The sequence below is a fragment of the Pseudooceanicola sp. genome (genome assembly GCF_029213205.1).
Taxonomy (GTDB): Bacteria; Pseudomonadota; Alphaproteobacteria; order Rhodobacterales; family Rhodobacteraceae; genus Pseudooceanicola.
This window is the reverse complement of the sequence record NZ_JARGNH010000007.1, coordinates 114,436-170,132: the sequence shown is the minus strand read 5'-3', so window position 1 is coordinate 170,132 and position 55,697 is coordinate 114,436. Positions and strand designations below refer to the sequence as shown.

General features: G+C 63.9%; 55 protein-coding genes, 1 tRNA gene, 2 pseudogenes and 1 riboswitch (2 of these 59 only partly in view). Of the genes and pseudogenes, 32 read left to right on the top strand and 26 right to left on the bottom strand.

Annotated elements, in window-relative coordinates; all coding sequences use genetic code 11:
* Both P1U48_RS08210 and P1U48_RS08205 read left to right on the top strand, forming a co-directional pair.
* Window positions 1-718 carry the 3' portion of a hypothetical protein gene (locus P1U48_RS08210; protein ID WP_301068458.1) on the top strand. The gene continues 323 nt to the left of window position 1, outside the view, so 718 of the gene's 1,041 nt are visible here — the last part of the coding sequence; the start codon falls outside the window, past its left edge; its stop codon occupies window positions 716-718.
* A gap of 107 nt (window positions 719-825) precedes the next feature.
* Entirely contained in the window at window positions 826-1,893 is a 1,068-nt protein-coding gene (locus P1U48_RS08205) for an alpha/beta hydrolase fold domain-containing protein (protein WP_301068457.1), read from the top strand.
* 21 nt (window positions 1,894-1,914) lie between these two features.
* On the opposite strand, the gene P1U48_RS08200 is transcribed toward P1U48_RS08205, so the two are convergent.
* The gene (locus P1U48_RS08200; RefSeq protein ID WP_301068456.1) at window positions 1,915-2,679 is read right to left on the bottom strand and encodes an EcsC family protein; all 765 of its coding nucleotides are present in this window, start codon (window positions 2,677-2,679) and stop codon (window positions 1,915-1,917) included.
* A 62-nt stretch (window positions 2,680-2,741) separates the two neighbouring features.
* On the bottom strand, window positions 2,742-3,227 hold the full coding sequence (locus P1U48_RS08195) for an N-acetyltransferase (protein WP_301068455.1): 486 nt from the start codon (window positions 3,225-3,227) through the stop codon (window positions 2,742-2,744).
* A gap of 99 nt (window positions 3,228-3,326) precedes the next feature.
* Here P1U48_RS08195 and P1U48_RS08190 point away from each other — a divergent pair, with 99 nt between their 5' ends.
* From P1U48_RS08190 to P1U48_RS08175, 4 genes are all read left to right on the top strand, one after another.
* The gene (locus P1U48_RS08190; RefSeq protein ID WP_301068454.1) at window positions 3,327-3,932 is read left to right on the top strand and encodes a flavin reductase family protein; all 606 of its coding nucleotides are present in this window, start codon (window positions 3,327-3,329) and stop codon (window positions 3,930-3,932) included.
* Between the two features lie 94 nt (window positions 3,933-4,026).
* On the top strand, window positions 4,027-4,896 hold the full coding sequence (locus P1U48_RS08185; protein WP_301068453.1) for an S-methyl-5'-thioadenosine phosphorylase: 870 nt from the start codon (window positions 4,027-4,029) through the stop codon (window positions 4,894-4,896).
* The gene (locus P1U48_RS08180) at window positions 4,893-5,519 is read left to right on the top strand and encodes a LysE family translocator (protein ID WP_301068452.1); all 627 of its coding nucleotides are present in this window, start codon (window positions 4,893-4,895) and stop codon (window positions 5,517-5,519) included. Before P1U48_RS08185 ends, P1U48_RS08180 begins: the two co-directional genes overlap by 4 nt.
* A complete protein-coding gene (locus P1U48_RS08175) occupies window positions 5,519-6,052 on the top strand; it encodes an adenine phosphoribosyltransferase (RefSeq protein ID WP_301068451.1) in 534 nt (177 codons plus the stop codon). Before P1U48_RS08180 ends, P1U48_RS08175 begins: the two co-directional genes overlap by 1 nt.
* A gap of 111 nt (window positions 6,053-6,163) precedes the next feature.
* On the opposite strand, the gene P1U48_RS08170 is transcribed toward P1U48_RS08175, so the two are convergent.
* Together P1U48_RS08170 and P1U48_RS08165 are read right to left on the bottom strand one after the other, a co-directional pair.
* Window positions 6,164-7,579, bottom strand: a complete 1,416-nt coding sequence (locus P1U48_RS08170) for an FAD-binding oxidoreductase (RefSeq protein ID WP_301068450.1) — start codon at window positions 7,577-7,579, stop codon at window positions 6,164-6,166.
* Between the two features lie 66 nt (window positions 7,580-7,645).
* Window positions 7,646-8,524 carry an MBL fold metallo-hydrolase gene (locus P1U48_RS08165; protein ID WP_301068449.1) on the bottom strand — a complete coding sequence of 293 codons (879 nt, stop codon included), beginning with the start codon at window positions 8,522-8,524 and terminating at the stop codon, window positions 7,646-7,648.
* 176 nt (window positions 8,525-8,700) lie between these two features.
* Here P1U48_RS08165 and P1U48_RS08160 point away from each other — a divergent pair, with 176 nt between their 5' ends.
* Both P1U48_RS08160 and P1U48_RS08155 read left to right on the top strand, forming a co-directional pair.
* Window positions 8,701-10,329: a SulP family inorganic anion transporter gene (locus P1U48_RS08160; protein ID WP_301068448.1), complete on the top strand. Its 1,629-nt coding sequence runs from the start codon at window positions 8,701-8,703 to the stop codon at window positions 10,327-10,329.
* A 292-nt stretch (window positions 10,330-10,621) separates the two neighbouring features.
* Window positions 10,622-11,651 (top strand): annotated as a pseudogene (locus P1U48_RS08155) (IS3 family transposase); the annotation flags it as partial.
* Window positions 11,652-12,017: 366 nt separating this feature from the next.
* Here P1U48_RS08155 and P1U48_RS08150 read toward each other — a convergent pair.
* Window positions 12,018-12,093: transfer RNA gene (locus P1U48_RS08150), tRNA-Lys, on the bottom strand.
* Window positions 12,094-12,222: 129 nt separating this feature from the next.
* Between P1U48_RS08150 and dapF the strand changes: the two genes are divergently transcribed.
* From dapF to P1U48_RS08115, 7 genes are all read left to right on the top strand, one after another.
* Complete coding sequence (dapF, locus tag P1U48_RS08145; protein ID WP_301068447.1) at window positions 12,223-13,056, top strand: diaminopimelate epimerase; 834 nt, start codon at window positions 12,223-12,225, stop codon at window positions 13,054-13,056.
* Window positions 13,056-14,315: a tRNA (N(6)-L-threonylcarbamoyladenosine(37)-C(2))-methylthiotransferase MtaB gene (gene mtaB, locus P1U48_RS08140; RefSeq protein ID WP_301068446.1), complete on the top strand. Its 1,260-nt coding sequence runs from the start codon at window positions 13,056-13,058 to the stop codon at window positions 14,313-14,315. Before dapF ends, mtaB begins: the two co-directional genes overlap by 1 nt.
* Window positions 14,316-14,348: 33 nt before the next feature.
* A complete protein-coding gene (locus P1U48_RS08135; protein ID WP_301068445.1) occupies window positions 14,349-14,972 on the top strand; it encodes an FMN-binding negative transcriptional regulator in 624 nt (207 codons plus the stop codon).
* A 94-nt stretch (window positions 14,973-15,066) separates the two neighbouring features.
* Complete coding sequence (locus P1U48_RS08130; protein WP_301068444.1) at window positions 15,067-15,669, top strand: glutathione S-transferase; 603 nt, start codon at window positions 15,067-15,069, stop codon at window positions 15,667-15,669.
* Window positions 15,670-15,934: 265 nt separating this feature from the next.
* Window positions 15,935-16,519: a ubiquinol-cytochrome c reductase iron-sulfur subunit gene (gene petA / locus P1U48_RS08125; RefSeq protein WP_301068443.1), complete on the top strand. Its 585-nt coding sequence runs from the start codon at window positions 15,935-15,937 to the stop codon at window positions 16,517-16,519.
* An 11-nt stretch (window positions 16,520-16,530) separates the two neighbouring features.
* A complete protein-coding gene (gene petB, locus P1U48_RS08120; RefSeq protein WP_301068442.1) occupies window positions 16,531-17,850 on the top strand; it encodes a cytochrome b in 1,320 nt (439 codons plus the stop codon).
* Between the two features lie 14 nt (window positions 17,851-17,864).
* Window positions 17,865-18,659 carry a cytochrome c1 gene (locus tag P1U48_RS08115; protein WP_301068441.1) on the top strand — a complete coding sequence of 265 codons (795 nt, stop codon included), beginning with the start codon at window positions 17,865-17,867 and terminating at the stop codon, window positions 18,657-18,659.
* Window positions 18,660-18,724: 65 nt separating this feature from the next.
* Here the strand turns inward: P1U48_RS08115 and thiQ are convergent, their stop codons facing one another.
* The 6 genes from thiQ to def (P1U48_RS08085) all read right to left on the bottom strand — a co-directional run bounded on the left by thiQ (window position 18,725) and on the right by def (P1U48_RS08085) (window position 24,182).
* Complete coding sequence (gene thiQ / locus P1U48_RS08110; protein ID WP_301068440.1) at window positions 18,725-19,417, bottom strand: thiamine ABC transporter ATP-binding protein; 693 nt, start codon at window positions 19,415-19,417, stop codon at window positions 18,725-18,727.
* Window positions 19,404-20,966 carry a thiamine/thiamine pyrophosphate ABC transporter permease ThiP gene (locus P1U48_RS08105; RefSeq protein ID WP_301068439.1) on the bottom strand — a complete coding sequence of 521 codons (1,563 nt, stop codon included), beginning with the start codon at window positions 20,964-20,966 and terminating at the stop codon, window positions 19,404-19,406. The genes thiQ and P1U48_RS08105 overlap by 14 nt, the downstream gene beginning before the upstream one ends.
* Window positions 20,942-21,919: a thiamine ABC transporter substrate binding subunit gene (gene thiB / locus P1U48_RS08100; RefSeq protein ID WP_301068438.1), complete on the bottom strand. Its 978-nt coding sequence runs from the start codon at window positions 21,917-21,919 to the stop codon at window positions 20,942-20,944. The genes P1U48_RS08105 and thiB overlap by 25 nt, the downstream gene beginning before the upstream one ends.
* Before the next feature lie 36 nt (window positions 21,920-21,955).
* Window positions 21,956-22,057: riboswitch (TPP riboswitch) on the bottom strand.
* A 202-nt stretch (window positions 22,058-22,259) separates the two neighbouring features.
* Complete coding sequence (gene fmt, locus P1U48_RS08095; protein ID WP_301068437.1) at window positions 22,260-23,165, bottom strand: methionyl-tRNA formyltransferase; 906 nt, start codon at window positions 23,163-23,165, stop codon at window positions 22,260-22,262.
* A 3-nt stretch (window positions 23,166-23,168) separates the two neighbouring features.
* Window positions 23,169-23,663: a peptide deformylase gene (gene def, locus P1U48_RS08090; RefSeq protein ID WP_301068436.1), complete on the bottom strand. Its 495-nt coding sequence runs from the start codon at window positions 23,661-23,663 to the stop codon at window positions 23,169-23,171.
* A 3-nt stretch (window positions 23,664-23,666) separates the two neighbouring features.
* Window positions 23,667-24,182 (bottom strand): peptide deformylase, encoded by a 516-nt coding sequence (gene def, locus P1U48_RS08085; protein WP_301068465.1) that lies wholly within the window; start codon window positions 24,180-24,182, stop codon window positions 23,667-23,669.
* 96 nt (window positions 24,183-24,278) lie between these two features.
* On the opposite strand from def (P1U48_RS08085), the gene P1U48_RS08080 reads away from it, so the two are divergent.
* From P1U48_RS08080 to P1U48_RS08065, 3 genes and pseudogenes are all read left to right on the top strand, one after another.
* Complete coding sequence (locus P1U48_RS08080; RefSeq protein ID WP_301068435.1) at window positions 24,279-25,454, top strand: MalY/PatB family protein; 1,176 nt, start codon at window positions 24,279-24,281, stop codon at window positions 25,452-25,454.
* A pseudogene (locus P1U48_RS18185) lies at window positions 25,451-26,073 on the top strand (VOC family protein). Before P1U48_RS08080 ends, P1U48_RS18185 begins: the two are co-directional and overlap by 4 nt.
* A gap of 87 nt (window positions 26,074-26,160) precedes the next feature.
* A complete protein-coding gene (locus P1U48_RS08065) occupies window positions 26,161-26,547 on the top strand; it encodes a PaaI family thioesterase (RefSeq protein WP_301068432.1) in 387 nt (128 codons plus the stop codon).
* A gap of 24 nt (window positions 26,548-26,571) precedes the next feature.
* Here P1U48_RS08065 and P1U48_RS08060 read toward each other — a convergent pair whose 3' ends face one another.
* The 3 genes from P1U48_RS08060 to aroQ all read right to left on the bottom strand — a co-directional run bounded on the left by P1U48_RS08060 (window position 26,572) and on the right by aroQ (window position 29,187).
* Window positions 26,572-27,264, bottom strand: a complete 693-nt coding sequence (locus tag P1U48_RS08060; protein WP_301068431.1) for a fumarylacetoacetate hydrolase family protein — start codon at window positions 27,262-27,264, stop codon at window positions 26,572-26,574.
* A 64-nt stretch (window positions 27,265-27,328) separates the two neighbouring features.
* Window positions 27,329-28,747 carry a hypothetical protein gene (locus P1U48_RS08055; protein ID WP_301068430.1) on the bottom strand — a complete coding sequence of 473 codons (1,419 nt, stop codon included), beginning with the start codon at window positions 28,745-28,747 and terminating at the stop codon, window positions 27,329-27,331.
* A complete protein-coding gene (gene aroQ, locus P1U48_RS08050) occupies window positions 28,744-29,187 on the bottom strand; it encodes a type II 3-dehydroquinate dehydratase (RefSeq protein WP_301068429.1) in 444 nt (147 codons plus the stop codon). Before aroQ ends, P1U48_RS08055 begins: the two co-directional genes overlap by 4 nt.
* Window positions 29,188-29,355: 168 nt before the next feature.
* On the opposite strand from aroQ, the gene ade reads away from it, so the two are divergent.
* The 5 genes from ade (at window position 29,356) to P1U48_RS08025 (ending at window position 35,947) form a co-directional block, all read left to right on the top strand.
* A complete protein-coding gene (gene ade / locus P1U48_RS08045; RefSeq protein WP_301068428.1) occupies window positions 29,356-31,056 on the top strand; it encodes an adenine deaminase in 1,701 nt (566 codons plus the stop codon).
* A gap of 87 nt (window positions 31,057-31,143) precedes the next feature.
* A complete protein-coding gene (locus P1U48_RS08040) occupies window positions 31,144-31,431 on the top strand; it encodes a hypothetical protein (protein WP_301068427.1) in 288 nt (95 codons plus the stop codon).
* 159 nt (window positions 31,432-31,590) lie between these two features.
* The gene (locus P1U48_RS08035; RefSeq protein WP_301068426.1) at window positions 31,591-33,687 is read left to right on the top strand and encodes a 3-hydroxyacyl-CoA dehydrogenase NAD-binding domain-containing protein; all 2,097 of its coding nucleotides are present in this window, start codon (window positions 31,591-31,593) and stop codon (window positions 33,685-33,687) included.
* Window positions 33,688-33,706: 19 nt separating this feature from the next.
* The gene (locus P1U48_RS08030) at window positions 33,707-34,894 is read left to right on the top strand and encodes an acyl-CoA dehydrogenase family protein (RefSeq protein WP_301068425.1); all 1,188 of its coding nucleotides are present in this window, start codon (window positions 33,707-33,709) and stop codon (window positions 34,892-34,894) included.
* Window positions 34,895-34,897: 3 nt separating this feature from the next.
* Window positions 34,898-35,947 carry an acyl-CoA dehydrogenase family protein gene (locus tag P1U48_RS08025; protein ID WP_301068424.1) on the top strand — a complete coding sequence of 350 codons (1,050 nt, stop codon included), beginning with the start codon at window positions 34,898-34,900 and terminating at the stop codon, window positions 35,945-35,947.
* An 83-nt stretch (window positions 35,948-36,030) separates the two neighbouring features.
* On the opposite strand, the gene P1U48_RS08020 is transcribed toward P1U48_RS08025, so the two are convergent.
* Complete coding sequence (locus P1U48_RS08020) at window positions 36,031-36,672, bottom strand: OmpA family protein (RefSeq protein WP_301068423.1); 642 nt, start codon at window positions 36,670-36,672, stop codon at window positions 36,031-36,033.
* A gap of 184 nt (window positions 36,673-36,856) precedes the next feature.
* On the opposite strand from P1U48_RS08020, the gene P1U48_RS08015 reads away from it, so the two are divergent.
* Window positions 36,857-37,453, top strand: coding sequence for an isoprenylcysteine carboxylmethyltransferase family protein (locus P1U48_RS08015; RefSeq protein ID WP_301068422.1), 597 nt, complete (start codon window positions 36,857-36,859; stop codon window positions 37,451-37,453).
* A gap of 12 nt (window positions 37,454-37,465) precedes the next feature.
* Here P1U48_RS08015 and P1U48_RS08010 read toward each other — a convergent pair whose 3' ends face one another.
* Window positions 37,466-38,308: a bifunctional helix-turn-helix domain-containing protein/methylated-DNA--[protein]-cysteine S-methyltransferase gene (locus tag P1U48_RS08010; protein ID WP_301068421.1), complete on the bottom strand. Its 843-nt coding sequence runs from the start codon at window positions 38,306-38,308 to the stop codon at window positions 37,466-37,468.
* Between the two features lie 169 nt (window positions 38,309-38,477).
* Between P1U48_RS08010 and sseA the strand changes: the two genes are divergently transcribed.
* Together sseA and P1U48_RS08000 are read left to right on the top strand one after the other, a co-directional pair.
* Window positions 38,478-39,335 (top strand): 3-mercaptopyruvate sulfurtransferase, encoded by an 858-nt coding sequence (gene sseA / locus P1U48_RS08005; protein ID WP_301068420.1) that lies wholly within the window; start codon window positions 38,478-38,480, stop codon window positions 39,333-39,335.
* On the top strand, window positions 39,335-40,519 hold the full coding sequence (locus tag P1U48_RS08000; RefSeq protein ID WP_301068464.1) for an amino acid aminotransferase: 1,185 nt from the start codon (window positions 39,335-39,337) through the stop codon (window positions 40,517-40,519). Before sseA ends, P1U48_RS08000 begins: the two co-directional genes overlap by 1 nt.
* A 157-nt stretch (window positions 40,520-40,676) precedes the next feature.
* Here P1U48_RS08000 and dapA read toward each other — a convergent pair whose 3' ends face one another.
* Window positions 40,677-41,552 (bottom strand): 4-hydroxy-tetrahydrodipicolinate synthase, encoded by an 876-nt coding sequence (gene dapA / locus P1U48_RS07995; protein WP_301068419.1) that lies wholly within the window; start codon window positions 41,550-41,552, stop codon window positions 40,677-40,679.
* Window positions 41,553-41,666: 114 nt separating this feature from the next.
* Between dapA and P1U48_RS07990 the strand changes: the two genes are divergently transcribed.
* Entirely contained in the window at window positions 41,667-43,637 is a 1,971-nt protein-coding gene (locus P1U48_RS07990; protein ID WP_301068418.1) for a lytic transglycosylase domain-containing protein, read from the top strand.
* A 43-nt stretch (window positions 43,638-43,680) separates the two neighbouring features.
* On the top strand, window positions 43,681-44,118 hold the full coding sequence (locus P1U48_RS07985) for a GNAT family N-acetyltransferase (RefSeq protein ID WP_301068417.1): 438 nt from the start codon (window positions 43,681-43,683) through the stop codon (window positions 44,116-44,118).
* Between the two features lie 9 nt (window positions 44,119-44,127).
* On the opposite strand, the gene P1U48_RS07980 is transcribed toward P1U48_RS07985, so the two are convergent.
* The 9 genes from P1U48_RS07980 to P1U48_RS07940 form a co-directional block, all read right to left on the bottom strand.
* Window positions 44,128-44,559, bottom strand: a complete 432-nt coding sequence (locus P1U48_RS07980; protein ID WP_301068416.1) for a PaaI family thioesterase — start codon at window positions 44,557-44,559, stop codon at window positions 44,128-44,130.
* A gap of 25 nt (window positions 44,560-44,584) precedes the next feature.
* Window positions 44,585-45,613 (bottom strand): phosphotransferase family protein, encoded by a 1,029-nt coding sequence (locus tag P1U48_RS07975; RefSeq protein WP_301068415.1) that lies wholly within the window; start codon window positions 45,611-45,613, stop codon window positions 44,585-44,587.
* 12 nt (window positions 45,614-45,625) lie between these two features.
* Window positions 45,626-46,294, bottom strand: coding sequence for a histidine phosphatase family protein (locus P1U48_RS07970; RefSeq protein WP_301068414.1), 669 nt, complete (start codon window positions 46,292-46,294; stop codon window positions 45,626-45,628).
* A gap of 88 nt (window positions 46,295-46,382) precedes the next feature.
* Complete coding sequence (locus P1U48_RS07965) at window positions 46,383-47,585, bottom strand: acetyl-CoA C-acyltransferase (RefSeq protein ID WP_301068413.1); 1,203 nt, start codon at window positions 47,583-47,585, stop codon at window positions 46,383-46,385.
* A 16-nt stretch (window positions 47,586-47,601) separates the two neighbouring features.
* Window positions 47,602-47,859, bottom strand: a complete 258-nt coding sequence (locus tag P1U48_RS07960; protein ID WP_301068412.1) for a hypothetical protein — start codon at window positions 47,857-47,859, stop codon at window positions 47,602-47,604.
* Window positions 47,856-48,317, bottom strand: coding sequence for a MaoC family dehydratase (locus P1U48_RS07955; RefSeq protein WP_301068411.1), 462 nt, complete (start codon window positions 48,315-48,317; stop codon window positions 47,856-47,858). The genes P1U48_RS07960 and P1U48_RS07955 overlap by 4 nt, the downstream gene beginning before the upstream one ends.
* Window positions 48,314-49,153, bottom strand: a complete 840-nt coding sequence (locus tag P1U48_RS07950) for an SDR family oxidoreductase (protein WP_301068410.1) — start codon at window positions 49,151-49,153, stop codon at window positions 48,314-48,316. Before P1U48_RS07950 ends, P1U48_RS07955 begins: the two co-directional genes overlap by 4 nt.
* Window positions 49,154-49,183: 30 nt before the next feature.
* Window positions 49,184-50,305, bottom strand: coding sequence for an acyl-CoA dehydrogenase family protein (locus P1U48_RS07945; protein ID WP_301068409.1), 1,122 nt, complete (start codon window positions 50,303-50,305; stop codon window positions 49,184-49,186).
* Between the two features lie 12 nt (window positions 50,306-50,317).
* Window positions 50,318-51,523 (bottom strand): acyl-CoA dehydrogenase family protein, encoded by a 1,206-nt coding sequence (locus tag P1U48_RS07940; RefSeq protein ID WP_301068408.1) that lies wholly within the window; start codon window positions 51,521-51,523, stop codon window positions 50,318-50,320.
* A gap of 143 nt (window positions 51,524-51,666) precedes the next feature.
* On the opposite strand from P1U48_RS07940, the gene P1U48_RS07935 reads away from it, so the two are divergent.
* The 4 genes from P1U48_RS07935 to P1U48_RS07920 form a co-directional block, all read left to right on the top strand.
* Window positions 51,667-52,899, top strand: a complete 1,233-nt coding sequence (locus P1U48_RS07935) for a branched-chain amino acid ABC transporter substrate-binding protein (protein ID WP_301068407.1) — start codon at window positions 51,667-51,669, stop codon at window positions 52,897-52,899.
* Between the two features lie 116 nt (window positions 52,900-53,015).
* The gene (locus P1U48_RS07930; RefSeq protein ID WP_301068406.1) at window positions 53,016-53,948 is read left to right on the top strand and encodes a branched-chain amino acid ABC transporter permease; all 933 of its coding nucleotides are present in this window, start codon (window positions 53,016-53,018) and stop codon (window positions 53,946-53,948) included.
* Window positions 53,945-55,210, top strand: coding sequence for a branched-chain amino acid ABC transporter permease (locus P1U48_RS07925; RefSeq protein ID WP_301068405.1), 1,266 nt, complete (start codon window positions 53,945-53,947; stop codon window positions 55,208-55,210). Before P1U48_RS07930 ends, P1U48_RS07925 begins: the two co-directional genes overlap by 4 nt.
* 3 nt (window positions 55,211-55,213) lie before the next feature.
* A protein-coding gene (locus P1U48_RS07920) for an ABC transporter ATP-binding protein (protein ID WP_301068404.1) crosses the window boundary here: on the top strand, window positions 55,214-55,697 show its 5' portion. It continues 290 nt past the right edge of the window; only the first 484 of its 774 coding nucleotides appear in the window; its start codon is at window positions 55,214-55,216; its stop codon lies off the right edge, out of view.

Sequence of the window (55,697 nt, the reverse complement as noted above, 5' to 3'; positions counted from 1 at the left end):
GAAGGGTGTCGCGATGTGCGCGATCCCCCGCAAGGTGTCCGAGGCAATGCTGTGGGGCTGGCATGCCAACAACGGAATGATGCTGAACAGGCCGTCGGTTGGCTTTGTCTGCACCAAACAGGGGGTCGATGCCCAGGACGGGCTGGAGGGCTATTACTGCGATTACGGTCGGGATCTGGAGCGGTCAGAGCGCCTGCGCTTTGCCCGGGGTGAGAGCGCACCGGCATTCGATCCAGCGGCCGCGCCACAACTCGCCTCGGATGACTGGCCCGCGGCGCGCCTTGCCAAGGCGCATCGCAATTATGCGATGGAATACGCCAAATCCGCGATGCTGGAATCTGTGAATACCTTTGGTCCGATTGAGGGCGAGGGCCTGATGCGGCAGGCCTGCCGGATCGTCGGCATGCAGGGCTTTCGCGCGCTGGCGGCAGCACTTGGGCAGACCGACAGACCGCTGGCGGATTTCATTGTGGCGCTGGTGCAGGCGCAGGGTGATCGCATTGACCGCTCAGGCCCCGAAGCCGGGCCAACGACACTGACCCAGACCGGCTGGACCCTGATCGACCGGCAGGGGGATTTCCTGCAGGAATGCCGGGTCGGCTACGGCGAATTGATGGTCGGCCTGGCCTCAGGCCACAGCCGCTTTCACAATCTGGACTGCCAGATCGGCGGCACCGAAGACCAATCGCGTTTCGCATTCAGCCTGCCGGCTTGCTGACAGGAATTGCCTATGGCCCAATTGGTTTGGGCGGCTATTGTCAGCCTTACAATCGCAACAGCTGAGCCCTGGCGACAAGGGACGGCTGTTCGGCAAGGGAGGCCACAATGACAAATCCACATCTGCCCGGGAAACTGGGTGATCCGAAGCGCGCCCTGAACAGCGATCCGCGCACCCTGCCGGGCATCGTTCAGGCGCTGGCCGCGTTCGATCTGGGTGGCGACCCGGAGCCGCTGCCGTTTGACTGGCAGGCCCCGCGCGACGCCCTCCTCAGCTGGGCCGAGGCCGGGGAACAAGGGTTCAACGCCCTGCTTGGCGCCCTGGCCGAACAATGCCCGGCGATCACCGGAATCGCCCGCAGCACCGAGGTTATCGCCGGGCCGGATGGCAATGACATCACGCTATATATCTCGCGCCCCGAGGCCGAAACCGGGCCGCTGCCCGGTGTGCTTTACCTGCATGGCGGCGGCATGGGCATCCTGAACGCCAACACCGGCCATTACACCCGGCTGCGCGACAATCTGGCGGCCGCCGGGCTGGTCGCGATTTCGGTGGAATTCCGCAATTCCGGTGGTGACCTGGGGCCGCACCCGTTTCCCGCCGGGCTGAACGATTGTTCCGCGGCGCTGGACTGGATGCATGAGAACCGCAGCCAGCTCGGCCTGTCAAAGATCATCGTCTCCGGCGAATCCGGTGGCGGCAACCTGACCATGGCCACCGCGATCAAGGCCGGTCGCGAGGGACGGATCGACCGGATCGACGGCCTTTATGCGATGTGCCCCTTCGTTTCAAACGCCTATGCCAAGGGCGACCCGACGCTGGTGTCACTGGAGGAGAATACCGACTATTTCATTCAGATCAGCTCTCTGGCCATCCTGTCGGCGCTCTATACGCCTGAGGATCCGCTGAGCCAGGATCCACTGGCCTGGCCGCTACACGCCAGCGCCGCCGATCTGGCGCCTCTGCCGCCGACCACGATTTCGGTGAACCAGCTCGACCCGCTGCGCGATGAAGGGCTGGCGCTGTTCGGCAAGCTGGTGGCGGCGGGGGTCAAGGCCACCGGGCGCATGGTGCCGGGCACGCCGCATTCCGGCGATATCGTGTTCGAAGCCGCCGCGCCCGAGGCCTATGCCAGCACCATCCGGGATATTGTCGGATTCGCCCGGGCGCTATGACCGCGGCGCAATGTGTCCGGCTCAGGCGGTATTGACCGGTGATTCCTGCACCCGCAGACGCAGCTGGCCGATCAGCTCGGCATCGCTGAGATCGGCCTCGATCGCCAGCTTGCGCAGACCGAAATGGACATGGGCCATTTCCTGATAATAGCTGGTGTAGGCGTAATTTGTCGCCGCACCGGCCACCGCGCCCAGCACCGGGACCGTCTGCGCGGCCAGCTTCTGGCCCAGCACCAGCGCCAGTCGCGGCGCCACCTTGGCGATCAACGCCTGCAATGTGCTGCCGGTCAGTGCCATCCGGGTGGTGAGAAACGCCAGATCAGCCCCCTCACCCGCACCGAGCGGCCCGGCCGAGGCAAACACCCGGATACAGTCGAATTGCACATTCTGCGCCGCCGGATCAAAGCCGTGCTCCGCCGCGACGCCCTGGATTGAGCGCAGCAAGACCGTGGTGGTCACCGGCAGTTCCGCCAGGGCCGAGGGCAGGCCGCCAAAACCGCCCGCCGCCCCCATCGCGGTGCTGACCGCGACATTGAGCCAGCCCGGCTGATCCGCCAGCACCCCGCGCGAGCCCTGGGCGGCGCGCATCGCCGCGTTCAGCGCCGCCTCGGTGGCGCGGTCGAGGCCACCGCGCACCTCGAGCGGAAGCTTGTCGATCAGGCTCTCCGCCGAGCCGCCAACCAGGTTCAGCACCTGCATCCCGACCCCACCGGCGCGCCGATAGCGCAGCGCCAGCAGGTCAAGCTCTTGGGCGATTTCATCGGCCAGCGGGTCTGTGTCAGTCATCGGCTTTCCTTGGCATGTCACAGAACAGATCGGGATTTACGGACATGTTTCAAGGGCCGGGGCTAAACCGCCCGCGTCACCGGCCCCTGCACCCCGTCCCAGCCGCCGGGTGTCAGCGCCAGCCCCAGCACCCGCTCCGGGTTGGTCGGCGGTGGCATCACCACACCGTCCAGACGCTCGAACCCGAAACGCCCGTAATAGGGGGCATCGCCGACCAGCATCACCCGATCCCAGCCGCGCCGCGCCGCCAGCCCCAGGGTTTCGACCAGCAATTGCGCCGCCAGTCCTTCGCCCTGCCGGGTCGGGTGCACCGCCACCGGACCCAGCAACAGCACCGGCTTCCCGGCCACCTGCACCGGCCAGTAGCGGATCGCCCCGGCCAGAATCCCGTCGCCATCGCGGGCCACGGTGCAGAGTCCGGCCACCGGCGGCACCTCATCGCGCAGCCGATAGGACGACAGCGCCGTGCGCCCGGGCGCAAAGCTGAGGTCAAAGAGCGCCTCGACCTCCCACCAATCTTCAGCGGTTTCCTGTGTGAAAACGAACACCACTTGCCCCATCTTTCGATGGCAACGCTGCTAGCATGGCGCTAGATGCTGAGCAAACGCGACCACAGCCAAATTCAGAGACACAATCGGAGACGCCCCTTGTTCTATGAACCCAAAGACGGCCACGGCCTGCCCCATAACCCGTTCAACGCGATTGTCACGCCCCGGCCAATCGGCTGGATATCGACCCGCGACAGCGCGGGGCGCGATAATCTGGCGCCCTATTCGTTTTTCAACGCGGTCGCCTATGTGCCGCCGCAGGTGATGTTTTCCTCGACCTCGGCCAAGGATGACCGGGGCGACACCAAGGACAGCGTCGCGGTGATCCGCGAAACCGGGGTGTTCTGTGTGAACATCGTCGAATATGCGATGCGCGACGCGATGAACGTGACCTCGGCGCTGCTGCCTGCCGGTGAGGATGAATTCACCGCCGCCGGTCTGGGCAAGGGCGAGGCGCAGACGATTGACTGCCCCTATGTCGCCGGGGCCCCGGCGGTGCTGGAATGCAAGCTGACGCAGACCGTCAGGCTGCCCGGCGCCACAAATATCGTGGTGTTTGGCGAGGTGACTGGCATCCACATCCGCGACAATTGCCTGAAGGACGGGATATTCGACGTCACCAGCTTTCAGCCGCTCGCGCGCCTGGGTTATCGCGATTACGCCCGCGTCACCGAGCTGTTCAGCCTGCAGCGCCCCGACGATTAGACACGCCGAGGCCCACAAACCCGCTGTCGCCGATTGTGCCCCCGGTCTGCATCGCTAGACTTGGCGGCAATCAACAACGATTTGAGGCGACGGCATGACATATCTGGGGATCATCGGCGGATCGGGGCTCTATGAGATTGACGGGTTGCAGGATGCCGCCTGGCAAAGCGTCGAAACCCCCTGGGGGGCGCCGTCAGACCAGATTCTGACCGGGCGGCTTGACGGGGTGGCGATGGCATTTCTGCCCCGGCATGGCCGCGGTCATGTCCACAGCCCCACCGATGTCCCTTACCGCGCCAATATCGACGCGCTGAAACGGCTGGGGGTCACCGATGTGATCTCGGTCAGCGCCTGCGGGTCGTTCCGCGAGGCGATGGCGCCGGGCGATTTCGTCATCGTCGATCAATTCATCGACCGCACCGTGAATCGCGAGAAGTCGTTCTTTTCATCCGGCTGCGTCGGCCATGTCTCGATCGCCCATCCGACCTGTCCGCGCCTTGGCGCGGCCTGTCTGCAAGCGGCGCGGGCCACCGGGGTCACTGTGCATGACGGTGGCACCTATCTGGCGATGGAAGGCCCGCAGTTCTCCACCCTTGCCGAAAGCCGGATGTATCGCGAACACTGGGGGGCGGACGTGATCGGCATGACCAACATGCCCGAGGCCAAGCTCGCCCGCGAGGCCGAGCTTTGTTATGCCAGCGTCGCCATGGTCACCGATTACGACAGCTGGCATCCTGATCATGGTGAAGTCGACGTGGCCCAGGTCATCGCCACCCTGATGGGCAATGCCAGCAAGGCCCGCGATATGGTGGCGCGTCTGCCGGCGTTGCTGTCCCCTGACCGGGCGCCCTGCCCGCAGGGCTGCGACCGCGCCCTCGACACCGCGATCATGACCGCACCCGAAATGCGCGACCCGGCGCTGGTGGCCAAGCTGAGCGCGATCGCCGGGCGGGTGTTGGGATGAGCCTCGATCTCTGGCTGGCCTTTGCCGCCGCCAGCATCGCGCTGCTGCTGATCCCCGGGCCGACCGTGCTTCTGGTGCTGTCCTATGCGCTGAGCCAGGGCCGTCGGGTGGCGATGGCGATGGCCCTGGGTGTCGCCACCGGCGACCTGATCGCGATGAGCACCTCGCTGCTGGGGCTCGGGGCGCTGATCGCGACCTCGGCCACGGTCTTTGCCGTGGTGAAATGGGCGGGGGCCGCCTATCTGCTCTGGCTCGGCCTCCGGATGCTGCGCAGCCGTCCGGCAAACGCCCCCCTACCCGGCGCCGTGGCGCAGGTGCCCGCCGGACAGGTGTTTCGCCATGCCGCGCTGGTCACCGCGCTGAACCCGAAAAGCATCGCCTTTTTCATCGCCTTCGTGCCGCAGTTCCTGCGGCCTGAAACGGCGCTGGCACCGCAATTCGCGGTGTTGATTGCGACCTTTGTCAGCCTCGCGGCGCTGAATGCCCTGGCCTATGCCCTGTTGGCGGGCCGGCTGCGCGACCGGATCAACCGGCCTGGGGTCGGCCTCTGGCTGAACCGGGCGGGCGGCGGCGCGTTAATTGCCATGGCGGCGATGACCGCCTCATTGCGGAGGGCGATGTGATGCCGGACGACCTTGAGAATTACATCCGCACAATCCCCGATTTCCCGCACAAGGGGATCATGTTCCGCGATGTCACCACCCTGTTCGCCGATCCGCGCGGCTTTCGCATGGCGGTCGATCGGCTGGTTGCCCCCTATGCCGGTCAGCGCATCGACAAGGTGGTCGGACTTGAGGCGCGCGGTTTCATCCTCGGCGGCGCGGTGGCGCATCAATTGTCCTGTGGTTTCGTGCCGGTACGCAAGGCGGGCAAGCTGCCCGGCGCGGTGCTGTCGCAGGCCTATACGCTGGAATATGGCGAGGCGGTGGTCGAGATCCACGATGACGCCATCGCGGCGGGTGAACGGATTCTGATCGTTGACGACCTCCTGGCCACCGGCGGCACTGCGGCGGCGGGGATTTCCCTGGTCGAGCGGCTGGGCGGGGTGATCGTCGGCTGTGCCTTCATCATCGACCTGCCCGAACTGGGCGGGCGCGCGGTGCTGAAAGGCCTGGGGATGGACATCCACACGCTCTGCGATTTCGCCGGAGCCTGAGCGGCGTTAATCCCTTGCGAACCGTCTCAGCCTGACCGAGGCTGGCCAACCGCCCGCATGGGGCGAGGGTCAGCGCATATCGGGGCAAACCGCCGCGCCAGCAGCCGCCGCCTAATCCGGCAGCACCGCGCCGGGGTTCATGATGCCGTTGGGATCGAACAGCGCCTTGATCCCGCGCATCAGCTCAAGCCGGGTCGGATCGGTGAATTTCTTCATTTCATCGGTTTTCAGCCGCCCGACCCCGTGTTCGGCGCTGAAGGATCCGCCCATGCTGACCACCAGCGCATGCACCTCGGCATAGATTTCCTTGCTGCGCGGCATGTATTTGTCACGGGTCTCACCCTCAGGCGGGAACAGGTTGTAGTGCAGATTTCCGTCGCCCATATGGCCAAAGCAATTGACCCGGAATGGCCCCAGCCCGGCGACCAGTTGATCGGCGCGACGCAGGAATTCCGGCACCAGCGACAGCGGCAACGACACGTCATGTGAACAGATGCCACCAACCTCACGGCTGGCCAGCGGCATGTATTCGCGAATGTCCCAAAAGGCGGCGCGCTGACCCTCGGACTGGGCGATCACCCCGTCGCTGACCAGACCGGCCTCGGCCGCCTCGGTGAACAGGGTTTCCAGCGCCGCTTGCGGGCTGTTGCCGCGGGCCAGGCCGATGTCGATCAGCACCATCCAGGGCGGCGCCGGGTAGAACGGCAGCTTGATGTCCGGGAAAGCCGCGCGCATGAAATCAAAGCTCATGCCCTTGATCAGTTCAAAGGCCGACACCGCCTCGCCCATCTGCGCCTTGGCCATCGACAGCAATTTCACCGCGGCATCCGGGCTCTCGACCACCAGATAGGCGGTGCCCTCTTCCGCCGGGACCGGCGCCAGTTTCAGCGTCGCGGCGGTGGTCACCGCCAAAGTGCCCTCGGACCCGATCAGCAGGTTGCGCAGGTCATAGCCGGTGTTGTCCTTGCGCAAGCGGCTCAACCCGTTGAGCACCCTTCCATCGGGCAGCACCGCCTCGATCCCGAGGCAGAGGTCGCGGGCATTGCCATAGCGCAGCACATTGACGCCACCGGCATTGGTGCCGAGATTGCCACCGATCCGGGCGGTGCCCTTGGCCGCCAGTGACAGCGGATAGACCCGGTCAACCGCCCGTGCCGCGTCATGGGCATCCTGCATGATCACCCCGGCCTCGACGATCATCACGTTTTCCTCGGGATAAACCCCGCGGATTGCATTCATCCGTTCCATCGACAGGATCAGCGGAGCCGGGCCAGGGCCGGGAATCTGCGCCCCGACCAGACCGGTGCCGCCACCATAGGGCACCACCCGCACCCGCGCGTCATTGGCCGCCATCAGGATGGTGCGCACCTCTTCGACGTCGCCAGGGGCCAGGACCAGGCCAATCGGCGCGGTCCAACGCCCGCGCGGCTCTTCGAAATAGCGCGGTTCGGGGGTCTTGAAGGCCTTGGGTGAAATCTGGCCCGACAGGCGTTCGGCAAAGGCGGTATCGGCGGGTGCATATGTCATGGCGCGCAGATTAGCACCGGCGCCGCGACGGTAAAGCACCGATCCCCCACCGCCACGGATGGAAAATCAGCGCCCCGCACGCAAGGGCGCCGGGTCCAGCACGATCAGGGTGGGCCGGGACGGCAGATCGCGCAGCGACAGGGTGATTTCGCTGCCGCCGGGGTATCGCACCTCGAACGCGTCCGAGACACCTTCGATGAACCAGTGCAGCGAGGCGTCCGAGAACCAGTGCATCGGCAACACCACCGAACTTTTCAGCCGCGTCACCACCCGGATCATGCTGGGCAGATCCAGCGTCATGCCGCCATCGACCGGTGCCATCAGCACATCGACCCGGCCCAGCGCGGCATATTGTTCCTCGTTCGGTTCATGGTGCAGATGGCCGAGGTGGCCGATGCACAGCCCTTCGACCTCAAAGACAAAGATCGAATTGCCGTTCTCCTCGACCCCGCCCTCACCAAGCCCACCCATCGCACGGATATCGGTCGAGACATTGCGGATCAGCATCTCACCGAGATCAAGGTAGTGATCCGCAGCCGCGCCATAGTTGTTAGACCAGCCTTTCAGCACATGCGGGATCGCCGGATCCGGCGCTGGGGTCCAATGGCTGGAATGGGCGTGGTTCATCGTCACCACATCGGGCAGGAAATCCGCAGTGCCGATCCAACCGTCGTAATCGGTCACCGCCGACAGGCCGCCGGGGGTCTGGATCAGAAACATCGAATGCGACAGATAGCTGATACGGGCCGAAAACCCAGGCACCGGATCGTTGAATGCCGCCTTGTGAAGATAGGTCACCCCCGGCGTCGCATCGGCAATCGCGATGCAATGGCTGAGCCGCCGGTCCCGGCCCTGCCCGGCGGCGGGCCAGGCGGTCAGGCACAGCAGGGCCAGCGCCAGCAGCGCAGATATCGGGGCAGCAGGCATCAGGGTGGCACGGACCATCGACATGTCTCCTGAACCCAGCGTAGCAGTTCGCAGGCGTTGCGGTTTCACGAATGCGCGAGGTGGCAAGCCGGGTTGCATCCAGCGCATGGCAGGTTTCTGCCCTGCAGCATGGGCTTTTGCCGCGTCAGCCTGTAGGGAGGCAGCCAGAAACTCCCCCAAATATCGGACAGACATTGAAACGCGCCGCCCTTGCCGCCTTTGCCAATCTTATCGACCTGCCGGACCTCAGGATCGCGCCGACCGGAAAACTGAGCGTTGGCCGGGTGCGGATCGAGCTGCTCTCCGGCCTCACCGTCGCCCTGGCCCTGGTGCCCGAGGCGGTGGCCTTTGCCTTTGTCGCCGGGGTTGGCCCGCTGGTCGGGCTCTATGCCGCGTTCATCGTTGGGCTGATCACCGCGCTGATCGGCGGGCGTCCCGGGATGATTTCCGGTGCAACCGGGGCGCTGGCGGTGGTGATGGTGGCCTTGGTGGCCGATCACGGCATCGAATACCTGTTCGCCACCGTGGTGCTGATGGGGCTGATCCAGATCAGCGCCGGGGTGCTGCGCTGGGGCAAGTTCATCCGCCTGGTGCCGCATCCGGTGATGCTCGGCTTTGTCAACGGGCTGGCGATCGTGATCTTCATGGCGCAGCTGGCCCAGTTCAAACGGCCCGGCAGCGTCGAGATCAGCGGCCATGGCGCCGGTGGTGGCGAATGGCTGACCGGCCTGCCGCTGGCGATGATGCTCGGGCTGACCGCGTTGACCATGGTGATCATCTGGGTGACGCCGCGGATCACGCGGGTGATCCCGGCACCGCTTTTGGGCATCGGCATCACCGCGGCGCTGGTGATCGGGCTCGGCCTCGACGTGCCGGTGGTCGGCGACCTCGCCTCGATCAAGGGCGGGCTGCCCACGCTGCATGTGCCGATGGTGCCGCTGAACCTGGAAACGCTGGAAATCATCCTGCCTTATGCGGTGATCTTGGCCGCAATTGGCCTGATCGAAAGCCTGCTGACCCTGAACCTGGTTGGCGAGATGACCGGCCAGCGTGGCGGCGCCAGCCAGGAATGCATCGCCCAGGGTGTCGCCAATACCGTCACCGGTTTTTTCGGCGGCATGGGGGGCTGCGCGATGATCGGGCAATCGATGATCAATGTGAATTCCGGCGGCCGCACCCGGATTTCCGGGCTGACGGCGGCGCTGTTCCTGCTGATCTTCATCCTGTTCGGCGCGCCGCTGATCGAACGGATCCCGCTGGCCTCTCTGGTCGGGGTGATGTTCATGGTGGTGATCGGCACCTTCGCCTGGAACTCGCTGAAGATCCTGGCCCGGGTGCCGCTGACCGACGCCTTTGTCATCGTGCTGGTGACGGTGGTGACGGTGATCTCCGACCTTGCCATGGCGGTTGTCGTCGGGGTCATCGTCTCGGCGCTGGCCTATGCCTGGAACGCCGCCAAGCGGATCGGCGCGCGCAGCTACCGCACACCGGAAGGCGCCAAGGTCTATCAGATCCGCGGACCGCTGTTCTTTGGCTCCGCCGATGGCTTCATCGAATTGTTCGACGTCAAGAACGATCCCGGCGCGGTGATCGTCGATTTCGAGGACAGCCGGGTGGTCGATCAATCCGCCCTGCAGGCGATCGAAGCGGTGGCGGCGAAATATGAAAGCGCCGGCAAGCGGCTGCAACTGCGCCACCTGTCGCGGGATTGCCACCGGCTGCTGCAACGGGCCGGGCATCTGATGATCGACAGCGATGACGATCCCGATTACGCGGTGGCGGTCGATTACGGGGTGCGCACCGGCATTCTGGGCGGACACTGAACCGGCAGCAAAAGGGGGCCGTCTGCCCCCTCGCGGCCGTTTCGGCCGCTCACCCCCGAGGATATTTTCGACCAGAGGAAGCCATGGGCGTCCCTCTGCTTCCTCTGGTGTCATATATCCGGCCTTATGTATCAAACGTACCAAGAAACCGGAATCCCTGACCGCCGGTTTTATCTATCCTGCACCCATGTAGGACAAGTCGATAGATGGTGATCTGATCCCCGCAAGCTGGTCCGCTTGAATCTGGAGTTTTCCGCAATGATTTCCCGGCTGTGAGAGGAGCGGATTTCACATGAAGGCGTTCATCATCAAACAGGGCGAGGAAGGCACGCCGGTAGCTGAGATCTGCCGCAAGGCAGGCATCAGCCAGGAGGCCTACTTCAACTGGAAGAAGAAGTAGCGGGCTTGCTGCCGGCCGAAATGAAGCGGCTGAAGCAGCCTGAGGATGAAAACAGCCGGTTGAAGAAGATCGTGGCAGACCTGACGCTGGACCGCGAGATGTTGCAGGATGTCATCCGGCGAAAGATCTGAAGTCTGGTCGGCTGCGCGAGCTGGTGCGCGGGATGTGCAGCGATTGGGCGGTCTCGATCTGGACGGCGTGTGGCGCCATCGGATTTGACTGCTCAACGTTTCACTACAAATCCTGCCGCGCCGACCAGGCTGCCGTGGAGAAGCGGATCAGGGAGATTTGAGAAGCACGGGTTCGTTACGGCTATCGCCGGGTTCACGTGCTTCTGGACCGCGAGGGCCGGGGGATCAACATCAAGAAAGTCTATCGTATTTACAGAGAGTTGGGTCTGTAACTCAGGAACAAGACGCCGAAGCGGCGGGTAAAGGCGAAGCTGCGCAACGACCGCGCCGAAGCCGTTGGGCCGAACGATGTCTGGGCAATGGATTTTGTCCATGACCAGTTGGCAACGGGCAAGAGACTTCGGATTCTGACGGTCGTGGACACGTTCTCGCGCTACGTTCCGGTGCTCGACGCACGGGTCAGCTATCGAGGTGAAGACGTGGTCGCCACGCTGGACCAGGTATGTCGAAGTTCGGGCTACCCCAAGACGATCCGGGTCGATCAGGGCAGCGAGTTCATCTCCCGGGACATGGACCTCTGGGCCTGTCAGCGCGGCGTCACGCTCGACTTCTCACGGCCAGGCAAGCCGACGGACAACGCCTTCATCGAGGTCTTCAATGGCAGGTTCAGGGCTGAATGTCTGAACGCCCACTGGTTCCTGACGCTTGCAGATGCGACCGAAGAGTTGGAGACTTGGCGCAGATACTACAATGAGGAACGGCCACACAGCGCGATCGGCAACAAAGCCCCGGCGCGCGGCCAAAAACGGCAGCCGCACGAGAAGCGCTGCTACGAACTGAAAGCGCGGGCCCTTGCTCGCATTGGAAAGGTCCCTCTCCGAGGCTTTCGCCGCTGCCTCTGCGATCACGTCAACCGACACACCAGAATCAATCAAACAGAATCAGTCAAACCAACAAAATCGCGCGACTTTTTCGACTCTGGCAACGTGCCGAGCCGAATATGGTCCATAAATATGGTCCATAATCGTCTCCCTATCGCACCGACGCTGACGCAACCTTTGGGCGAAATCAAAATGAATCTGTAATCACAAGCTTACCTAGCGCTTACCCGGTGAAGGGTAAGAGCGGATCAAAATCCTGTAAGTCTTTGATTATAGTGGTGAGCCGTGATGGGTTCGAACCATCGACCTACTGATTAAAAGTCAGTTGCTCTACCAACTGAGCTAACGGCCCACATAGGCCGCTCGTCTAAGGCGAGGGATTTGGGAGGTCAAGCGGAAATGGCGGAGAAATCCATGGTTTGCCATCGCAGCCTGCGCTGGCCGCTTCTCTTGTGGCGGCGAAGGGGCTATATGCCCGGCCATGCGCGACCGGGCGATTCATAAACCGCTGAGCTTTCTCAAGATGCATGGGCTTGGCAATGACTTCGTGATCATCGATTCACGAGGGCGTGCTGCTGTGACCAACGCGGCGCTGGCGCGGGCGCTGGGCGATCGGCATCGCGGTGTCGGATTCGATCAGCTGGCCGAGATTCGCGATGGCACGGATTCGGACATTGCGCTCGACTTCTGGAACTCCGATGGCAGCCGGGCCGAAGCCTGTGGCAATGCCACCCGCTGTGTTGCCGGGCTGGTGATGCAGGAGACCGGGGCCGAGGCGATCAGCATCCGCACTGTGCGCGGCCTGCTGTCGGCGCGGCTGGAGGCGGGCGCGGTCTCGGTGAACATGGGCCCGCCGGAGCTGGCCTGGGACGAAATCCCGTTGGCCCACGAGATGGACACGCTGCACCTGCCGCTGGAGGGTGATCCGGTCGGCGTCGGCATGGGCAATCCACATTGCGTGTTCTTTGTCGCCGATGCGGGGGCTGTCGATCCTGCCGTGCGCGGACCGTCCGTTGAACATGATCCGTTGTTCCCCGAACGCACCAATGTCGAATTCGCTGAAGTGCGCGCGCGCGATGAAATCCGCATGCGAGTCTGGGAGCGGGGCACCGGGATCACCCTGGCCTGTGGCTCGGGCGCCTGTGCAACCGCTGTTGCAGCGGCGCGGCGCGGGCTGACCGAGCGCCGGGTGCGGATGGAGCTGGATGGCGGCTGGCTGGTGCTGGACTGGCGCGCAGATGGCGTCTGGATGACCGGACCGACGGCGCTGGTGTTCGCGGCCGAGCTTTCGCCAGACTTCCTGGCGGCGCTGTGATGGACCGCCGCGCCCCCATTTTCGCCACCCTCGGCTGTCGGTTGAACGCCTATGAGACCGAGGCGATGAAGGATCTGGCGGCCAGCGCCGGGGTCGAGGATGCGGTGGTGGTCAACACCTGCGCGGTCACTGCCGAGGCGGTGCGCAAGGCCCGTCAGGAGATCCGGCGGCTGCGCCGCGAAAACCCGAATGCCACGCTGATCGTCACCGGCTGCGCCGCGCAGACCGAGCCGGAAACCTTTGCCGCGATGGCCGAGGTCGATCTGGTGTTGGGCAATACCGAAAAGATGCAGCCCGAAAGCTGGCAGGGCATGGTCCCCGACCTGATCGGCGCGACCGAACGGGTGCGGGTCGATGACATCATGTCGGTCACCGAAACCGCCGGGCATCTGATCGACGGATTTGGCAGCCGCAGCCGTGCCTATGTGCAGGTCCAGAATGGCTGTGACCATCGCTGCACCTTTTGCATCATTCCCTTTGGCCGGGGCAATTCCCGCTCGGTGCCCGCCGGAGTCGTGGTCGATCAGATCAGGCGGCTGGTGGATCGTGGCTATAACGAGGTGGTGCTGACCGGGGTTGATCTGACCTCCTGGGGGGCCGATCTGCCGATGCAGCCAAAGCTGGGCGATCTGGTGCTGCGGATCCTGAAATTGGTGCCGGATCTGGCGCGGCTGCGGATCTCCTCGATCGATTCGATCGAGGTCGACCCGGCGTTGATGCAGGCGATTGCCAGTGAGCCCCGGTTGATGCCGCATCTGCATCTGAGCTTGCAGGCGGGCGATGACATGATCCTGAAGCGGATGAAACGCCGCCATCTGCGCGATGACGCGATCCGGTTTTGTCAGGAGGCCCGGGCCCTGCGCCCGGATATGACCTTTGGCGCCGATATCATCGCCGGATTTCCGACCGAGACCGAGGCGATGTTCGAAAACTCGCTGGCGTTGGTTCGCGACTGCGATCTGACCTGGCTGCATGTGTTCCCCTATTCGCCGCGCCCCGGCACCCCTGCCGCGCGGATGCCGCCGGTGGCGGGCGCCGCGATCAAGGCGCGGGCGGCACGGTTGCGGGCCGCCGGTGCGGCGCAGGTTGCGGCGCATCTGGCGGCGCAGGTCGGGCGCGATCATGCGGTGCTGATGGAAAGTTCGCGAATGGGGCGGACCGCGCAATTCGCCGAGGTGCATTTTGACAAGGATCAGCCCGAGGGTGCGATTGTCACCGCCCGGATCACCGGCGCCGACCAGCGCGGGCTGCTGGCCTGATGGCACCGGCGTTTACAGCATCAAAGGTCTGCCATGCATCCGAACCGCGCCTATCGTGATATCTCTGCCGCCCGCAATCTGGATTTTGCCCGGCAACAGGGCTTTGGCATTCTGACTGTCGCCAATGGCGATGCGGTGCCGCTGGTCAGCCATCTGCCGTTTATCCTGTCAGCCGATGGCCGCGAGGCCGAATTGCACCTGGCCCGCCCCAATCCGATCGTTGCCGCCCTGGCGCAGCCGCGCGCGGCGCGGATCGTGGTGGCCGGGCCGCATGGCTATATCTCGCCGGATTGGTATCAGGCCGAAGATCAGGTGCCGACCTGGAACTATGTCGCGGTGCATCTGACCGGGCAAATAGAGCTGCGCGATCCTGACGGGCTGGGCGATCTGCTGGACCGGCAATCGGCGACGTTCGAAAACCGGCTGTTGCCGAAAGCGCCCTGGCTGAGCAGCAAGATGACCCCCGGGCTGATGGATCGGATGATGCGCGGGATTGTTCCGGTGCGGCTGGTGATCAGCGCTGTCGATGGCACCTGGAAACTGGCGCAGAACAAACCCGACGCAGTGCGGCTGGCGGCGGCGGATGGGGTCGCGGCGGCCGGGGATCCGGGGCTGGCGGCGCTGATGCGCGATCCGCCACCGCGTGAGCATGACTGATTTCCCAGTCGGCTGAATTACCTGAGCGGCTGATTTACAAGCATCGGCGCGCTGCCTAACGTCGCGGCAGATCCCCAGAAACAGGAACGCGCCGATGAAATTGATGTCCTCTCCCGCTTCGCCCTTTGTCCGCAAGGTCAGGGTTCAGATCCTCGAATCCGGTCTCACCGATCAGATCGAAGAGATCTTTGTCTCGACCACCCCGACCAATTCCGATCCGGACCTGATCGCGGCGAATCCGCTGGCCAAGCTGCCGTCGCTGATCCGCGACGACGGGCCGACGCTCTATGACAGCCGGGTGATCACCCGCTACCTCGACGCAAAATCCGGTGCCGGGCTGTATCCCGAGGCGCGCCTCTGGGAGGTGCTGACCCTGGAAGCCACCGCCGACGGGATCCTCGATAGCGCGGTGTCGATGATCTATGAACATCGGGTGCGGCCGCCTGAAATGGTCTTTGACGGCTGGATCGAGGCGCAGTGGAGCAAGGTCGAGCGGGCGGTGAAAGTGGTCAATGACCGCTGGATGAGCCATCTGGCCGGGCCGCTGGACATGGGGCAGGTCGGGATCGCCTGTGCGCTGGGCTATCTTGATTTCCGCCACCCTGATCGTGGCTGGCGTGACGGCAATGGCGCGCTGGATGATTGGTATGCGACGTTTGTGGAGCGTCCGGCCATGCAGGCCACGATCCCGGGCTGAGCCGGTTTATCCGCCGCTGTGGCCGCCCCGACGGGCGGCGGCAGCGGCGCGATGACTGCCGATTCTGATGGCGCTTTGGCGCCAAATTTCAAGCCTTTTGCCGGGTTGCCTGCCGCGACACTTCCGCGCCACATCGGATCTTGGGCCATTGTTCTCTGGACGTTGCGAAAAACCGCCGCTAATAACCGGCTCGGAATGGCTGCGCCCACTGCGCGGCCCAAGGATATGACGGCCGCCCTCAGGCCAAGCTATTGGAGACAAGCTCGTGTCCCACGCTGAAGATCACGCCGGCACCCGAAGAGATTTTCTATATTATGCCACGGCTGGCACCGGGGCTGTTGCCACCGGCGCTGCTGTCTGGCCTCTGGTCAACCAGATGAACCCCTCAGCGGATGTGCAGGCCCAGGCCTCGGTCCGCGTCGATATTTCGGGGTTGGAGCCGGGAACCCAGCTCACCGTGAAATGGCGCGGCAAGCCGGTGTTCATCCGCCGCCGCACCCCGGAAGAGGTCGAGATGGCCAATGCCGTCGATGTCGACGCGCTGCCCGATCCGATCGCCCGGAATGCCAATGTGCAAGAAGGCGCCCCCGCCACCGATAGCAACCGCGCGTTGGCCCCTGAGGGTGCCGAAGGCGCCGCCGCCGAGGAATGGCTGGTGATGATGGGTGTCTGCACCCACCTCGGCTGTGTGCCGCTGGGTGATGGCGCTGGCGACTTTGGCGGCTGGTTCTGCCCCTGCCACGGATCGCATTATGATACTGCGGGTCGTATCCGCAAAGGCCCCGCGCCGGAAAACCTGCCTGTGCCGGTCGCCCGTTTCGACGGCGAAACCGAAATCATTCTGGGCTGAGGGAGGTCAACATGTCTGGTATTCCACACGATCACTACGAGCCCAAGACCGGGTTTGAAAAGTGGCTGGATTCACGCCTGCCGGTGGTGGGTCTGCTCTATAACACTCTGATGATCCCGACTCCGAAGAACCTGAACTGGATGTGGATCTGGGGCATCGTCCTGGCTTTCTGCCTGGTGCTGCAAATCGCCACCGGTATCGTTCTGGTGATGCATTACACGCCGCATGTGGACATGGCCTTTGCCTCTGTCGAACATATCATGCGCGATGTGAATGGCGGCCATATGCTGCGCTATATGCATGCCAACGGCGCCTCGCTGTTCTTCTTTGCGGTTTATCTGCACATTTTCCGCGGTCTCTATTACGGGTCCTACAAGGCCCCGCGCGAGGTGACCTGGATCATCGGGATGCTGATCTATCTGCTGATGATGGCCACCGGCTTCATGGGCTATGTTCTGCCCTGGGGGCAGATGTCGTTCTGGGGCGCCACGGTGATCACCGGTCTGTTCGGGGCGATCCCGCTGATCGGCGAGCCGATCCAGACCTGGCTGCTGGGCGGACCTGCGGTGGACAATGCCACGCTGAACCGCTTCTTCTCGCTGCATTATCTTCTGCCCTTCGTCATTGCCGGGCTGGTAATCGTGCATATCTGGGCCTTCCACACCACCGGCAACAACAATCCCACCGGGGTTGAGGTGCGCCGTGGCTCCAAGGCCGAGGTCGAAAAGGACACGCTGCCGTTCTGGCCCTATTTCGTGATCAAGGACGTGTTCGCCCTGGCCGTGGTTCTGGTGGTGTTCTTTGGCATCGTCAGCTTCATGCCGAACTATCTGGGCCACCCGGACAACTATATAGAGGCCAACCCGCTGTCGACACCGGCGCATATCGTGCCGGAATGGTATTACCTGCCATTCTACGCGATCCTGCGCGCCTTTACCGCCGATGTCTGGGTGGTGATGCTGGCCCATACCATCACTGGCGGAATCGTCACCGCCAAGTTCTTTGGTGTGCTGGCGATGTTCGGTGCGATCGGCGTCATGGTTCTGGTGCCCTGGCTTGACACTTCCGCGATGCGGTCGGGCAAGTATCGGCCGATGTTCAAATGGTGGTTCGCTCTGCTCTGCATCGACTTCGTGGTGCTGATGTGGTGCGGCGCGATGCCGGCAGAACCGCCCTATTCGACCATTTCGCTGATTGGCGCCACCTATTGGTTCGCCTATTTCCTGGTGATCCTGCCGCTGCTCGGTGTGATCGAGAAACCGAAATCGCCGCCTGCGTCCATCGAGGAAGATTTCGATGCGCATTACGGCACAGGCCATTCGGCCGAGTAAGTGGAGAGATGACAATGATCAAGCGTTTCACGCTCTCGGCGATTGCCGCTCTGACCCTTTCCACCGGCGGTGCGCTGGCGGCGGAAACCGGCGGCCACGCGATCCACGATGTGGATTTCTCCTTTGAGGGGCCGTTCGGCAAATTCGACCAGAACCAGCTGCAACGCGGTCTGCAGATCTTTACCGAGGTCTGTTCCGCCTGCCACGGTCTGCGCTATGTGCCGATCCGCACCCTGGCGGACGAAGGCGGTCCGCATCTGCCTGCGGATCAGGTTCGCGCCTATGCCGCGCAGAACTTCGAAGTGTTCGACAAGGAGCTGGATGACACCCGTCCGGCGACCCCGGGCGATCATTTTCCTGGCTCGAGCCTGGAGAACGCACCGGACCTGAGCCTGATGGCCAAGGCCCGCGCGGCGTTTCACGGCCCCTATGGCACCGGTGTGAACCAGTTCGTTCGCGGCATTGGCGGCCCGGAATACATCGTTGCGATCCTGACCGGCTATACCGGTGAGGAAAAGGAACAGGCGGGCACGACGTTTTATGAAAACACCGCCTTTCCCGGTGGCTGGATCGCCATGGCGCCGCCGCTGTTCGGTGAGGATGTCGACTTTGCCGACGGTCACTCGAACGAGCTGCATCACGAAGCCGAGGATATCGCCAGCTTCCTGATGTGGGCGGCCGAGCCGAAGATGATGGCGCGCAAACATGCCGGTTTCACCGGGGTGATGCTGCTGATCATCCTGGCCTCGCTGCTCTACCTGACCAACAAGCGACTCTGGTCGCCGCACAAGGGCAAAAAGACTGCCTGAACGCTCCAGATGTCGACCTGACCAGAACCCCGCCGGAAACGGCGGGGTTTTCTTTGGCGCCGCATTCAGCCCAGATAGTGGCTGAGCGCGGCTGAGGGATTGGCAAAGGCTGCTTCGGTGTCCACCGGCGCATCGGTGGCGCCCTGATCCACCACCACGACGCTGTCGGCGATCCGCCGGGCATCGTCAGGGGTGTGGCTGACCAGGATCAGCGTGGCGCCGGTATCGCGGCAGAGGTCAGCCACCAGATCCAGCATCTCGACCCGAAGCGCCGGACCGAGTGAGGCGAAGGGCTCGTCAAGCAGCAGCAGCGGGCGGCGCTGCACCAGCACCCGTGCCAGTGCCGCGCGGCTTTGCTGTCCGCCTGACAGCGTCGCCGGTTTGCGCGCCGCCATCCCCTCCAGGCCGACCCGGTCCAGTGCGGTTTGCACCCGGTCCTTGTCCGCCGCCGACAGCCGCAGGTCGGGGCGGATTCCGAGGCCGACATTCTGCGCCAGGGTCAGGTGCGGAAACAGATTGCCGTCCTGAAACAGCATTGCCACTGGCCGCTTGCCTGGCGCGACATTGGTGATATCGGCGCCGTCCCAGAGGATCCGCCCGGAGGTCGGGGTCAGAAATCCTGCGATGGCCGCCATCAGGGTGGATTTCCCGGCCCCCGATGGCCCGATCAGCGCCACCCGGCCGCCGGTCGGCACCTGCCAATCGGCGCTGAGGGTGAAATCATCCTGGGTCAGGCGCAGAGTCTCAAGGGTCAGCATGGCGGCGGCCTCCGAGGTCAAACAGGGCGAACAGGGCAAAGCTGAGGATCAGCAGCAACAGCGCCGCACCCGCCGCCGCCTGCATCTGATAGGCGCCCATCAGCCGCCAGACCATCAGCGGCAGGGTGGCGCGTTCGGGATCGGCAAAGAGGGTGATCACGCCCAGATCGCCCATTGACAGCGCAGCCGTCAGCCCGGCAGCAAAGCCGAGCGCCGGTCGGGCGCGGGGCAGGATCAACCAGCGCAGCCGGGTCCAGCCCTGCAGGTTCAGCTGATCGGCGAGGCGGCCATAATCGGTCTCGATCCCGGCGATCACCGGCGTCAGGATGCGCAGGGCAAAGGGCAGCGCCATCGCCGCATTCACCGTCAACGTCACCACCAGCGCCCAATCTGCGGGGCGGGCCAGCGGGTGGATCAGGAGGAACAACCCGGTGCCCAGCACCAGCGGCGAGGCGGCCAGCGGCGCCATCCCGACCAATTCGACCCATCCACGTCGCGCGGTGGCGATCGTCAGCGCCAGGATCAGGGTCAGCCCGGTTGCCGCCAGCGCCAGGGCCAGCGACACCATGGCCGCCTGCCAGACCGCGGCGCCGAGATGCGTGAGCCCGGTCAGCCCACGGGCAATCACCGCCGCCAGCGGCCCAAGCAGAAACAGCGCCGCCAGGCCGAGCCACAGCGCATCGGCGAGCCGCAAGCCGCGCCCGGTCAGATCCCAACGCGCCACCGGCCGGTCGAACCCGGCCCCCGGCCCGCCGAGGGTGCCGAACTTCAGCGCCGCCAGCCCGGCCAGGGTGACCAGCGCGAATTGCACCAGTGACAGGCTGGCAGCGCGGCCCAGGTCGAAATCAAAGCGGAAGGCCTGATAGATCGCCAGCTCGATGGTGGTGGCACGGGGGCCACCGCCCAGGGTCAGGGCAACGGCAAAGCTGGTCAGGCAGATGGCAAACACCACCGCGATGACTCCGGGCAACACCTGGCGCAGCATCGGCCATTCCAGCAACCGCTGGGCGCTGGCGCTGTCAGCGCCCAGAAGCGCGACCAGGCGGAACCGCTCGGCGGGGATCGCCTGCCAGCCCTGCAGGATCAGCCGCACCGACAGCGGCAGGTTGAAAAACACATGCGCCAGCACCACGCCATGCAGCCCGTAGATTGACACCGGCGCGACGCCGATCAGCGCCAGCCCGGAATTGAGCAGCCCAGCACGGCCAAAAACCGCGATAAAGCCGATCACCGCAACGATCACCGGCAGGATGAACGGCGCCCCCATCAGCGCGATATAGGCGCCGCGCAGGCCGAACCGGCGCCGGGCCAACGCCCGCGCCACCGGTACCGCCAGCGCTGCCGAACACAGCGCCGACAGGACGGCCTGCAGCAGGGTAAAGCGCAGCGCCGGCCAATCGGCGGTGGACAGGCTGCCAAATCCGCCCGCCCGCCACAGGATCGCGATCAGCGGCGCCAGCAGGAACGCCGCCAGCGCCAGCGCCGCGCTGCGTCCCGGCCAGCCCCGGATCATCGCGCCCCGGTTCAACGCGACAGGGCGCGGCGCCATTCTTCCAGCGCCACATCGCGCAGGGCAGCGGCCTGATCCGGGGGGGCCAGCAGCGCCTTGGCAGGCTGGATCAGGGTCTCGAACCCGGCCGGCAGGCCCTCTGACGGCACCACCGCCGGATACATCCAGTTGGTGGTCGGGATCACAGATTGAAACGTATCGGAGGTGATAAAGGTCAGGAACCTTTCTGCCAGCTCGGGCTGATCCGTCGCGGCGAGTTTCGCCGCCACTTCCACCTGCATGTAATGGCCCTCGTCAAACGGCAGGGCGCGTTTGCTGGCGTCATCCTCAGCGATCAGATGATAGGCGGGCGAGGTGGTATAGGACAGCACCAGATCGGCCTCGCCCTCCAGAAACAGGCCATAGGCCTCGGACCAGCCGGGGGTGACGGTGACGATATTGTCGGCCAGGTCGGCCCAAATCTCGGCGGCCTGATCGCCATAGGCCAGCTTGACCCACATCAGCAGGCCCAGGCCGGGGGTCGAACTGCGCGGATCCTGAATCACGATCTTGGCGTCGCTGGCGGCCAGCGCCGCAAAGGAGGTCGGCGCCGGGCCGTCGACCTGGCCGACAAAGGCGAAATAGCCCCAGTCGAAGGGCAGGAACAGCGGATCCTCCCAGGCGATCGGCAGATCGAATTCGGCCTGCACCTGATGCGGCGCGAACAGCCCGGTGTCGCGGGCCTGGGCGATCAGCGAGGTGTCGAGACCAAGCACCACATCGGCCTCGCCGCGAGCGCCCTCAAGGCGCAGTCGCGACAGCAGCGCGGCGCCATCGCCCGCCGCGATGAACTGCAGATCACAGCCGCATTCGGCCTCAAAAGCGGCTTCCACCGCCGGGCCGGGGCCCCATTCGGTGTTGAAACTGTCGTAGGTATAGACTTGCAGCACAGGCGTTTCAGCCGCCACCGAAGTGGCGATGAAAAGTCCCGTGGCAATCGCAAGATGTCGCATGCATCCTCCATATCACGACGGGCGGAGTGAGATCGGATGCAGGATTACAACCTTCCCTCCGCCGGTCTTAACCGGTTCAGGTTCAACGGGTTCGCTTTGCTGCATCTCAGCCTGTTCAGGGCACCCCGAGGTGAACCGAATCCTAGAGCGCCGACTGGGCAGGCGCAAGGCTGCCTTGCAGCAGCGGCGTTTCCTTCGGCACTGGCGGGCCATAGATTTGAGGCCTCCGGCGGGGATATTTGAAACCAGAGGAAGGGCAAGGCCATTTTCCCGCTTCCTCTGGTTTCAAATATCCCGGGGGGAGGCCGCAGGCTGTTGGGGGGCAGAGCCCCCCGGCCTGTCAAAGCCGGGTGCCGATCGGCAGGGGCAGGCCGCGCAGAAACTCTGCGGATTCCTGGGCGCCTTTGCCGGCCCGTTGCAGGCGCAGGATCTGCACGGCACCGGTGCCGCAGGCGATTTTCAGGGTTCCGTCCAGCACGGTGCCGGGTGCGCCCGCACCCTCGGCGCAGCGGCTGGCCAGCAGCTTGATCCGCTGACCGTCGATTTCGCACCAGGCGCCGGGAAAGGGCGACAGCCCGCGAATCTGGCGGTCGATGTCGGCTGCCGGGCGGGTCCAGTCGACGCGGGCCTCGGCCTTGTCGATCTTGGCCGCATAGGTGATGCCGGTTTCGGGTTGCGGTTCCGGGGTCAGGTCGGTGATCCGGGTCAGCGCGCTGACGATCAGCCCGGCGCCGATGGCCGACAGTCGGTCATGCAGCTGGCCGGTGGTTTCCTCGGCGCCGATGACGGTGGCCTGGCGCAGCAGCACCGGGCCGGTGTCCAGCCCGGCGTCCATCTGCATGATGCAAATCCCGGTCTCGGCATCGCCTGCCATGATCGCGCGGTGGATCGGCGCAGCGCCGCGCCAGCGTGGCAGCAGCGAGGCATGGATATTGAGGCAGCCCAGACGCGGCGCGTCCAGCACCGCCTGCGGCAGGATCAGCCCATAGGCCACGACCACCGCGATATCCGCCGCCAGCGCGGCGAATTCGGCCTGTTCGGTCTCTGATTTCAGACTGCTGGGATGCCGCACCGGCAGGCCCAGCGCCTCGGCCCGGGCCTGAACCGGGGTCGGGCGGTCCTTTTTGCCGCGCCCGGCGGGGCGGGGCGGTTGGCAATAGACCATGATGATCTCATGCCCCGCCGCGACCAGGGCATCGAGCACCGGCACCGAAAACTCTGGCGTGCCCATAAAGATGATCCGCATCTCTCAGCCCCCCTTGCGCGCCTTGCGCAGCAGCATGTCGCGTTTGACCTTGCTGAGCCGGTCAAAATACATTCGCCCGTCGAGGTGATCGATCTGATGTTGCGCGCTTGTCGCCCAGAGGCCGACGAAATCGCGCTCTTCGATCTCGCCCTCGGCGTTCAGGAACCGCAGGGTCACCGCGCGGGGCCGGGTGATCCGGGCCGAGACTCCGGGCAGGCAGGGGCTCGCCTTTTCATGGTCGCGCGGCTCGACACTGGCGTGCAGCACCACCGGGTTGGCCATGCGCAGCGCCTGACCGCGTTGGTCAGAGGCATCGACCACCGCCAGGCGCTGCATCACGCCGATCTGCACGGCGGCGAGGCCGACACCCGGCATTGCCTCCATCGTGTCGATCATATCGGTCCAGATGGCGTGGGTGTCACCGGTGATCGTTGCCACCTCAGCCGCGGGCTGGCGCAGGCGCTTGTCCGGCCAACGCAGGATCGGGCGCGTTGGCATCCGTCAGTCCCGCGCGCGTTCGCGTTTGAGCTTTTGCATCTTGCGGGTGATCAACTGCCGACGCATCGGGCCGAGGTAGTCGATAAACAATTTGCCGTCGAGATGGTCGATCTCGTGCTGCACGCAGGTCGCCCAGAGATTGGCAAAGACCTCGGTCTGTTCCTTGCCGTCGCGGTCGATCCAGCGCACCTCGACCTCGGCGGGTCGGGTAACCTCGCCATATTGTTCGGGGATCGACAGACAACCCTCGTCATAGACACTGGTTTCGTCGGATTTGGCGATGATCTCGGGGTTGATCATCACATAGGGACGGGGCGGGCCATCGTCCTTGATGCAATCCATCACCAGCAACCGGTCGAGCATGCCGACCTGTGGCGCCGCCAGACCAATGCCGGGGGCGTCATACATGGTTTCGAGCATGTTGTCCGCCAGCGTCCGCAGATCATCGCTGATGTCAGCGATCGGTGCGGCGTGCTTTTTCAGGCGCGGGTCGGGATGGATCAGGATCGGCAGTTTCATGCGGTTCATTTAGGGGATCGACCGGTCTTGCGCAATGTCACGCTTGCACCCGAATTCTGATCGTTTAGCGTCTTGGCATCAAATGTGAGGCGAACCATGAATTTTGACGAAATCATTGAACGACGCGGCACCCATTCATCGAAATGGGACCGGATGGAAGAGGTTTCAGGCGTATCGCCCAGCGATGGTTTGCCGATGTGGGTGGCGGATATGGATTTCCGCCCGCCGGCCTGTGTTACCGATGCGGTGCGCGCCTATGTCGATCATGGAATCTTTGGCTATTTCGGCGATGACAGCGCCTATCTGGATGCGATCCGCTGGTGGGCGCGGGAACGGCACGGTTGGGACATCGTCGACGAGGGCGCGATCTTTTCCACCCATGGGCTGGTCAATGGCGCCGCTTTGGCGATGCAGACATGGACCCAGCCGGGTGATGGCATCATCCTGTTCACCCCGGTCTATCACGCCTTTCACAAGGTCATTGCCGCCGCTGGTCGCGAGGTGGTGCAGTGCCAACTGGCAGAGCGCGACGGGCGTTATGAAATGGATTTCGACGCCTATGATGCCCAGATGAGCGGGCGCGAAAAGATGATCATCCTCTGCTCGCCGCATAATCCCGGCGGTCGCTGCTGGAGCGTCGCCGAGCAGCAGGCGCTGGCGGCATTTGCCGAACGGCATGACCTGATCGTGGTGTCGGACGAGATCCATTGCGATATCGTGATGCCCGGCCATCGACATATCCCCTTTGCGGTCGCCGCCCCCGGCGCCAAGGCACGGACGGTGATGATGACGGCTGGGACCAAGACCTTTAACCTGGCCGGGATGCACACCGGCAATGTGATTGTTGAAGACGAGTCGCTGCGCGCCGCGTTCGGGGCCACCATGGCCGGGCTTGGCCTGTCGCCGAATGCCTTTGGCAAGCACATGATGACCGCCGCCTATTCGCCCGCAGGGGCGGCATGGGTTGATGCGCTCTGTGTCTATCTCGACGGCAACCGGCAGGTCTTTGATGCGGGGATTGCTGAAATTCCCGGCGTGCGCTCGATGCCGCTAGAGGGGACCTATCTGTCCTGGGTCGATTTTGCAGGCACCGGCATGGATCGCGACGAGGTGATGCAGCGCATTGCCGGGCAGGCCTGGATCGCGGTGAACCAGGGTCCGGCGTTCGGCAATGGCGGCGAAACCTGGAACCGGTTCAACATCGCCACCCCACGGGCGCGGATCGTCGAGGCGGTCGAGCGGCTGCAAAAGGCGTTTTCCGACCTGCAATGAGCCTTGGCCATTTCGACCATTTGGTGGTGATTGCCGCGACACTGGCGGCGGGGCTGGACCATGTCGAGCGCCAGATCGGGCTGCGCCTGCCGCCGGGCGGGGCGCATCCGTTGATGGGCACCCACAATCACCTGATCCGCCTCGGCGAGTCCGGGTTTCTTGAGGTCATCGCCCCCGACCCTGATGCTGCGCCGCCGAGCCGGCCACGTTGGTTCGAACTGGACCAGCCGCCAGAGACGCCGCGCCTTGCGCATTGGGTGTGCGGGTGACGGGTATGGCGGCGGTGCAATCCGCCCTGCCAGTGGCCTGCGGCCCGGCGATACCGGTGACCCGGGGCGATCTGCGCTGGCGGTTGACCGTGGCCGAGGATGGCAGGTTGCCGATGGGTGGCGTGTTTCCCAGCGTCATCGAATGGCAGGTCGGTCCGCTGCCGCCGACCCGGATGCCCGATGCCGGGCTGGATCTGCTACGTCTGGATCTGCGCCATCCCGATCCGGTTGATCTGCGCCACCGGTTGGCGGGGTTGATCGATGATCCGCGGATCGATGTCGACTCCGGGTCAGAGGCCGGTCTGGCCGCGCTGATCTCGACACCGGCAGGGCCGAAGTGGCTGCGGTAGAGCCACCTTTCCCTGCGCGTCCAACGCGCCCGGCAATTGCAAAACCCCCGCCGCCATGGCCTTGTGGCCTCCAAAAGGGAGATTGCGATGACCACCACCACCACCATCAACGGCAAGATCGACTTCACTGCTCGTTATGATGTCGATGACACCGCCAGCGGTGAAATGCTGGTGCAGCCGGGGATTGTGAACCCGTTTGGCACCGTCCATGCCGGGGCGCTGATCTGGTTTGCCGATGTGATCGCCACCCGGCTGGCGCTGGGCGGCGGTGCGGTGGAAACGGGCATGAAGGGCTTTCCGCTGGCGATCAACCTGACCGCCAATCTGCTGACCAACACCCGCGAGGGTGTGCTCACCGCCAAGGCGGAATTCGTGAAAAAGGGCCGCCGCCTGTCGGTGGTGCGCACCCTGGTGCGGCGCCCGGATGGCAAGGTGATGATCGAGGTCACCACCAGCCATGTGCCATCCGAATAGGCGTGCGATAGACCCTGTCGCGCCTTAATCCGGCGCGCCGAGGGTCAGGCGGATCGGCGTCAGCCCGGCAATCGCGCCCTCAAGCACATCGCCGGCCTGCACCGCGCCGACGCCCGCCGGGGTGCCGGTATAGATCAGGTCGCCCGGCCCGAGGTGGTAGTAGCCGCTGAGATGCGCGATCACGTCGGGCACCTTGTGGATCAGCTCGCTCAGGTTGGCGTCCTGGCGCAGCGCGCCGTTGACCTTCAGGGTGATCGCCTGATCGGCAACCGCGCCGAAATCGGTGGCCCTGGTGATTTCGCCGATCAGCGCGCTGCCTTCGACATCCTTGCCAAGGCTCCAAGGCCGGCGCTTGTCCTTGGCGGCGCCCTGCAGATCGCGTCGGGTCATGTCGAGCCCGCAGGCATAGCCATAGATCGACCGCGCCGCCTGATCCGGGGTGCCACGGAACAACGGCGCCCCCAGGGCGACGACGAACTCCATCTCGTGGTGATAATCCTCGGTGCCCGGCGGAAAGGGCAACTCGGCACCGCTCAGCACCAGATGGGCAGGCGACTTGGTGAAATAGAACGGCGCTTCGCGGTCAACCTCATTGCCCATCTCGGCGGCATGGGCGGCATAGTTGCGGCCAACGCAGAAAATCCGACGGACGGGATAGGCTTCGGCCTCGCCGCGCACCGGCACATCCGGGATCGGGGGCAGGGCAAACAGGCTCATCAAGCGGTCCTTTCGTGGCGGTCTGATCTTTTGCTACGCCGATGGCCGCGACGGGGCAAGCGCCCTAACCGAGCCCGAAATGCGTCATTGCCACCACCCAGGCGGAAATGCACAGCCCGCAGAGCAGCGTATAGGCGCCGTTCCAGCGCCAGGACACATGCAGCGGTGAAACCCCGCCGAACCGCGCCATCAGCAGGGTTGGTGCGGCAAAGGGAGAGCTGATTGCGCCCAGGGTCCAGCCGCCGGTGATCGCGACAAACAGCGTCGTCGTGCTGACCCCCAGATCGGCGGGTGCCGGGATGATCGGGAACATCAGGGTGACGGCGAGCAGCGGGCTCATCCCGACCTGCCCGGCCAGCGGGATCAGCCAGATCAACACCACCAGCGCCGCCCAGGCGGGCAGGCCGGACAGGTTCAGCCCCGCCGCCGCGACCCAGGGGGTCAGCAGGGTCGCCCCCAGCGCGCCGATAAAGCCGGCCATGCCAATCAGCAGCAATTCCTCGCGGTATTCGGGCAGGTCGTCGCGGATCAATGTCCGCGACCGGGCCAGGGTGTCGCGCAGCCGGGCCGAGCGCGGGGCCTGCAGGGCAAACCAGGCCACGGCCAGCGCCGGAACCTGCAGCAGGATGACCGCGGTAACCCGCATCCCGGTGATCTGGTGGATTGCCAGCACCAGGCCGATCAGCACCACCAGCAGGGTCAGCAATGGCAAGACGCTGGCCCAGCTCTGGCCATCGTCCTCAGGGGTGACGGCGGCGGTGCCCGCCCGGCGCGGCTTGAATATCGTGTCGAGCGCCCAGCCGACCCCGATGAGGATGCCCGAGCTCACCAAGGCATAGGGAACTGCCCGCGCCCAGATCAGGTCGGGCAGCAGCACGGTCGAGATCACCACCGCAAAGGCCAGCGGCGACCAAGGCAGCATCGCGGAAAACCCGCGCTGAATCGCCAGCAACATGCGACGGGTGCGGATATGGCGAATCTCTGGATCGGGCTCATCCGCGGCGCTTGCCACCGACAGCGACCCGAGCAGTGCGATCGAGCCGAAGTTGAGCGGCACCGCAAACATATGCGCCCCGGCGGAGAGGGCGATATAGCGCCGCCCGGGCGGTTGATGGGCCAGGAACATACCACAGGCGGTTATTCCGGCCGAGGTGTCGGCGGCATGGCGCAGTGTCGTCAGGGCGGTAAAAAACGCCATGATAAACGCGGCGCGGTCAAAGGCGGCCAGGATCTGCGCGCCGCCGTCGCTGCGCAGGCTGAGGGCGGCGAGGATCAGCGCCAGGCCGATCCCGACAAAGATCAGCCGCATCCGGCGCACCCGGATCGCCTGCAGGGCGATCAGCACCGGAAACAGCCAGGCGGCCGCCAGACCGGTGATCTGTGGACCACCCCAGGCGTCAATGGTGACCAGCAGCCAGAGCAGGAACAGGCCGGGTCCGATCAGCCGGGTGTCGAGCGGCCTCCGTGGGTTTTCCAGTGTCACTGCTCCGCCAGCAGATGCGCGATATGGCGCATGGCCAGCTCATAGCCCTGGGTGCCGCACCCGGCGATCACCGCATTGGCGCGCTGTGAGATGTAGGAATGGTGGCGAAACGACTCGCGCTTGTGGATGTTCGAGATATGCACCTCGACCACCGGTGCCTCATAGGCGTTGAGCGCGTCGAGCAGCGCCACCGAGCTGTGCGAATAGCCGCCGGGATTGATGACGATGCCATGGGTGCTGCCGCGCGCCGCATGGACCCAGTCGATCAGCACGCCCTCGTGGTTGGATTGCTGCAACTCGACCTCCAGCGCCAGGGAATGGCCGAGGGCGACACAGGCGTCCTCAATATCGGCGAGGCTTTCGCCGCCATAGATCTCCACCTGACGCTGGCCCAACAGGTTCAGGTTGGGTCCGTTCAGGATCAGGATTTTCTTGGTCATCTGCCCTTCCTCACTGCCCGTTTTCCTGGGCCGTCATCTGCGTCCGCTGCCTCAGTGGCGTCGGCGCGACGCTGCCATGCAGCCGGGGGCTGTGCAACGGCGATCTGGACAGCGCGGCCGCTTTGCGGTGATCTGTGGCGCAGGTTCTTCTGTTCAAAGGTGTTTCACATGGCTCGTGCCGTCCTGCCCGAACTGATCGCCGCCGGACGCGGGGATGTGCCCGCCGATCTGGTGCTGAAGGGGGGCCGGGTTCTGGATGTGGTGACCGGTGATTTCATTGTCGGGGATGTCGCGATCACCGGCGGGACCGTGGTCGGGATCGGTGCGGATTATGCCGGGCAGGCGGTCATCGACGTGACTGGAAAAACCCTGGTTCCGGGCTTTATAGACACGCATTTGCATATCGAAAGCTCGCTGGTCACCCCGCATGAATTCGACCGCTGCGTCGGCCCGCGCGGGGTGACCACGGCGATCTGCGACCCCCATGAAATCGCCAATGTGATCGGCGTGCCGGGGATCGACTATTTCCTCGCCGCCGCTGGCGAAACCCTGATCGACATCCGGGTCAACCTGTCCTCCTGCGTGCCGTCGAGCCATATGGAAACCTCAGGTGCCGCGATTGCGGCGGCGGATCTGATCCCGCTGATGGACCACCCCAAGGTGATCGGGCTGGCCGAATTCATGAATTACCCCGGGGTGATCCATCGCGATCCCGGCTGTCTGGACAAGCTTGAGGCGTTTCGCGGCCGTCATATCGACGGCCATGCACCGCAGCTGAGCGGGCGCGATCTGAACGCCTATATCAGCGCCGGGATCCGCACCGAGCATGAGGCGACAACGGCGGAGGAGGCACGGGAAAAGCTGCAAAAGGGGATGCGGGTGCTGATTCGCGAAGGGTCGGTCAGCAAGGATCTGCATGCCCTGCAACCGCTGCTGAGTGACATCACCAGCGCCTATATGTGCCTGTGCACCGACGACCGGAACCCGCTGGATATCGGCGAATATGGCCATCTGGATTATATGATCCGCGAATTGATTCGGCTCGGCTGTCCGCCGCTGGCGGTCTACCGCGCCGCCAGTCTGAGCGCGGCCGAGGCATTCGGACTGAAGGACCGCGGCCAGATCGCGCCGGGCAAACGGGCGGATATCGTGGTGCTGGAGGACCTGGCGGAATGCCGGGCGGACCTGGTTCTGGCGGCGGGCGTGGTGCTGGAGGATGCGGCGTTTGCGGCGCGTCCGGTGACGCCGCCGGTTGGCCGGAATTCGGTCAAGGCACCGACGGTCAGCGCGGCGCATTTCCGCACCACCGCCAACCGGGCCGAAACTGATGTGATCGGCATTCTGGACGGCAAGATCATCACCGAACATCTGCATGAGACCATCGCCGTGGTCGATGGCGACAAGCGCCCCGACATCACCCGCGACCTGATCAAGATCGCGGTGATCGAACGCCACGGGATCAACGGCAATATCGCCACCGGCTTTGTCCGTGGCTTTGGCCTGCAGCGCGGCGCCATCGCCTCGACCGTCTGTCATGACCACCACAATATCGCGGTGGTCGGCGCGGATTACGCCGATATGGCGCTGGCGGCCAACCGGCTGGGCGAGATCGAGGGCGGCTTTGTGGTGGTCGAAGGCGGCAAGGTGCTGGCCGAGCTGGCGCTGCCGGTCGCCGGGCTGATGAGCCTGCGGCCCTTTGAGGCGGTGCATGCCGATCTGATCGCGCTGCGGGCTGCGGCCAAGGGGCTGGGCGTGACGCTGATGGAGCCCTTCCTGCAACTGGCATTTCTGGCGCTGCCGGTGATTCCAGCGCTGAAGATCACCGACCGGGGCATGGTCGATGTGATCAAGTTTGAAATCATTTCCTGACCGATCACGGCCAATGAACGGTCTTGTCACGCAACCTTTGTCACAGGCGGTGCTATGCCAAGGGCAGAAACATCAGGAGGCACGACAGTGACCAGAATGCAGATCACCCTTGGCGCCATCGCGGCGCTGACCTTTGCCGGCAGCGCCATGGCGCAATCGGACATTACCAAATCGCAACCGAAACTGACCGCCCCGACCGGCTATCCGTTTATCAGCGTCATCGTGCTGGACCGGCAAACCGGCGGGCTGAAACTCTGCGGGTCGCAGCAATGGAACGGCGATGGCCCGGTCACCTGCGGGCCGTTGCCAGCCCAGGACGACGGCACTACCAAGGGCGGGATCACCCCGAAGGAACAGACGCTCTGGCGGATCTGACCCGCGGCGACATTCCGCATTGTGGACTATGGTTCCACGCGTTGACCTCCTGTCCCGGCTTGCGTAGGTTCCACGCCAGTCAGGGGGGAGGTCAGGTGCTGTTTCCGCGCCAATTTACCTTTCCCCGCAGTCGGAACAGCGGTCATAGGGGATTGGCACATGAGCGATAGCAACCAGATCAACGAGGTGATCAGCACCGAACACAGCGGCGACGTCGCGCTGGTCTGCATCGACAATCCGCCGGTGAACGCCACTGGCCACGCGGTCCGCGAAGGGCTGGAAATCGCCTTTGCCGGGCTGATTGCTGATGCCTCGGTGAAGGTCATCGCGCTCTATTGCGCCGGGCGCACCTTTGTTGCGGGCGCCGATATCCGCGAATTTGGCAAACCGGCGAAAGCGCCGGGCCTGTCGAGTGTGCTGAACGTCATCGAACAGAGCCCGACTCCGGTGATTTCAATCATCCATGGCACCGCTTTGGGCGGCGGCCTGGAACTGGCACTGGCCACCCATGCCCGGGTGGCGATCGAGGGCGCCAAGATCGGCCTGCCCGAGGTGCTGCTCGGCCTGCTGCCCGGCGCCGGGGGCACCCAACGCCTGCCGCGGCTCAGCGGGCTGGCCTTTGCGCTGGATGTGATCCTGTCGGGACGTCAGGTGCCGGTGCAAGAGGCGCTGGAAAAAGGCGCGGTGGATCGGGTCGTTGCCGGGGAGCCGCGCATGGTGGCGCTGGCCGCGGCGCAGCAGGTTCTGGATGGCACGCTGGCCACCCGCAGGACTGTCGATCTGAGTGCCGAATACGACCGCGCGGTGATCGACGCGACTCTGGCCGGGGTCAAGAAAAAGAACCCGCATCTGATTTCGCCGGTGAAATGCGTCGAGGCGGTTGCCGCCTGCAATCTGCCGCTGGCCGAGGGCCTGGCGGTCGAACGCCAGTGTTTCATGGACTGCATGCAAACCCCGCAACGCGGTGGGCTGATCCATGCCTTCTTTGGTGAGCGCGCGGTGTCCAACATCCCCGAGGCCAAGGGCGAAACCAGACCGCTGGACCGGATCGGGGTAATTGGCGGCGGCACCATGGGATCGGGTATTTCCACCGCCTGCCTGTCTGCCGGCTTCCCGGTGCGGCTGATCGAGGTCAAGGAAGATGCGCTGGCGCGTGGCGTCGCGACAATCACCAAGAACCTCGACGGTGCGGTCAGCCGTGGCAAGATGACGTCCGAGGCCCGCGACGCGGCGCTGGCGCGGCTGGAGCCGAGCCTGGCGATGGAAGATCTGGCCGATGTCGATCTGGTGATCGAGGCGGTGTTCGAGAAGATGGAGATCAAGCAAGAGATCTTTGGCAAGCTCGACACGATCTGCAAACCGGGGGCGATCCTGGCCTCCAACACCTCCTACCTCGACATCAATGCAATTGCCGAGATGACCAGCCGGCCACAGGATGTGCTGGGGCTGCATTTCTTTTCCCCCGCGCATGTGATGCGGCTGCTGGAAATCGTGCAGGGTGCGAAAACCGCGCCCGATGCGCTGGCCACCGGATTCCTGCTGGCGAAAAAGCTGAAAAAGGTCGGGGTGCTGGCGCAGGTTTGCGACGGGTTTATCGGCAACCGCATTCTTGGCCATTACAGCAAGGTCATCTCGTATCTGGTGCTTGACGGCGCCTCGCCGCAGCAGGTGGACAATGCGCTGGAAGGTTTCGGCCTGGCGATGGGGCCGCACAAGGTCGGCGATCTGGCCGGGCTTGATATCGGCTACATGACCCGGCAGCGGAAAAAGGAAGAGGGGCTCGACCCCAATGAACGCTATGGCGGTGCGGTGGCGGATCGGATCTGTGAACAGGGCTGGTATGGTCGCAAGACCGGCAAGGGCTATTACCTCTATGAGTCCGGAGCACCGGTGCCGAACCCCGAGGTTGCCGGCTTCATCGACGAGGTGCGCGCCGCCGATGGCATTACCCCGCAGAGCTTTACCGATCAGGACATCATCGATCGCTACATGACCGCGATGATTTCCGAAGCGGCCCGGGTTGTCGAAGACGGCACCGCCAAGCGGCCGGTCGACGTCGATATGGTGTTTCTGTTCGGCTACGGCTTTCCGCGTTTCCGCGGCGGCCCACTGCATTACGCCGACATGATTGGCGCAACGGAACTGGTGCGCCGAATCGAAGCCTATGCCAAAACCGACCCGAACTATTGGCAGGTCCCCGAAATCTTGCGCAAGATGGCCGCCGATGGCACGACCTTTGCCGATTTGAACCAGTAATCAGGAGGGAGGACCTGCAATGGACCTGAGCTTTACCCCCGAAGAAGAGGCCTTCCGTCAGGAAGTCCGCGATTTCTTCGCCGAAAATCTACCCAATGATATCCGCAATGTGGTCAAGAACGGTGGCGAACTGACCAAGGATCACATGGTGCGCTACCATGCGATCCTGAACAAGAACGGCTGGCTGGCGACGACCTGGCCCGAGGAATACGGCGGCCCCGGCTGGGGTCCGGTCGAAAAGCACATCTTTGACGAAGAATCCTGTGCCGCCTATGCGCCGCGGATCGTGCCCTTTGGCCTGTCGATGCTGGGCCCGGTGCTGCAGAAATTCGGCAGCCAGGAGCAGAAAGACTACTACCTGCCGCGAATCCTGAATGGTGATGATTGGTGGTGTCAGGGCTATTCCGAACCGGGTGCCGGGTCGGACCTCGCCAGCCTGAAAACCAAGGCCGAGCGTGACGGCGACGAATGGGTGATCAACGGTCAGAAAACCTGGACCACCCTGGGCCAGCATGCCGACTGGATCTTTTGCCTGGTGCGCACCAACCCGGATGTGAAGCAGCAGGAAGGCATTTCCTTTATTCTCGTCGACATGAAAACCCCAGGCGTCGAAGTGCGCCCGATCAAGCTGATCGAGGGCGGCCATGAGGTGAACGAGGTGTTCTTTACCGACGTGCGGGTGCCGCTGAAGAACCTGGTCGGCGAAGAGAACAAGGGTTGGACCATCGCCAAATATCTGCTGACCCATGAGCGCACCGGGATTGCCGGGGTCGGCTTTTCGATGCTGGAACTGGAAGAGGTCAAGGAACTGGCCCGCACAGTGATCCGCAATGGCAAGCCGCTGTTGCAGGATCCGCTGTTCGCCGCCCGGGTGGCACAGGCCGAAATCGACCTGGAGGCGATGAAGCTGACCAACCTCAGGATGCTGTTCACCGCGCAGAAACAGGGCGCGCCTGGGCCGGAAACCTCGATCCTCAAGATCAAGGGCACGGTGATCAACCAGGAGCTCAAGGATCTGCGCCGTCGCGCGCTGGGCCCGGCAGCGGCACCGTTCCCCGGGTCGTTCAAGGACAGCAACCTCGACGTTGCGCCGCAAGGCCATGCCAACAACGCGGCGCGGTATTTCAACAACCGCAAGACCTCGATTTTCGGTGGGTCCAATGAGATCCAGCGCAACATTCTGACCAAGACCATGCTGGGGCTGTGACACATGAACTTTGACCTGACCGAAGATCGTCAGATGCTGGCGGACAGCCTGCGCCGCTATCTGAACGACAAATACCCGATCGAGCACCGCAACAAGGTGGCCTATGAAGCGCCGTTTCACGACGACGCGAAATGGGCCGAGCTGACCGAACTCGGTGCGCTCTATGCGCTGGCACCGGAAGCGGCCGGCGGCATGGGTGGCGCCGGTTTCGACATCGCCGTGGTGTTTGAGGAACTGGGCCGTGCCCTGTGCCCGGAACCGGTGCTGGGCGCGCTGATGGCGTCCCGCATCCTGACCGCCGCCGGTGCCGATCAAGAGGCGTTGTTGTCCGGCGCGACCAAATATGCGGTCGGGCTGGGCGAACTCGACGCGCCCTATGACCTGTCCGAGATGAGCACTGTCGCCAAGGGCGGTAAATTGTCGGGCCGCAAATCCGTGGTCTATGGCGGGCAGGCGGCGGATGTTCTGCTGATCGCGGCGCGCGATGGCGACAGCCTGTCGGTCTATGCGGTGCAGGCGGCGGATGCGTCGATCACCGGCTACGGCATGATGGACGGCGCTGGCGCGGCTGAGGTGGTGCTGGAAGAGACCCCCGGCGAATTGGTGCTGGCCAATGCCGACGCGGCGATTGCCGATGCGGTGAATGCCGGGATCGTGGGGCTGTGTTCCGAAGCGGTGGGCGCGATGGAAGTGCTGCACAAGATGACCGTCGAATACCTCGGTCAGCGCAAGCAGTTCGGTCGCACGATCGGCACCTTCCAGGCGTTGCAACACCGCGCCGTCGACATGCTGACCGAGATCGTTCAGTCACGCTCGATCGTGATCAAGGCGGCGTCGGAGCTGGGTGGGCCGGATGCGGCGCGCTATTGCTCGATGGCCAAGAACCTGATCGGCCGTGCCGGTCGTCTGGTGGCCGAAGAGGCGATCCAGATGCATGGCGGCATCGCGATGACCTGGGAATATCCCGGCTCGCATTACGCCAAGCGGATCATCATGATCGACGCGCAGCTGGGCGACACCGATTATCACCTGATGCAGGTCGCTGCCGCCTGACCTCAACTGGTTCAGACATGAAAAAGGCCCGGGGGTAGCCCCGGGCCTTTTGTCTTTGGGTCGGTCTTGATCCGCGCCGAGCCTCAGGCGTTCGGCAGGATCACGATTTCGACGCGGCGGTTCTGTGCGCGTCCGGCAGAGGTCTGATTGGTGGTGCGCGGCTGATCCTCGCCGCGGCCGAAGGCCTGGATACGGGATGACCGCACCCCGGAACTGATCAGCACATCCGCCGCCGAATCGGCGCGGCGGTTCGAAAGGCGCTGGTTATAGTTCGCGTCGCCGGTGTTGTCGGTGTGGCCGATGACCTGAACCGTGGTGTCGGGATATTTGTTCAGCGACTGGGCGACGGTGCGCAGATCGGCGGTCTGGTCGCCGCGCAGCGTCGCGCTGTCGGTGGCGAACAGGATGTCGTTGGGCATGGTGACAACCAGCCGGTCGCCGGTGTTCACCACCGACACGTCATTGCCCAGCGAGCCGCGCAATTCACGCTCCTGCTGGTCCAGATAGCCGCCATAGGCGGCCCCGGCGATGCCGCCGACGACGCCGCCAATGGCCGCGCCTTTGACGTCCTGGCCGATGATGGCCCCGGTTGCGGCGCCCAGCAGGCCACCGATCGCGGCGCTTTGCCGGGTGTTGTCATAGCCGTCGCCGGTCTCGGCACAGGCACCGAGAAGCAGAAGGGCGCTGGCACCCAATGCGGTGAATTTGGTCTTGATCAGTGTCATGTCGGGGCCTCATTGCGGAAATTTCAATTCTCGGTCGCCAACATAGCAGAGCCAACGTCAGGTATAACGCACGATTGAGAGAGCATCGGCGGGTTCTTGCTCAAATCCGATCTCACCAAGCGCGGGGTCCGCTGCTGGCCGTTTTTGCTATTCAAGGCGTTTTAAGGTCTTGTTTTCGGGCAGGATGGCGCGAAACCTGGCGCCTGACCGGCACCACAACAGGCGGCTGATGCCCTATAACCTCGACCTGATCCCGCTCGGGGCGGCGATAATCCTGATCACAGGCGCAGTGAGCAGCCTGGCAGTGCCGCGCCACGCCTTTTGGCCGCCGCCCGATATGACCGGTTGGCAAAGCCGGCTGTTCCGTCTGCTGTTCCGGATCATGGTTGCCGGTCTGCTCGTCACCAGCCTCTGGCATCTGTGGCAACAAGGTTGGGCGATCTCGCCAGGGCGCGGCATCGCCGCCGGACTCCTGTTGATCTCAGGCTTTGCCATCGCGTTTTTTGCAACCGGGCGACTGGGTTGGGATGCGGCCTTTGGGGCGAAACAGGGGCTGAAAACCGATGGACTCTTTGCCTATTCGCGCAATCCGATCTACCTCGCCACCTGGTTCGGCCTGGTGGGCTGGGGCCTGTTGGTCCCGGACCCGGTGGTCATCGCGATCCTGGCCGTCTGGGGCGGGCTCTATGTTGTCGCGGTGTTTCTTGAGGAGCGCTGGCTGGCCGAAACCTATGGCGCGGATTTTGCCGCCTATCGAAAAGTCACGCCGCGATTTCTTTGACCGCCCGCCGGCCTAACCGGCATCGGCGCGGGCGCTTTCCCAGGCCAGGATTGCGCGCTTCACCGGCAGGCCCCAGTGATAGCCGCCAAGTCCGCCACTTTTTCGAATCGCCCGGTGGCAGGGGATCAGGAACGACACCGGATTGCGGCCCACGGCGGTGCCAACGGCGCGCACTGCACGTGGCGCACCAATCGCCTGGGCGATTTCGGAATAGGTGGTGACATGGCCGGATGGGATCTGCAGCAGGGCCTCCCAGACCTTGATCTGGAACGGCGCGCCGATCATGTGCAGCCGGGTCTCTCCGGTCTGGGCAAAGGCGGCCTGGGTCCAGTCGTCGAGGCCACCGGGGGCCTGCACAAACGCCGCATCGGGCCAGCGCGACACCATATCTTTCATCGCCGCCTCGCGTCCGGTTTCGGCGGTAAAGGCGATGCCGCAGATGCCTCGATCGGTGGCCATCGCCAGGGCCTCGCCAAACGGGCTGTCGATCCAGTCCCAGCGGATCACCTGACCCGCTCCGGCGCGGGCGTAATCGCCGGGGCTCATTGCCTCCCAGCGCAGAAACAGATCATGCAGCCGCCCGGTGCCGGAAAGGCCGGCGCCATGCGCCGCCGCCAGGGTGGTGAAGCGGGATGAAAGCAGAGACTTGGCATGGCCGAGCGCCAGATATTGCTGATAGCGCTTGGGCGAGACCCCGACCCAGGCCGAAAACAGGCGTTGAAAATGCGCCGGGCTCATCGCCAGCTGGGTGGCCAGATCCTCCAGCGTCAGGGGGGCGTCGGCCTGGTCGATCAGGTCCAGTGCCCGGCGCATGACCTGATAATGATAGCCCTGTTCGATCGGTGCCTGCTGCATTGGTCGTTTCCCGTTTGTCCTAACCGGTTTTAACCCGCCGCGATCCCGCCAGGCGACCCGTTTGTTGCGCAAAACCCGGCCCGGTCGCTGCGGCACCGCAACGCCAATTCCCTTGCCACCAAGGCCGCCCGACGCTAGGCAGAACCCGGTTTTATCAAGGGGAACGCCAATGACCCAGGACGATCCGAAAACGCTTGTATCCACCGAGTGGCTGGCCGCGCATCTCAAGGACCCCGATTTGCGGGTGCTGGATGCCACCACCTTCCTGCCCGGTACCGGGCGTGATGCCAGGGCGGAATATGAGGCGGCCCATATCCCCGGCGCCCGGTTCTTTGACATCGAAGACATCAGCGATGGCCGTTCGGACCTGCCGCATATGGTGCCGCCGGTGGAAAAATTCATGTCGCGGCTGCGGGCGATGGGGGTCGGCGACGGCCATCAGGTGGTGGTCTACGACAGCCACGGGCTGTTTTCCGCGGCGCGGGTCTGGTGGCTGTTCCGGCTGATGGGCCAGGAGGATATCGTGGTGCTCGATGGCGGTTTGCCGAAATGGCTGGCCGAGGGGCGCCCGGTGGAGGATATGGAACCGATGGTGCGCGACCGGCACATGACGGTGCGGCGGCAGAACCAACTGGTCAAGGATGTGACCCAGGTCTCGGCGGCCTCGAAACTGGGCGATTACGAAATCGTCGATGCGCGCTCTGCCGGACGGTTTCGCGGGGATGAGCCGGAGCCGCGCGAGGGGCTGCGCTCCGGGCATATTCCGGGGTCGCGGAACGTGCCCTTTACCGAGCTGCTGACCGCTGACGGCACGATGAAGGATGTTGCCGCGCTGCGCGCCGTCTTTGAAGGGGCCGGTGTCGACCTGGGCAAGCCGGTGATCACCACCTGTGGGTCAGGGGTGACGGCCGCAGTGCTGTCGCTGGCGCTGGAACAGATCGGCCACCGCAACCACGCGCTCTATGATGGCTCATGGACCGAATGGGGCGCCTTTCCCACCCTGCCCGTCGCCACTGGAGACGCATGATGTTCGAACATCTGAAAGAGCAGCCAGCCGACAAGATCCTGGCGCTGATGGAAAGCTTTAAGGCCGATCCACGCAGCGACAAGATCGACCTCGGGGTTGGCGTTTACAAGAACGCCGAAGGGATCACTCCGGTGATGCGGGCGGTGAAGGCCGCTGAACGACAGATCTGGGAACAGCAGGACACCAAGGCCTATACCGGTCTGGCCGGTGATCCGGCCTTTGCTGATGCGATGATTGCGCTGGTGCTGGGTGGGGCAGTGGCGCGTGGCCAGGTGTCGGCGGTGGCCACCCCCGGCGGCACCGGCGCGGTGCGCCAGGCGTTCGAGTTGATCCGCATGGTTAATCCAGGCGCCCGGGTGTTCGTCTCTGATCCGACCTGGCCGAACCACCTGACGATCCTCGCCTATCTGGGGATCGAGGCGGTGCCCTATCGCTATTTCGACAGCGCAACCGGCGGCGTAGATTTCGACGGGATGATGGCCGATCTGGCCGGGCTGCGCCCCGGTGATGTGGTGCTGCTGCATGGCTGCTGTCACAACCCGACCGGCGCCAACCTGACCCTGCCGGAATGGCAGGCGGTGATTGCCCGGCTGAATGGCGCTGGCGCGGTGCCGATGGTCGACATCGCCTATCAGGGCTTTGGCGACGGGCTGGATGCCGATGCCGCCGCGGTGCGGCTGGTGGCGCGCTCCGTGCCGGAATGCCTGATCGCGGCGAGCTGTTCAAAGAATTTCGGCATTTACCGCGAACGCACCGGGTTGCTGATGGCGGTGGCGCAGGATCCGGGCCTTGGCAAGGTGACCCAGGGCAACCTGGCCTTCCTCAACCGGCAGAACTATTCGTTCCCGCCGGATCACGGCGCCCGGGTGGTCAGCACCATCCTTGGGGACGACGCGCTGCGTGCCGATTGGATGGCGGAGCTGGAAGAGGTGCGGCTGTCGATGCTGGGCCTGCGCGAACAGCTGGCGGAGACGCTTCAGCGCCTGTCTGGCTCCAATCGCTTCGGCTTCATTGCCCAGCACCGCGGCATGTTCTCGCGGCTCGGTTGTTCGCCGGATCAGGTCGAGACTCTGCGCCGCGATCACGGCATCTATATGGTTGGTGACAGCCGAATGAACATTGCCGGGCTGAACAGCGCCACGGTGCCGCTGCTGGCGCAGGCAATCGTCGAGTCCGGTATCTGAAAGACAAGGTGGGCTGTCTGGCCTTGTTGGCTTGCAGCCCATTCACCCCCCGACGGCCCGGGGGGAGCTGAACCCAGAAGAACCGGGGGACCGGCGCCTCTGGGTTCTTCTGGGTCTGACTATCTCAGGGTCCGGGGGCCGCGCCCCCGGCGGTTTGTCAGGCGATCAGCCCGGCATGACGCATGGCGGCGCGGATGCGGGTCTTGGTGCTGTCCTCCAGCGGGGTCAGCGGCAGGCGCACCTCTTCTGAACACAGGCCCAGTTCAGACATCGCAAATTTGGCACCGACCAGCCCCGGTTCGATGAACAGGGCCTCGTGCAGCGGCATCAGCCGGTCCTGATACTCCAACGCCTTGGCATAGTCTCCGGCCAGCGTCGCCGCCTGGAACTCGGCGCAGAGGCGCGGCGCGACATTGGCGGTCACCGAGATCGCGCCACGGCCACCATGGGCGTTGAAGCCGAGGGCGGTGGCGTCCTCGCCGGACAGCTGAAGGAAATCCGGCCCGCAGCTGGCGCGTTGCTGGCTGACCCGCTCGATCTTGCCGGTGGCGTCCTTGACCCCGATGATCCGGGGCAGCTTGGCCAGTTCGCCCATCGTCTCGGGGCTCATGTCGATCACCGAGCGCGGCGGGATATTGTAGATGATGATTGGCAGTTCACAGCAATCGTGCATCGCCTTGAAATGCGCGTAGAGGCCGCGTTGGGTCGGCTTGTTGTAATAGGGCGTGACCACCAGCGCCGCGGCAGCGCCGACACGTTCGGCATGCTGGATCAGGCGAATGCCTTCCTGGGTGTTGTTTGACCCGGCTCCGGCGATTACCGGAATACGGCCGGCGGCGAAGCTGACCACCGCCTCGACCACCTGTTCATGTTCGCTATGGCTCAGCGTCGGGCTTTCGCCGGTGGTGCCCATCGGGACCAGCCCGCGCGTGCCTTCGGCGACATGCCAATCGACCAGCTTCTTGAGCGTATCCAGATCGATGGCGCCGTCGTGAAACGGCGTGACGAGGGCGGTAAGAGATCCGCTGAACATGGCACGCTCCTTATTGTTGCAATTCCGCCCCTGCCGAAATCGTGTGTTGAGGCGACGGGCCGACGGGTTATCCTAAAGGCTGTCTATCCAGAGTCGGTGCGAAAAATGCAAGGGATGTTCCGCCAATGCGTTGCCCTGGCAGCCAGCTTCGCCATTTTGGCGGGGCTGTCGGCATCGGCGGAAGAGGTGGTGCCTCTGGCGCCGCGACCGCTGGCCAGCGCCTTGCACGCGGCGGATCGCGACGATTGGGTCACGGCGCTGGCGCTGGCCAGCCGGGATGGCGCGGTGGCGCGGGATATTGTCGAATGGCGGCGGCTGCGATCCGGCGCGGGCAGCCTGGCAGAGATACTCGACTTCCTGGCCCGGCGCGGCGATTGGCCGGGTCTGGACTATCTGCGCGCCCAGGGCGAGCGGGCGCTGGAGGGCGCCAACGACGCGGATATTCTCAGCTTTTTTGCCGATCATCCGCCGCAGACCGGCACCGGGGTGCTGTTGCATGCGGCGGCGTTGATCCGTGCCGGTGAGCGTGGCGAGGCCGAGGCCGAATTGGTGCTGGCCTGGCACAGCCTCGAGCTGAGCCTGAGCGAACACGAGGCCTTTCTCGCCGCGCATGAGCCGCTGCTCAGACCGCATCACGCGGCGCGGCTGGCGATGTGCGTCTGGCGGCGCCTGCGTGACGATGCCGAGCGGATGCAGCCGCTGGTCAACGCCGAGGACTGGCGTCTGGCCGAGGCGCGGGTGGCGCTGCAACGGGGCGAGACGGGGGTGGACGAGCGGCTGGAAAAGCTGAGCCCGGCACAGCAGAGTGACGCCGGTCTGGCCTATGACCGGTTCGTCTGGCGGCTGCGTGCGCGGCGCCATGACGAGGCGCGGGAGTTGATGCTGGAGCGCAGCGCGATTCCCGGCGGGCTGGGCTATGCCGAAAACTGGGCCAACCAGCGCCGGATCTATGCGCGTGAGGATATGCGCGACGGGCTGGCCGAACGGGCCTATCGGCTGGCCTCGACGCATCAATTGCACGAGGGATCGAATTACGCCGATCTGGAATGGCTGTCGGGCTATATTGCGCTGCGCAAGCTGAACCAACCGGAAATCGCGCTGCGACATTTTCAGAACTTTCTGGCCGCAGTTGCGACTCCGATCTCGCTGGGCCGGGGCTATTACTGGATTGGCCGGGCGCAGCAGGCTGCGGGGAATCCTGCGGCGGCGCAGGCGGCCTATCTCGATGGCGCCAAGCAGCAGACCACATTTTATGGCTTGCTGGCGGCCGAAGCCGCCGGGGTCGGGTTTGATCCGGAGCTGGCCGGAACGGAACGCTTCGGGGATTGGCGGCAGTCGGCGTTGGCGAAATCGCCGCTGCGCGAGGCCGGGGTGTTGTTGCTGGCCGCCGGTCAGAGGAACCTGGCAGAGCGGTTTCTGATGCAGCTGGCGAATCAGCTGGATCGCGACGGGCTGGGCCAACTGGGCAGGATGCTGGAGGCGCGCGGCGAGACCCATCTTGAGGTGATGCTGGGCAAGACCGCGGCGCAGCGCGCCATTGTCATGCCGCGCCATTATTACCCGCTGCACCCGATGCGCGAGATGGATTTGCCGGTGCCGATGGAGCTGGCGCTGGCGATCGCGCGCCGGGAAAGTGAATTCGACCCGCGGGTGACCTCGCATGTCGGGGCAGGCGGGTTGATGCAATTGATGCCGGGCACCGCGCGCGAGGTGGCGCGCAGCCTCGGGCTCGCGCATCAGCCGCGCGCGGTCTGGGACGACTGGAGTTACAACGCCCGGCTGGGGTCGACCTATCTGCGTGGTCTGGCGGAGACCTTTGGTGGCAACCCGGTGCTGGTGGCGGCGGGGTATAACGCGGGACCGGGGCGGCCAAAGCAATGGATCGAGCAACTTGGCGATCCGCGTTCGCGGGTGGTCGATGTGGTCGACTGGATCGAACATATCCCGTTCCGCGAGACCCAGAACTATGTGATGCGGGTCAGTGAAAGCCTGCCCGTCTACCGCGCCCGGCTGGGCGAGGATCCGCTGCCGGTGCCGTTCAGCACCGAGCTGAAGGGCAGCGGGCTGTTGCCGCGCTCGGATTGATCGGAGGCTTGCGCGACGAACCTTGTTGTGCGAGCCCGGAACGATGACAGCCTTTGCCTTACGCCGGGCCACGCCCGCAGATGCGGCGCCGCTCAGCGCCTGTTTCGAGCGGGCCTATGCCGCCTATGTCGCCCGGATCCCCGATCTGCCGGAGGTGGCGACGGGGCTGGCCGAAGACATTGCCGCGCATATCGTCTGGGTGGCGGAGTCGCCGGGGGGCGTCGTCGGCGGGCTGGTTCTGGTCCTGGAACCGGATCGCGCGCATCTGGCCAATGTCGCGGTCGACCCGGGGTGCCGTGGTCTGGGCCTTGGCGCGGCGTTGATCGCGCAGGCCGAGGCCCTGGCGCGCGCGGCGGGCAGGCCGGTGATCGGACTGGCCACCCATGCCGAAATGCCGGAAAACCTGCGGCTTTACCGGCATCTGGGCTGGTGTGAAACCGGGCGTGACGGGGCCCGGGTGTTCATGGAAAAACCGCTTTGACGGCCGGGGTTAGCCGCGCGGCACCCCGCTGGAGGAGCGATAGCGGAACACCCCGTTTCCGGTGGCGGCCAGATTGCCCAATTCGTCGGTAATCTTGGCCTCACCGAAATAAGAGCTGCGCCCGCCACCGGTGCGAAAACCCTCGGCGATCAGGGTCTCGCCCTTGAGCGGGGCGATGTAATTCACGTTCAGCGACAGGGTCATGCACTTTTTGCGGTCCTCAGGGTCACCTGTGTAACAGCCGGCAAAGCCCATGACCGTGTCACACATCACCGCATAAACCCCGCCATGCAGAATGCCGTAACGGTTGTTCAAAAAGGTTTTTACGGGCAGTTCAAAACGGGCGTAATCCGGCTCCCAGGCGACCAGATGGAATCCCATATGGTCCTGAAACGGATAGGTATCCTCGACCAAATCCGGGTCGAGATGCGAGTCTTTCATTCCTGTCCTCCGGGACGTGTTGGCGTTACAGCGCGCGGGCGGCAGCGAGCCCACCTGCGACGAATTCCGGCACCCCTTCGGCGGCCTGTTTGGCGCGCTGCGGGTTCGATGCGGTGCCGTCGATCAGCCGTTTCTTGATGCCTTGTAGAATGCCCGCCATCCGGAAGAAAGTGAAGGCGAGGTAGAAGTTGAATTGCGGAATTTCCGCGATTCCGCGCTCTTCGCAATAGGCATCGATGAATTCTTGATCTTCCATGATGCCGACCGCCTTGCGATCGACCCCGGCGAGGCCGCGGCTTTCCTCGGGCATCTGCCATTGCATGATGACGGCGGCGACATCGGCGTAAGGGTGGCCGGTGGTCGAAAGCTCCCAGTCCAGCACCGCGACGCAGCGCGGGTCGGTCTTGTGGAACAGCATGTTGTCGATCCGGTAATCGCCATGCGCCAGGGTGCGCAGCCCGTCTTCGGCGGGAATGTTGGTGTCGAGCCAGGTCATCAGCTCTTCCATCTCGGGCAGATCGTCGGTCTGGCTGGCGCGGTACTGCTTGGTCCAGCGGTCGATCTGACGGCGGTAGTAATTGCCCTCGGGGCCGTAATCAGAGAGGCCGACAGCGGCGAGGTCAACGCCATGGATGCAGGACAGCACCCGCGCCATTTCGCGGTTGATCAGCTTGCGTTGCTCAAACGGAACTTCGGGCATGCTCGGGGCGTTGATATTGCGGCCCTCGACCGCCTCCATCACATAGAATTGCGAGCCGACGACATTGTCGTCATCCGACAAGAAATACATCTTGGCCACCGGCACATCGGTGGTCCAGAGCGCCGATTGCACCCGGAATTCACGGTCCACCGCATGGGCGGATTTCAGCAATTCCCCCGGCGGCTTGCGGCGCAGCACATATTGGCCGGTGGGGCTGGTCAGCTTGAACGTCGGGTTCGACTGGCCATTGGCAAACTTTTCGGCGGTCAGCGGGCCGGAAAATCCCTCGATCCGGTCGCTGAGGTATTTTTCGACGGCGGCGATGTCCAGCTTGGTCGGGTCAGAATTGGCCATTCTCGGGCTCCCTTAGGAATAGGTCAGCATGTTGGCCTCGTTCGAGGCGTCGATATGGGGGGTTTCATTGAACCCGTGCAGATACATGTTGCGGGTGGAGTAGACGAAGCGATTGACCGCGCAGTTCTTCATTTGCAATTGCAGTTTGACCTGGGTGATCGGCGGCGCGTCAAGGGCGCGGGCGATCATCTGGCCGATGGCCCCGCCCGAGGACACGGCCAGGACCGTCTCGACCCCGTCACGCATGATGAACTTCCGGGCGGCTTCGACCCGGTCGCGGAAGGCGCCGTAGGTTTCGTAGGGGTTCGGGATTTCGTCGCGGTGCCATTCCTGCACGACGTCACGCAGGGTGCGGAAATAGGTGCGCCGGTCGATCGGGGTGGCTGGGTCCAGCCCCGCAGCGCGCAGCTTGGCAGCGTTGAGCGCGCCGAAATCGTATTCGTTGAGGCCGGGGTGCACTTCGGGCTCGACCTCGCTCAGGCCCATGCCCTTCAGAATACCCGCCATCGTTTCACGGTGGCGGCGCATGTCGCCCATGATGAATGCCGCTGGCTTGACGCCTTGCGCGGCCAGGGCACGGCCGACAGCTTCGGCCTGTTTGTGGCCGGTCGGGGACAGAACGTCGTAGTCGGCAGCGCCGAACGAGGCCTGGCCGTGGCGGACGAGGAAGAGAGAAGACATCGGGATCCTAGGTCAGTTGGGGCGCAAGCGGGGCCCGAAGGCCCCGCTGCTTTGAACATTTGTCGAGTTTATCGGGCGTTGGACTGGTTCAGAGAACTTCGAACAGACCTGCCGCGCCCATGCCGCCGCCGACGCACATGGTGCAGACGACATATTTCGCGCCACGGCGTTTGCCCTCGATCAGCGCATGGCCAACCATCCGGGCGCCCGACATGCCATAGGGGTGGCCGACCGAGATCGCGCCGCCGTTGACGTTCAGGATCTCGTCCGGGATGCCCAGCACCCGGGCTGATTGCAGCACCTGACAGGCAAAGGCCTCGTTCAGTTCCCAGAGGCCGATGTCGTCCATCTTCAGCCCATGCACTTCCAGCAGTTTCGGCACCGCGTAGATCGGGCCAATGCCCATCTCATCCGGCTCGACGCCTGCCGCCATCACGCCGACGTAGCGGCCCAGCGGTTGCAACCCACGTTTTTCGGCCTCTTTGGCCTCCATGATCACCGCCGCCGAGGCGCCGTCGGACAATTGGCTGGCGTTACCGGCCGTGATGAACTTGCCTTCTTTGACGACCTGGCCATCCTTGAACACCGGTGCCAGCGATTGCAGGCTTTCCAGCGTGGTGCCGGGGCGGTTGCCCTCGTCTTTTTCCAGCGTGACCTCTTTGAACGAAACCTCTTTGGTTTCCTTGTCCATCACGCCCATGGTGGTGGTCAGCGGCACGATTTCGTCGTCGAACTTGCCAGCCTGCTGTGCGGCGGCGGTGCGAGCCTGCGACCGGGCCGAATATTCGTCCTGATCGTCGCGGCTGACGTTATAGCGTTCGGCGACGATTTCGGCGGTTTCCAGCATCGACATATAGAGCGCCGGGGTGTGTTCGGTGATCCAGGGATCGCGCGCCCGGTCGGTGCGGATGTTCTGGTTCTGCACCAGGCTGATCGATTCGACGCCACCGCCGACGGCGATCTGCATGCCGTCATACAGGATCTGCTTGGCCGCCGTGGCAATCGCCATCATGCCGGAGGCACATTGGCGATCCATCGACATGCCGGGGACGCTGGTCGGCAGACCGGCGCGGATCGCCGCCTGACGGCCAATGTTGGACCCGGTGGAACCCTGCTGCAGGGCCGCACCGACGATGCAGTCCTCAATCTCTGAGCCGTCAAGGCCCGCGCGGCTGACCGCGTTCTTGACCGCGTGGCCGATCAGGGCCTGCGCCTGGGTGTTGTTGAACGCGCCGCGAAAGGCCTTGCCGATCGGGGTCCGCGCGGTTGAAACGATGACTGCGTCACGCATTGAAGTCTCTCCTCTTTCAATCTCTGCTTGGAAGCTCGATGCCGCGGTTTTTCGCGGCCATCCGGGCATATTTCTGGGTCTGGGCAAAGGCGCCCGGCATGACCTGCTGTCTGGCCTCGCTGCGGATATCAGCCATCCGGGTGGCGAAGCTGTCGGGGTCACGTTCGTCATCGCCAAGGGCGACGCCGGGGGTTTCATAGTACCGGTATTCGGCAAAGCCGCCGCCACCCGCGCCGGGGACAATCGCGGCCGGTCCGTCAAGAGAAATGCTCATCCGGCGTCTCCTTCGAAATAGCGGCGGCCCAGCCATTCGGCGACCAGCGCCGGTTTGTCCTGGCCTTCGATTTCCACAGTGACGCCGAGCGTGGTCTGCACCTCGTTCGGCCCCCTGTCCTGGTAATCGGCCAGGGTAAAGACCGCGCGCACCCGGCTGCCTTCCCTGACCGGCGAGACAAAGCGCACCTTGTCAAAGCCATAGTTGACGCCCATCGCCACGCCGTCCAGCTGCGGCCCGCCGTCATAGACCATCGCCGAGAGCATCGACAACGTCAGAAAGCCATGGGCGATTGTGCTGCCGAACGGGGTTTCTTTCGCCCGTTCGGGATCGACATGGATATATTGCCAGTCTTCGGTCACATCGGCAAATTTGTCGATCCGGGATTGGTCGATCAGGACCCATTTCGAGGTCCCGACCTGCTTCCCGACCATGGCTTTCAATTCGTCTCGCGTCATTCGTCATCCACGACTGTCGTTGCCTTGACCCGGTCATAGGGGACTGGAATGCCTGCGTTGGCGCCGCCTGCAACCGGGATCGTGTGGCCCGTCACATAGGCCCCGGCACGCGAGGCGAAGTAAAGCACCGCGCCCTGGATATCCTCGGGCGTGCCGACCCGGCCCAGGGGCAAGCTGGCCCCAGCGGTGGCGCGCTGTTCCTCGGTGCCGATGGCAAAGGCCATCATTTTCGACATGAACGGTCCCGGGGCGATGGCGTTTACGGTGATATGTTCCGGCGCCAGCCGCCCGGCCAGGGATTCGGTCATGAAATGCACCGCGGCCTTGGACACCGAATAGGAAAACGCCTGACCGCCGCGTGGCTGCCAGCCGCCGATCGAGCCGGTGTTGATCACCCGCGCCGGATCCTCGGCAGTGCCGGCCTTGCGCAGCAGCGGCAGCATCTTTTGGGTCAGGTGGAACATGCCGGTGACGTTCACATCCATCACCCGGCTCCAGCCGTCCCAGGGGAATTCTTCCAGCGGCGCGCCCCAGGTCTTGCCTGCGTTGTTCATCAGGATGTGCAGCTTGTCGGTGCGTTTGGAGACCTCGGCGACCAGCGCCTCGACCCCTTCCATCGAGCCGACATCGCCAGCAAAGCCCACGGCCTTGCCGGGCAGGCCCAGCTGGTTCAGCTGTTCGGCGGCGCCTTCGCAGCTGCGCGCCTTGCGCGAGGCGATCATCACATCGCACCCGGCGCCCATCAGCCCCTCGGCGGCGTAGTAACCGATGCCGGTTGCGCCGCCGGTGATCAGGGCGATCTTGCCAGTCAGGTCAAAAAGCTTGTCAGGTGTCATTTTCGGGTCTCCTCCCCAGCGAGCCTGTTCTCAGAACCCGCGTGCGCGGGCGACCCGCGCGGCATGAAACCCGTAGTCACCCAGCCATTCCGCACCCACCCGGGCGCGTTTCATGAAAAAGCCCATATCGAATTCGTCGGTCATGCCAATGCCGCCGTGCATCTGCACGCCCTCGCTGACCACCAGCTTGGCGGTCTTGGTGGCGCGCGCCTTGGCGATGGACACGGCAAGCTCCGACTCGGCGGGCGTTTCGTCGAGGACTCTACCGGCATTGGCTATGGCTGAGGCAGTCACTTCAATCTCGCTCCACATATGTGCAGCGCGGTGCTGAAGCGACTGGAAGGTGCCGATGATCGTGTCGAATTGCTTGCGCTCCTTGAGATAGCCTGTGGTCATCGCAAAGGCACCAGCGCAGAGGCCGGTCAATTCGGCCGACACTGCCGCCTGTCCGGCGTTCAGCGCTGCCGTGACCGCCGCCATGCCGCCGTCAACTTCGCCGACCACATCGTCGCCGGTCGCCTCGACATTGGCAAAGTCGAGCTGCGCATGGTCGCGGCTGTCGACGGTGGCTTTGCCCTGGCGGGTCAGCCCGGCGCGTGTGGCGTCGATGTCGAAAAGGGTCAGGCCGTCGGCCTCGCCCGGGGCCCCGGCGGTGCGGGCCAGCACCAGCACCCGGTTGGCACTGCCGCCATCGGCGACAAAGGTCTTGGTGCCGGTCAGGCGAAAGCCGTTGCCGCTTTTCTCGGCCTGTAGCGCGGTGCCCTGGGGGTTGTGCTTGCTGCCCTCATCGACCGCCAGCGCATAGAGCAAAGAGCCATCGGCGATGCCGCTCAGCCGGTTGGTCGCGGCGCCGCGCAGGGCGGTGGCGGCGATCACTGCGGATGAGATGAACGGCGAGGCGGCCAGGGTCAGGCCCATTTCCTCGGCCAGAATCCCGGCTGCGCGGTGACCCATGCCGGAGCCGCCCGCATCCTCGGCCACCAGCACCCCGGCCCAGCCCATCTGCGCCATCTCGCGCCACAGGCCCGGATCAAAGGCGCGGCCGGAATCACGGTTGTCGCGCAGGTTCTTGACCGGTGCGTTTTCGTCCAGAAATCCGCGCGCGGCATCGCGCAGCATGGTTTCATCCTCGGTCAGCATCAGAGTCGTCATTCGGGCGGTTCCTTACTTGTAGGGCAGTTCGAGGACACGTTTCGAAATGATGTCGAGCATCACCTCGCTGGTGCCGCCTTCGATCGAGTTGGCCTTGGTGCGCAGCCATTCCGGCGCCAGCGTGCCGTGCGGTCCGTCCCATTCGACGCCCTCGGATCCGGTGATCGACATCAACAGCTCGTAGCGGCGCTTGTTGAGCTCGGTGCCGTAGTATTTCAGCATCGCGCTGGCATGGCCGACGCCACCGGTCTTGGCCATGTCCTTGTAGCGCTCCAGAGTCATGCCCATCGCCAGACTGTCGACCTCAAGTTCCATCACATCAGAGCGGATAACCGGATCGGCCATCACCCCGTCTTCGAGCGAGCTCAGGAAATTGCCCAGGGACCGGCCACCCAGAACCCCGCTGGCCGCCCCGGATCCACCGCCGCCGATCATCGTGCGTTCGTGGGTCAGCAGATGCTTGGCGACGTCCCAGCCGCGGTTCTGCTCGCCAACGATAGACGACATGTCATCGCCATAGCTTTTCGGCACTTTGACATTGTCAAAGAAGGTTTCGCAGAATGGCGAATTGCCGGATATCAGCTTGATCGGCTTGGTGCTGACGCCCTCGGATTCCATGTCGATCAGCATGAAGCTGATGCCCTTGTGCTTGGGCGCTTCGCGATCGGTGCGGACCAGCGCAAAGATCCAGTCGGCATGGTTGGCGTAAGAGGTCCAGATCTTTGAGCCGTTCACCAGCCAATGATCGCCCTTGTCCTCGGCGCGGGTCTGCACCCCGGCCAGATCCGATCCGGCACCGGGCTCGGAATAGCCCTGACACCAGCGGATCTCGCCGCGGGTGATCTGCGGCAGGAAATGGGTTTTCTGGGCCTCGGTGCCAAAGGCAAGAAGTGCCGGACCAAGCATCCAGAGGCCAAATGATTCGAGCGGCGAAGGCGCCTTGGCGCGGGCCATTTCCTCGCGGAAGACCTTTTCCTGCTCGCGGCTCAATGCGGCGCCGCCGTAAGCCTCGGGCCAGCGGGGGGCGGTCAACCCGGCGGCGGCGCAGGCCGTCAGCCAGTCGCGCTGCGCATCCGAGGTAAAGGTCCAGCGTTTGCCGCCCCAGCAGATTTCCCTTTGATCTGCAGGCATTTCCCGCAAGACTGCCGGGCAATTGGTATTGATAAAGGCTGAAATTTCGGTCCGGAATACCTCCGGCTTGTCGCTGAAAGCGGCCATGTAGCTCCTCCCTGGCGTGAATTATTTCTGCAGTGCAGAATTTAATTTCGCTACTTGCTTGACAACGGGGCTAGCAGACCTTTTCATCAACGGCAAGGAGAGCCTCGTCAGGAGAATTGGGTTTTCCGATATGGGAGGATTACATGACCAACATTAAACGGGCCGTTCTTGCGGCAACTGTCTCTGTTGTGGCATTGGCTAGCGCCGCCACAGCTGATGTCAAAATCGCGTTCATCGACCCGCTTTCGGGTCCGTTTGGCCCCTCGGGCGATGCTGCGTTCACTTCCTACAAGTTGGCATTCGAGAAATTGAATGCCGCTGGTGGTCTGAATGGCGAGCAGGTCGAATTGACCGGCTACGACAACAAGATCAGCCCCAAGGAATCGCTGGTGCAATTGCAAAAAGCCATCGATTCGGGGGTGCGCTATGTCTTCCAGGGCAACGGGTCGTCCGTGTCTGCCGCAATTATTGATGCGGTGAGCAAGCATAACGCGCGCAACCCTGGCGAAGAGGTGCTGTTCCTCAACTACGCCGCTGTGACGCCTGCGTTTACCAACGAAGCCTGCTCGTTCTGGCATTTCCGCTTTGACGCGCATGCGGATATGAAAATGAACGCCATCACCGACTACATTCTGGCGCGTGGTGACATCAACAAAGTCTATCTGATCGGCCAGGATTACGTCTTTGGTGAAGCCGTGGCCGCTGCAGCCGTCAAACAGCTGGGCGAAAAGAACAGTGCCATTGAAATCGTCGGCAACGAACTGCACCCGCTGGGCAAGGTGAAAGATTTCACCCCCTATATCCAGAAAATCCAGTCCTCCGGCGCTCAGGCTGTCATCACCGGCAACTGGGGCCAAGACATGGTTCTGCTGGTCAAAGCGGCGGCAGATTCCGGTCTGACCATCCCCTTCCTGACCTTCTACGGCGGCTCGGTGGGTGCGGTTGCGGCACTGGGCGAGGGGGCCATGGGCACGCTTTACCAAGTGAACGAGGGCATCACCAACCTGGAAGCCTCGCCGGAGCAATATGCTCTGATCGAGGAATACAAGGACCGGTTCCCCGACTATGACTACTACTACCACCGCGCCTTCTTGGCGGTGGACATGCTGAAAGCTGCGGCCGAGAAAGCCGGATCGACAGATCCGATCGCCGTTGCCAACGCCCTGGAAGGCCTTTCGATCAATGGCGCCTATGGTCCCATCACCATGCGTGCCGAAGATCACCAGGCCCAGCAGAACCTCTACATTTCCACCGTGTCTGATGATGTGAAATATGGCGTCGACAACATCAAGCTCGGCTGGAAGCTCGTGGACGGCGGCTCGGTCTCGGCTGCTTCGGCCGAAGAGCCGACCACTTGCAAGATGGAACGCCCGTAAGAGGCTGGTTCTGAGTTAGCTTTGACAAGGGCGCCACGTTCGATTCGGACGTGGCGCCCTTTGGTCAGGGTGATCCACGACACGCAGATCGGGCCTTGGGGTCCACGGGGAAGATCATGGAAACGATCGTTTTTTCCCTGCTGAATGGCACAATTTACGGGCTTTTGCTCTTTATGCTGTCCAGTGGGCTGACACTCATATTTTCGATGATGGGCGTTCTGAACTTTGCGCATGCCAGCTTTTACATGCTGGGCGCTTATTGCGCCTATACCATCATGGGAGTCACCAATTTCTGGCTCGCATTGCTGCTGGCGCCAATACTGGTCGGTGCGGTCGGCATGGGTGTCGAACGCTGGGGCCTGCGCAAGGTGCATGCCAACGGCCATGTGGCGGAGCTGCTGTTCACCTTTGGCCTGGCCTATCTGATTGACGAAGTGGTCAAGATCATCTGGGGGCGGACCTCGGTGAATTATAAGGTTCCTGAAAGCCTCGATTTCACTTTGTTCACGCTTTACGGATCGAATTACCCGGCCTACCGGATCTTTATTCTGTTCGTTTCGATCTTCATGCTGGTTTCGCTTTGGTATCTGCTCAAGAAAACCCGTGTCGGTCTGATCATTCAGGCGGCGCTGACCCATCCACATATGGTTGGCCATCTGGGCCACAATGTGCCGTTGGTGTTTATGGGCGTTTTCGGCGCGGGCTGTGCATTGGCCGGCCTCGCCGGGGTGATCGGCGGCAATTATTTCATCACCGATCCCGCAATGGCGGTGCAAATGGGGCCAATCGTTTTTGTTGTGGTCGTGGTTGGCGGTCTCGGCAGTCTTGAGGGTGCATTTGTTGCGGCGATGCTGATCGGCATTCTGCAAACTTCAGCGGTGTCGATTAACGCGTCCTTCGCCGACATCTTCGGATTCCTCGGCATGACGGCGACGTCGGAAGTGGGCGGGATCACCATCGCCTCATTGGCGCCGATGCTGCCGTTCCTGATGCTCGTTCTAATCCTGATCGTCAAACCGACCGGGCTTATGGGGGACCGTGAAGTATGACCGAGGTTTCAATCAACCCCGCCGCGCTTGGCCCGACGGCCAGCGCAAAATTCCGCGAACGGGTGTTGCCGTTCATCCTGTTCGGGATGGTGCTGGTGGCGATCCCGTTCTTTGGGCCATCGCGCACCACGATGACGCTGCTGAACCATATCGGCATCAACATCGTGTTTGCGCTCAGCTATAACATGCTGCTGGGTCGGGCCGGTCTGCTGAGCTTTGGCCATGCGGTCTATCTGGGCCTTGGCGGCTATTTCTGTGTGCATATCCTCAATTGGATCGACGCGGCGGATGGCGGCTTCTGGGGCAACCTGCCGGTCTTTTCGATGCCGATATTCGGCTTTGCCATGGGGGCCGCTGCCGGTGCCGTGATTGGCTGGCCGTCCTGCAAACGCGCGGGCACGGCATTTGCGATGATCTCGCTCGGGGTGGCCGAACTGATGTCTGCCGGCGCGTTCATGTTCGATTCGCTGTTTGGTGGCGAGATGGGCATTTCCGGCGACCGCATGGCGGGGCCGGACTTTCTGGGCCTGTCGCTGGGGCCGCTCGCCGATGTCTATTGGTTCATCGCCTTCTGGACGTTCTTCGGCGTGGTGGCGATGTTTGCCTTTACCCGCACACCACTGGGCAAATTGTCCGAGGCGACACGCGACAATCCGGAACGGGTGCAGTTCATCGGATACAACCCGACCCGGGTGCGCTATCTGGTGTTCATCTTTGCCGGGGCCTTCGCCGGGATGGCCGGTGGCATGTCGTCGGTTCAGGACGAGATCTTTACTCCCGAAAATCTGTCGCTGATTCCCTCCGGTGCGATCCTGATCGCGGCCTATGTCGGCGGGATCCGCTATTTCAGCGGCCCGATCATGGGCGCTATCGTGATGACCTATATGGGCTCGAATCTGTCTGATTACACGGCGGGCTGGCTGCTCTACCTTGGCCTGATGTTCATCTGCGTGGTGATGTTCGTGCCCGATGGCATCGCCGGTCTGGTGTTCGGATTCTGGCGCGGCGTCCGTTCCCCGAACCGATCCGAGGTCTTTGGCAAATGGGCCTGGCAGGTCAGCGGCGTGGTTCTGATGATCGTATCGATTATCATCATCGTCGAAGTCGCGTTCCGCTGGTCGGATGGCTATGGCGAAGTGTTTGAACCCTTCGGGCTGGCGCTGTCGCACACCAGTATCTTGACCTGGATCCTGGCCTTTGTGCCGCTGGCGGCAGGTGTGGTGTTAATGCGCCACGCCGCGGCCAAGTATGAGGAGGCCTAAGCCATGACGCAGAGCGCATTGAAACTGATCAACGTCCACAAGAGTTTTGGTCCGGCCAAGATCATCCAGGGTGTCGATCTGGATATCGCCAAGGGCGAAAAACACGCGATCATCGGCCCCAACGGGGCCGGTAAATCGACCCTCTTCAACCTGGTGTCGGGGCTCTATTCCCTGTCCGACGGCGAAGTGCAGCTGAATGGCAAGACGATTTCGGGCAAACGTCCGTTCGAAATCAACCGCATGGGGCTGTCGCGGTCATTCCAGGTGTCGAACATCTTTTCCAACATGTCGGTGCGCGAAAACGTGCGCTGCGGGGTACTGTGGTCGTTGGGCTATGGCTATTCCTTCTGGCGCAATGTCGGCAATCTGAAGGAAGTTCAGGAAAAGACCGGCCACATCCTTAACGAGGTGGGGCTTCTCGAAAAGGCGAACCTGCCTGCGGCCCTGCTGCCCTATGCCGATCAGCGGACGCTGGAAATCGCCATCA

Bases quoted from the DNA above. Each gene is read 5' to 3' on its own strand.
- P1U48_RS08205 (WP_301068457.1), top strand. From the start codon at position 826: ATGACAAATCCACATCTGCCCGGGAAACTGGGTGATCCGAAGCGCGCC.
- P1U48_RS08200 (WP_301068456.1), bottom strand. From the start codon at position 2,679: ATGACTGACACAGACCCGCTGGCCGATGAAATCGCCCAAGAGCTTGAC.
- P1U48_RS08185 (WP_301068453.1), top strand. From the start codon at position 4,027: ATGACATATCTGGGGATCATCGGCGGATCGGGGCTCTATGAGATTGAC.
- P1U48_RS08180 (WP_301068452.1), top strand. From the start codon at position 4,893: ATGAGCCTCGATCTCTGGCTGGCCTTTGCCGCCGCCAGCATCGCGCTG.
- P1U48_RS08175 (WP_301068451.1), top strand. From the start codon at position 5,519: ATGCCGGACGACCTTGAGAATTACATCCGCACAATCCCCGATTTCCCG.
- P1U48_RS08170 (WP_301068450.1), bottom strand. From the start codon at position 7,579: ATGACATATGCACCCGCCGATACCGCCTTTGCCGAACGCCTGTCGGGC.
- P1U48_RS08165 (WP_301068449.1), bottom strand. From the start codon at position 8,524: ATGGTCCGTGCCACCCTGATGCCTGCTGCCCCGATATCTGCGCTGCTG.
- dapF (WP_301068447.1), top strand. From the start codon at position 12,223: ATGCGCGACCGGGCGATTCATAAACCGCTGAGCTTTCTCAAGATGCAT.
- mtaB (WP_301068446.1), top strand. From the start codon at position 13,056: ATGGACCGCCGCGCCCCCATTTTCGCCACCCTCGGCTGTCGGTTGAAC.
- P1U48_RS08135 (WP_301068445.1), top strand. From the start codon at position 14,349: ATGCATCCGAACCGCGCCTATCGTGATATCTCTGCCGCCCGCAATCTG.
- P1U48_RS08130 (WP_301068444.1), top strand. From the start codon at position 15,067: ATGAAATTGATGTCCTCTCCCGCTTCGCCCTTTGTCCGCAAGGTCAGG.
- petB (WP_301068442.1), top strand. From the start codon at position 16,531: ATGTCTGGTATTCCACACGATCACTACGAGCCCAAGACCGGGTTTGAA.
- P1U48_RS08115 (WP_301068441.1), top strand. From the start codon at position 17,865: ATGATCAAGCGTTTCACGCTCTCGGCGATTGCCGCTCTGACCCTTTCC.
- thiQ (WP_301068440.1), bottom strand. From the start codon at position 19,417: ATGCTGACCCTTGAGACTCTGCGCCTGACCCAGGATGATTTCACCCTC.
- P1U48_RS08105 (WP_301068439.1), bottom strand. From the start codon at position 20,966: ATGGCGCCGCGCCCTGTCGCGTTGAACCGGGGCGCGATGATCCGGGGC.
- thiB (WP_301068438.1), bottom strand. From the start codon at position 21,919: ATGCGACATCTTGCGATTGCCACGGGACTTTTCATCGCCACTTCGGTG.
- fmt (WP_301068437.1), bottom strand. From the start codon at position 23,165: ATGCGGATCATCTTTATGGGCACGCCAGAGTTTTCGGTGCCGGTGCTC.
- def (WP_301068436.1), bottom strand. From the start codon at position 23,663: ATGCCAACGCGCCCGATCCTGCGTTGGCCGGACAAGCGCCTGCGCCAG.
- def (WP_301068465.1), bottom strand. From the start codon at position 24,182: ATGAAACTGCCGATCCTGATCCATCCCGACCCGCGCCTGAAAAAGCAC.
- P1U48_RS08080 (WP_301068435.1), top strand. From the start codon at position 24,279: ATGAATTTTGACGAAATCATTGAACGACGCGGCACCCATTCATCGAAA.
- P1U48_RS08065 (WP_301068432.1), top strand. From the start codon at position 26,161: ATGACCACCACCACCACCATCAACGGCAAGATCGACTTCACTGCTCGT.
- P1U48_RS08060 (WP_301068431.1), bottom strand. From the start codon at position 27,264: ATGAGCCTGTTTGCCCTGCCCCCGATCCCGGATGTGCCGGTGCGCGGC.
- aroQ (WP_301068429.1), bottom strand. From the start codon at position 29,187: ATGACCAAGAAAATCCTGATCCTGAACGGACCCAACCTGAACCTGTTG.
- ade (WP_301068428.1), top strand. From the start codon at position 29,356: ATGGCTCGTGCCGTCCTGCCCGAACTGATCGCCGCCGGACGCGGGGAT.
- P1U48_RS08035 (WP_301068426.1), top strand. From the start codon at position 31,591: ATGAGCGATAGCAACCAGATCAACGAGGTGATCAGCACCGAACACAGC.
- P1U48_RS08030 (WP_301068425.1), top strand. From the start codon at position 33,707: ATGGACCTGAGCTTTACCCCCGAAGAAGAGGCCTTCCGTCAGGAAGTC.
- P1U48_RS08025 (WP_301068424.1), top strand. From the start codon at position 34,898: ATGAACTTTGACCTGACCGAAGATCGTCAGATGCTGGCGGACAGCCTG.
- P1U48_RS08020 (WP_301068423.1), bottom strand. From the start codon at position 36,672: ATGACACTGATCAAGACCAAATTCACCGCATTGGGTGCCAGCGCCCTT.
- P1U48_RS08015 (WP_301068422.1), top strand. From the start codon at position 36,857: ATGGCGCGAAACCTGGCGCCTGACCGGCACCACAACAGGCGGCTGATG.
- P1U48_RS08010 (WP_301068421.1), bottom strand. From the start codon at position 38,308: ATGCAGCAGGCACCGATCGAACAGGGCTATCATTATCAGGTCATGCGC.
- sseA (WP_301068420.1), top strand. From the start codon at position 38,478: ATGACCCAGGACGATCCGAAAACGCTTGTATCCACCGAGTGGCTGGCC.
- P1U48_RS08000 (WP_301068464.1), top strand. From the start codon at position 39,335: ATGTTCGAACATCTGAAAGAGCAGCCAGCCGACAAGATCCTGGCGCTG.
- dapA (WP_301068419.1), bottom strand. From the start codon at position 41,552: ATGTTCAGCGGATCTCTTACCGCCCTCGTCACGCCGTTTCACGACGGC.
- P1U48_RS07990 (WP_301068418.1), top strand. From the start codon at position 41,667: ATGTTCCGCCAATGCGTTGCCCTGGCAGCCAGCTTCGCCATTTTGGCG.
- P1U48_RS07985 (WP_301068417.1), top strand. From the start codon at position 43,681: ATGACAGCCTTTGCCTTACGCCGGGCCACGCCCGCAGATGCGGCGCCG.
- P1U48_RS07980 (WP_301068416.1), bottom strand. From the start codon at position 44,559: ATGAAAGACTCGCATCTCGACCCGGATTTGGTCGAGGATACCTATCCG.
- P1U48_RS07975 (WP_301068415.1), bottom strand. From the start codon at position 45,613: ATGGCCAATTCTGACCCGACCAAGCTGGACATCGCCGCCGTCGAAAAA.
- P1U48_RS07970 (WP_301068414.1), bottom strand. From the start codon at position 46,294: ATGTCTTCTCTCTTCCTCGTCCGCCACGGCCAGGCCTCGTTCGGCGCT.
- P1U48_RS07965 (WP_301068413.1), bottom strand. From the start codon at position 47,585: ATGCGTGACGCAGTCATCGTTTCAACCGCGCGGACCCCGATCGGCAAG.
- P1U48_RS07960 (WP_301068412.1), bottom strand. From the start codon at position 47,859: ATGAGCATTTCTCTTGACGGACCGGCCGCGATTGTCCCCGGCGCGGGT.
- P1U48_RS07955 (WP_301068411.1), bottom strand. From the start codon at position 48,317: ATGACGCGAGACGAATTGAAAGCCATGGTCGGGAAGCAGGTCGGGACC.
- P1U48_RS07950 (WP_301068410.1), bottom strand. From the start codon at position 49,153: ATGACACCTGACAAGCTTTTTGACCTGACTGGCAAGATCGCCCTGATC.
- P1U48_RS07945 (WP_301068409.1), bottom strand. From the start codon at position 50,305: ATGACGACTCTGATGCTGACCGAGGATGAAACCATGCTGCGCGATGCC.
- P1U48_RS07940 (WP_301068408.1), bottom strand. From the start codon at position 51,523: ATGGCCGCTTTCAGCGACAAGCCGGAGGTATTCCGGACCGAAATTTCA.
- P1U48_RS07935 (WP_301068407.1), top strand. From the start codon at position 51,667: ATGACCAACATTAAACGGGCCGTTCTTGCGGCAACTGTCTCTGTTGTG.
- P1U48_RS07930 (WP_301068406.1), top strand. From the start codon at position 53,016: ATGGAAACGATCGTTTTTTCCCTGCTGAATGGCACAATTTACGGGCTT.
- P1U48_RS07925 (WP_301068405.1), top strand. From the start codon at position 53,945: ATGACCGAGGTTTCAATCAACCCCGCCGCGCTTGGCCCGACGGCCAGC.